The 56009-nt window shown below is 71.3% G+C and carries 56 protein-coding genes (1 of these 56 running past the window's edge); 32 read left to right on the forward strand and 24 right to left on the reverse strand.

The annotated features are described in order from the left end of the window. Together ctaD and ctaC are read right to left on the reverse strand one after the other, a co-directional pair. Positions 1–1440, reverse strand: a 1440-nt coding sequence (gene ctaD, locus IEZ08_RS33275) for an aa3-type cytochrome oxidase subunit I (protein ID WP_189243743.1), incomplete at its 3' end; no start/stop codon positions are given. Continuing rightward, on the reverse strand, positions 1437–2183 hold the full coding sequence (gene ctaC / locus IEZ08_RS33280; protein WP_229803792.1) for an aa3-type cytochrome oxidase subunit II: 747 nt from the start codon (positions 2181–2183) through the stop codon (positions 1437–1439). The genes ctaC and ctaD, both read right to left, overlap by 4 nt. Before the next feature lie 208 nt (positions 2184–2391). Here ctaC and IEZ08_RS33285 point away from each other — a divergent pair, with 208 nt between their 5' ends. The 3 genes from IEZ08_RS33285 (at position 2392) to IEZ08_RS33295 (ending at position 4311) form a co-directional block, all read left to right on the forward strand. Beyond that, positions 2392–3528, forward strand: a complete 1137-nt coding sequence (locus IEZ08_RS33285) for a cysteine desulfurase family protein (protein WP_068922552.1) — start codon at positions 2392–2394, stop codon at positions 3526–3528. A gap of 27 nt (positions 3529–3555) precedes the next feature. Beyond that, complete coding sequence (locus IEZ08_RS33290; RefSeq protein ID WP_068922551.1) at positions 3556–3825, forward strand: sulfurtransferase TusA family protein; 270 nt, start codon at positions 3556–3558, stop codon at positions 3823–3825. 90 nt (positions 3826–3915) lie between these two features. Next, the gene (locus tag IEZ08_RS33295; RefSeq protein ID WP_373294396.1) at positions 3916–4311 is read left to right on the forward strand and encodes a CBS domain-containing protein; all 396 of its coding nucleotides are present in this window, start codon (positions 3916–3918) and stop codon (positions 4309–4311) included. Between the two features lie 84 nt (positions 4312–4395). Here IEZ08_RS33295 and IEZ08_RS33300 read toward each other — a convergent pair whose 3' ends face one another. After that, positions 4396–5382 carry a carbohydrate kinase family protein gene (locus IEZ08_RS33300; RefSeq protein ID WP_068922549.1) on the reverse strand — a complete coding sequence of 329 codons (987 nt, stop codon included), beginning with the start codon at positions 5380–5382 and terminating at the stop codon, positions 4396–4398. A gap of 146 nt (positions 5383–5528) precedes the next feature. Continuing rightward, the gene (erpA, locus tag IEZ08_RS33305) at positions 5529–5882 is read right to left on the reverse strand and encodes an iron-sulfur cluster insertion protein ErpA (RefSeq protein ID WP_068922548.1); all 354 of its coding nucleotides are present in this window, start codon (positions 5880–5882) and stop codon (positions 5529–5531) included. Between the two features lie 181 nt (positions 5883–6063). On the opposite strand from erpA, the gene nadA reads away from it, so the two are divergent. Then, positions 6064–7218 (forward strand): quinolinate synthase NadA, encoded by a 1155-nt coding sequence (gene nadA, locus IEZ08_RS33310; protein ID WP_068928597.1) that lies wholly within the window; start codon positions 6064–6066, stop codon positions 7216–7218. A gap of 146 nt (positions 7219–7364) precedes the next feature. Here nadA and IEZ08_RS33315 read toward each other — a convergent pair whose 3' ends face one another. From IEZ08_RS33315 to IEZ08_RS33325, 3 genes are all read right to left on the reverse strand, one after another. Then, on the reverse strand, positions 7365–9878 hold the full coding sequence (locus IEZ08_RS33315; protein WP_189243745.1) for a serine/threonine protein kinase: 2514 nt from the start codon (positions 9876–9878) through the stop codon (positions 7365–7367). Positions 9879–10064: 186 nt separating this feature from the next. After that, the gene (gene pspAA / locus IEZ08_RS33320; RefSeq protein ID WP_068922546.1) at positions 10065–10343 is read right to left on the reverse strand and encodes a PspA-associated protein PspAA; all 279 of its coding nucleotides are present in this window, start codon (positions 10341–10343) and stop codon (positions 10065–10067) included. Next, positions 10340–11218, reverse strand: a complete 879-nt coding sequence (locus IEZ08_RS33325; protein WP_189243746.1) for a PspA/IM30 family protein — start codon at positions 11216–11218, stop codon at positions 10340–10342. Before IEZ08_RS33325 ends, pspAA begins: the two co-directional genes overlap by 4 nt. 148 nt (positions 11219–11366) lie before the next feature. Between IEZ08_RS33325 and IEZ08_RS33330 the strand changes: the two genes are divergently transcribed. Then, positions 11367–11975, forward strand: a complete 609-nt coding sequence (locus IEZ08_RS33330; RefSeq protein ID WP_068922544.1) for a DUF3043 domain-containing protein — start codon at positions 11367–11369, stop codon at positions 11973–11975. 122 nt (positions 11976–12097) lie between these two features. Here IEZ08_RS33330 and IEZ08_RS33335 read toward each other — a convergent pair whose 3' ends face one another. Beyond that, positions 12098–13477 (reverse strand): SMI1/KNR4 family protein, encoded by a 1380-nt coding sequence (locus IEZ08_RS33335; RefSeq protein ID WP_189243747.1) that lies wholly within the window; start codon positions 13475–13477, stop codon positions 12098–12100. Between the two features lie 55 nt (positions 13478–13532). On the opposite strand from IEZ08_RS33335, the gene IEZ08_RS33340 reads away from it, so the two are divergent. Next, positions 13533–14531, forward strand: coding sequence for an aldo/keto reductase family protein (locus tag IEZ08_RS33340; RefSeq protein WP_189243748.1), 999 nt, complete (start codon positions 13533–13535; stop codon positions 14529–14531). Positions 14532–14640: 109 nt separating this feature from the next. On the opposite strand, the gene IEZ08_RS33345 is transcribed toward IEZ08_RS33340, so the two are convergent. After that, on the reverse strand, positions 14641–14847 hold the full coding sequence (locus tag IEZ08_RS33345; protein ID WP_068922541.1) for a hypothetical protein: 207 nt from the start codon (positions 14845–14847) through the stop codon (positions 14641–14643). A 142-nt stretch (positions 14848–14989) separates the two neighbouring features. On the opposite strand from IEZ08_RS33345, the gene IEZ08_RS33350 reads away from it, so the two are divergent. Together IEZ08_RS33350 and IEZ08_RS33355 are read left to right on the forward strand one after the other, a co-directional pair. After that, on the forward strand, positions 14990–15973 hold the full coding sequence (locus IEZ08_RS33350; RefSeq protein ID WP_229803795.1) for a bifunctional adenosylcobinamide kinase/adenosylcobinamide-phosphate guanylyltransferase: 984 nt from the start codon (positions 14990–14992) through the stop codon (positions 15971–15973). A gap of 47 nt (positions 15974–16020) precedes the next feature. Next, positions 16021–17061: an adenosylcobinamide-GDP ribazoletransferase gene (locus IEZ08_RS33355; protein WP_084779881.1), complete on the forward strand. Its 1041-nt coding sequence runs from the start codon at positions 16021–16023 to the stop codon at positions 17059–17061. Positions 17062–17076: 15 nt separating this feature from the next. Here the strand turns inward: IEZ08_RS33355 and IEZ08_RS33360 are convergent, their stop codons facing one another. The 3 genes from IEZ08_RS33360 to IEZ08_RS33370 form a co-directional block, all read right to left on the reverse strand. After that, on the reverse strand, positions 17077–18000 hold the full coding sequence (locus IEZ08_RS33360; RefSeq protein ID WP_068922539.1) for a CPBP family intramembrane glutamic endopeptidase: 924 nt from the start codon (positions 17998–18000) through the stop codon (positions 17077–17079). A gap of 204 nt (positions 18001–18204) precedes the next feature. Beyond that, entirely contained in the window at positions 18205–19230 is a 1026-nt protein-coding gene (locus tag IEZ08_RS33365) for a DUF1648 domain-containing protein (RefSeq protein WP_189243750.1), read from the reverse strand. A 94-nt stretch (positions 19231–19324) separates the two neighbouring features. Continuing rightward, positions 19325–19672, reverse strand: coding sequence for a GntR family transcriptional regulator (locus tag IEZ08_RS33370; protein WP_176728437.1), 348 nt, complete (start codon positions 19670–19672; stop codon positions 19325–19327). A 127-nt stretch (positions 19673–19799) separates the two neighbouring features. Between IEZ08_RS33370 and IEZ08_RS33375 the strand changes: the two genes are divergently transcribed. From IEZ08_RS33375 to IEZ08_RS33420, 10 genes are all read left to right on the forward strand, one after another. Beyond that, a complete protein-coding gene (locus IEZ08_RS33375) occupies positions 19800–21287 on the forward strand; it encodes a leucyl aminopeptidase (RefSeq protein ID WP_189243751.1) in 1488 nt (495 codons plus the stop codon). A 257-nt stretch (positions 21288–21544) separates the two neighbouring features. Beyond that, positions 21545–22924 carry a dihydrolipoyl dehydrogenase gene (gene lpdA / locus IEZ08_RS33380; protein ID WP_068922537.1) on the forward strand — a complete coding sequence of 460 codons (1380 nt, stop codon included), beginning with the start codon at positions 21545–21547 and terminating at the stop codon, positions 22922–22924. Positions 22925–22960: 36 nt separating this feature from the next. Beyond that, positions 22961–24475, forward strand: a complete 1515-nt coding sequence (sucB, locus tag IEZ08_RS33385; RefSeq protein ID WP_189243752.1) for a 2-oxoglutarate dehydrogenase, E2 component, dihydrolipoamide succinyltransferase — start codon at positions 22961–22963, stop codon at positions 24473–24475. A gap of 139 nt (positions 24476–24614) precedes the next feature. Further along, entirely contained in the window at positions 24615–25508 is an 894-nt protein-coding gene (locus IEZ08_RS33390; protein ID WP_068922535.1) for a TIGR01777 family oxidoreductase, read from the forward strand. An 87-nt stretch (positions 25509–25595) separates the two neighbouring features. Beyond that, entirely contained in the window at positions 25596–26333 is a 738-nt protein-coding gene (locus IEZ08_RS33395) for a Type 1 glutamine amidotransferase-like domain-containing protein (RefSeq protein WP_068922534.1), read from the forward strand. A gap of 60 nt (positions 26334–26393) precedes the next feature. Then, the gene (gene lipB / locus IEZ08_RS33400; RefSeq protein WP_068922533.1) at positions 26394–27071 is read left to right on the forward strand and encodes a lipoyl(octanoyl) transferase LipB; all 678 of its coding nucleotides are present in this window, start codon (positions 26394–26396) and stop codon (positions 27069–27071) included. Between the two features lie 214 nt (positions 27072–27285). Continuing rightward, positions 27286–28215, forward strand: coding sequence for a lipoyl synthase (lipA, locus tag IEZ08_RS33405; RefSeq protein WP_068922532.1), 930 nt, complete (start codon positions 27286–27288; stop codon positions 28213–28215). 169 nt (positions 28216–28384) lie between these two features. Further along, positions 28385–30778 (forward strand): beta-glucosidase family protein, encoded by a 2394-nt coding sequence (locus IEZ08_RS33410; RefSeq protein WP_068922531.1) that lies wholly within the window; start codon positions 28385–28387, stop codon positions 30776–30778. Between the two features lie 193 nt (positions 30779–30971). Next, positions 30972–31652, forward strand: coding sequence for a DUF4191 domain-containing protein (locus IEZ08_RS33415; protein ID WP_068922530.1), 681 nt, complete (start codon positions 30972–30974; stop codon positions 31650–31652). After that, positions 31652–32491 carry a class I SAM-dependent methyltransferase gene (locus IEZ08_RS33420; protein ID WP_068922529.1) on the forward strand — a complete coding sequence of 280 codons (840 nt, stop codon included), beginning with the start codon at positions 31652–31654 and terminating at the stop codon, positions 32489–32491. Before IEZ08_RS33415 ends, IEZ08_RS33420 begins: the two co-directional genes overlap by 1 nt. A 20-nt stretch (positions 32492–32511) precedes the next feature. On the opposite strand, the gene IEZ08_RS33425 is transcribed toward IEZ08_RS33420, so the two are convergent. Then, the gene (locus IEZ08_RS33425) at positions 32512–32973 is read right to left on the reverse strand and encodes an RDD family protein (protein WP_068922528.1); all 462 of its coding nucleotides are present in this window, start codon (positions 32971–32973) and stop codon (positions 32512–32514) included. Positions 32974–33099: 126 nt separating this feature from the next. Between IEZ08_RS33425 and IEZ08_RS33430 the strand changes: the two genes are divergently transcribed. The 3 genes from IEZ08_RS33430 to IEZ08_RS33440 all read left to right on the forward strand — a co-directional run bounded on the left by IEZ08_RS33430 (position 33100) and on the right by IEZ08_RS33440 (position 36464). Further along, positions 33100–34125 carry a hypothetical protein gene (locus IEZ08_RS33430; protein ID WP_068922527.1) on the forward strand — a complete coding sequence of 342 codons (1026 nt, stop codon included), beginning with the start codon at positions 33100–33102 and terminating at the stop codon, positions 34123–34125. A 157-nt stretch (positions 34126–34282) separates the two neighbouring features. Continuing rightward, a complete protein-coding gene (gene glnA / locus IEZ08_RS33435) occupies positions 34283–35707 on the forward strand; it encodes a type I glutamate--ammonia ligase (RefSeq protein ID WP_068922526.1) in 1425 nt (474 codons plus the stop codon). Positions 35708–35972: 265 nt separating this feature from the next. Beyond that, on the forward strand, positions 35973–36464 hold the full coding sequence (locus IEZ08_RS33440) for a hypothetical protein (RefSeq protein ID WP_189243753.1): 492 nt from the start codon (positions 35973–35975) through the stop codon (positions 36462–36464). Positions 36465–36518: 54 nt separating this feature from the next. Here the strand turns inward: IEZ08_RS33440 and IEZ08_RS33445 are convergent, their stop codons facing one another. Next, positions 36519–37469 carry a hypothetical protein gene (locus IEZ08_RS33445; protein WP_189243754.1) on the reverse strand — a complete coding sequence of 317 codons (951 nt, stop codon included), beginning with the start codon at positions 37467–37469 and terminating at the stop codon, positions 36519–36521. 284 nt (positions 37470–37753) lie between these two features. Here IEZ08_RS33445 and IEZ08_RS33450 point away from each other — a divergent pair, with 284 nt between their 5' ends. Beyond that, positions 37754–38338: a hypothetical protein gene (locus IEZ08_RS33450; protein ID WP_141703798.1), complete on the forward strand. Its 585-nt coding sequence runs from the start codon at positions 37754–37756 to the stop codon at positions 38336–38338. Positions 38339–38342: 4 nt separating this feature from the next. Here IEZ08_RS33450 and IEZ08_RS33455 read toward each other — a convergent pair whose 3' ends face one another. Further along, positions 38343–39260, reverse strand: coding sequence for an SMP-30/gluconolactonase/LRE family protein (locus IEZ08_RS33455; RefSeq protein WP_189243755.1), 918 nt, complete (start codon positions 39258–39260; stop codon positions 38343–38345). Between the two features lie 65 nt (positions 39261–39325). Here IEZ08_RS33455 and IEZ08_RS33460 point away from each other — a divergent pair, with 65 nt between their 5' ends. From IEZ08_RS33460 to IEZ08_RS33470, 3 genes are all read left to right on the forward strand, one after another. Continuing rightward, positions 39326–39796, forward strand: a complete 471-nt coding sequence (locus IEZ08_RS33460; RefSeq protein WP_189243756.1) for an Lrp/AsnC family transcriptional regulator — start codon at positions 39326–39328, stop codon at positions 39794–39796. A gap of 142 nt (positions 39797–39938) precedes the next feature. Further along, the gene (locus IEZ08_RS33465; RefSeq protein ID WP_068922520.1) at positions 39939–40160 is read left to right on the forward strand and encodes a hypothetical protein; all 222 of its coding nucleotides are present in this window, start codon (positions 39939–39941) and stop codon (positions 40158–40160) included. Between the two features lie 7 nt (positions 40161–40167). Beyond that, positions 40168–40758 (forward strand): C40 family peptidase, encoded by a 591-nt coding sequence (locus tag IEZ08_RS33470; RefSeq protein ID WP_229803796.1) that lies wholly within the window; start codon positions 40168–40170, stop codon positions 40756–40758. A gap of 10 nt (positions 40759–40768) precedes the next feature. Here the strand turns inward: IEZ08_RS33470 and IEZ08_RS33475 are convergent, their stop codons facing one another. Then, the gene (locus IEZ08_RS33475) at positions 40769–41842 is read right to left on the reverse strand and encodes a hypothetical protein (RefSeq protein WP_068922518.1); all 1074 of its coding nucleotides are present in this window, start codon (positions 41840–41842) and stop codon (positions 40769–40771) included. Positions 41843–42045: 203 nt separating this feature from the next. Between IEZ08_RS33475 and IEZ08_RS33480 the strand changes: the two genes are divergently transcribed. Further along, complete coding sequence (locus IEZ08_RS33480) at positions 42046–43026, forward strand: SRPBCC family protein (RefSeq protein ID WP_189243758.1); 981 nt, start codon at positions 42046–42048, stop codon at positions 43024–43026. Between the two features lie 10 nt (positions 43027–43036). After that, the gene (locus IEZ08_RS33485) at positions 43037–44209 is read left to right on the forward strand and encodes a zinc-dependent alcohol dehydrogenase (protein ID WP_068922516.1); all 1173 of its coding nucleotides are present in this window, start codon (positions 43037–43039) and stop codon (positions 44207–44209) included. Between the two features lie 53 nt (positions 44210–44262). Here IEZ08_RS33485 and IEZ08_RS33490 read toward each other — a convergent pair whose 3' ends face one another. The 4 genes from IEZ08_RS33490 to IEZ08_RS33505 form a co-directional block, all read right to left on the reverse strand. After that, positions 44263–47313, reverse strand: a complete 3051-nt coding sequence (locus IEZ08_RS33490) for a bifunctional [glutamine synthetase] adenylyltransferase/[glutamine synthetase]-adenylyl-L-tyrosine phosphorylase (RefSeq protein WP_189243771.1) — start codon at positions 47311–47313, stop codon at positions 44263–44265. A gap of 113 nt (positions 47314–47426) precedes the next feature. Then, a complete protein-coding gene (locus IEZ08_RS33495) occupies positions 47427–48251 on the reverse strand; it encodes a type 1 glutamine amidotransferase (RefSeq protein WP_189243759.1) in 825 nt (274 codons plus the stop codon). A 62-nt stretch (positions 48252–48313) separates the two neighbouring features. Beyond that, positions 48314–49252 carry an acyl-CoA desaturase gene (locus IEZ08_RS33500; protein ID WP_068922515.1) on the reverse strand — a complete coding sequence of 313 codons (939 nt, stop codon included), beginning with the start codon at positions 49250–49252 and terminating at the stop codon, positions 48314–48316. Positions 49253–49446: 194 nt separating this feature from the next. Continuing rightward, positions 49447–50172 (reverse strand): hotdog fold domain-containing protein, encoded by a 726-nt coding sequence (locus IEZ08_RS33505; RefSeq protein WP_068922514.1) that lies wholly within the window; start codon positions 50170–50172, stop codon positions 49447–49449. Positions 50173–50610: 438 nt separating this feature from the next. Between IEZ08_RS33505 and IEZ08_RS33510 the strand changes: the two genes are divergently transcribed. Beyond that, the gene (locus tag IEZ08_RS33510; RefSeq protein ID WP_068922513.1) at positions 50611–51069 is read left to right on the forward strand and encodes a hypothetical protein; all 459 of its coding nucleotides are present in this window, start codon (positions 50611–50613) and stop codon (positions 51067–51069) included. Here the strand turns inward: IEZ08_RS33510 and IEZ08_RS33515 are convergent. The 4 genes from IEZ08_RS33515 to IEZ08_RS33525 form a co-directional block, all read right to left on the reverse strand. After that, positions 51053–52222, reverse strand: coding sequence for an NAD(P)/FAD-dependent oxidoreductase (locus IEZ08_RS33515; protein WP_229803799.1), 1170 nt, complete (start codon positions 52220–52222; stop codon positions 51053–51055). The genes IEZ08_RS33510 and IEZ08_RS33515 overlap by 17 nt on opposite strands. Before the next feature lie 52 nt (positions 52223–52274). Further along, entirely contained in the window at positions 52275–52364 is a 90-nt protein-coding gene (locus IEZ08_RS39965; protein ID WP_229803800.1) for a glutamine synthetase, read from the reverse strand. Positions 52365–53210: 846 nt separating this feature from the next. Continuing rightward, positions 53211–54434 (reverse strand): helix-turn-helix domain-containing protein, encoded by a 1224-nt coding sequence (locus IEZ08_RS33520; protein WP_189243760.1) that lies wholly within the window; start codon positions 54432–54434, stop codon positions 53211–53213. A 4-nt stretch (positions 54435–54438) separates the two neighbouring features. Continuing rightward, positions 54439–54774, reverse strand: a complete 336-nt coding sequence (locus IEZ08_RS33525; RefSeq protein ID WP_189243761.1) for a putative quinol monooxygenase — start codon at positions 54772–54774, stop codon at positions 54439–54441. 175 nt (positions 54775–54949) lie between these two features. Here IEZ08_RS33525 and IEZ08_RS33530 point away from each other — a divergent pair, with 175 nt between their 5' ends. The 4 genes from IEZ08_RS33530 to IEZ08_RS33540 all read left to right on the forward strand — a co-directional run. Beyond that, positions 54950–55366, forward strand: a complete 417-nt coding sequence (locus IEZ08_RS33530) for a transcriptional regulator (RefSeq protein ID WP_189243762.1) — start codon at positions 54950–54952, stop codon at positions 55364–55366. Beyond that, entirely contained in the window at positions 55363–55644 is a 282-nt protein-coding gene (locus IEZ08_RS33535; protein WP_189243763.1) for a hypothetical protein, read from the forward strand. The genes IEZ08_RS33530 and IEZ08_RS33535 overlap by 4 nt, the downstream gene beginning before the upstream one ends. 25 nt (positions 55645–55669) lie before the next feature. Further along, a complete protein-coding gene (locus IEZ08_RS40410) occupies positions 55670–55792 on the forward strand; it encodes a hypothetical protein (protein WP_268249390.1) in 123 nt (40 codons plus the stop codon). A 103-nt stretch (positions 55793–55895) separates the two neighbouring features. After that, positions 55896–56009, forward strand: partial view of an FtsK/SpoIIIE domain-containing protein gene (locus tag IEZ08_RS33540; RefSeq protein WP_189243764.1) — the 5' portion only. It continues 1338 nt past the right edge of the window; 114 of the gene's 1452 nt are visible here — the first part of the coding sequence; its start codon is at positions 55896–55898; its stop codon lies off the right edge, out of view.

The following is a 56009-nucleotide window of genomic DNA, read 5'->3' on the forward strand; positions in this document are numbered from 1 at the left end:
GGCGCCCAGGACGAACGCGCCGATCGAGGAGACCATGTTCAGGTCGGTGAAGCCGTCGATCGGGCTGTAGTCGGCGTAGCGGCGCGGGAAGCCCTGCGCGCCCAGCCAGTGCTGGACCAGGAAGGTGGTGTGGAAGCCGATGAACAACGTCCAGAAGTGGAACTTGCCGAGCGTGTCGTTGAGCATCTTGCCGGTGAACTTCGGCCACCAGAAGTAGAAGCCGGCGAACATCGCGAAGACCACGGTGCCGAAGACCACGTAGTGGAAGTGGGCCACCACGAAGTAGGAGTCCGACACCTGGAAGTCCAGCGGGGGCGAGGCCAGGATGACGCCGGTCAGGCCGCCGAACAGGAAGGTGACCAGGAAGCCGATCGAGAACAGCATCGGCGACTCGAAGGTCAGGTGGCCGCGCCACATGGTGCCGATCCAGTTGAAGAACTTCACCCCGGTCGGGACCGCGATCAGGAAGGTCATGAACGAGAAGAACGGCAGCAGCACCTGGCCGGTCGGGAACATGTGGTGCGCCCACACCGTGATCGACAGACCGGCGATGGCGATGGTCGCGCCGACCAGGCCGATGTAGCCGAACAGCGGCTTGCGGCTGAAGACCGGCAGGATCTCCGTCACGATGCCGAAGAACGGCAGGGCGATGATGTAGACCTCGGGGTGGCCGAAGAACCAGAACAGGTGCTGCCAGAGCAGCGCGCCGCCGGTGGCCGAGTCGAAGATGTGCGTGCCGAGCTTGCGGTCGGCCTCCAGGGCCAGCAGCGCGGCGGCCAGCACCGGGAAGGCCATCAGCACCAGGATCGAGGTGAGCAGCACGTTCCAGGTGAACATCGGCATGCGGAACATGGTCATGCCGGGCGCGCGCATGCAGACGATCGTGGTGATGAAGTTGACCGAGCCGAGGATGGTGCCCAGACCGCTGATGGTCAGGCCCATGATCCACAGGTCGCCGCCGATGCCGGGCGAGCTGATCGCGTTCGACAGCGGGGTGTAGGCGAACCAGCCGAAGCTGGCCGCGCCGCCCGGGGTGAAGAAACCCGACATGGCGATGGTGCTGCCGAAGGTGAACAGCCAGTAGCTGACCATGTTCAGGCGCGGGAAGGCCACGTCCGGCGCGCCGATCTGCAGCGGCATCAGCTCGTTGGCGAAGCCGGCGAACAGCGGCGTGGCGAACATCAGCAGCATCACCGTGCCGTGCATGGTGAACAGCTGGTTGAACTGCTCGTTGCTGGTGAGCTGGAGGCCCGGCTGGGCCAGCTCCGCCCGCATGACCAGCGCCATGACGCCGCCGATCAGGAAGAACACGAACGAGGTGATCAGGTAGAGGTGCCCGATGATCTTGTGATCGGTGGACGACGCCCACTTCGCGATGATGGAGCCCTTACGGGTCGGCGTCGGGCCGCCGACGATCACGGGGCTGCTGAGTGTGGTCACTGGGCACCCGCCTGCTTAGCGATGTACTGGTCGAACTCGTCCTGCGTGACGAGCTTGACGTTGAAGAGCATCCGGCTGTGGTCCACGCCGCAGAGCTCGGCGCAGCGGCCGGCGTAGGTGCCGGGCTTGTCCAGCGTCGTCACCTGGAAGCGGTTGTCCACGCCCGGGATCACGTCGAGCTTGAACTTGAACGCCGGGACCCAGAAGGAGTGGATGACGTCCGGCGAGGAGAGGTTGAACTGGATCCGCTTGCCCGCCGGGAGCACCAGCTGCGGGCCCTGCTCATAGTTGTCGACGGGGACCCCGACGACCTCGGCCGTCTTGCCGCCGGCCTCGGTCGTGAAGCGCCAGCTCCACTGGAACGCCTCGACCTTGACCGTCACGTCGGGCTTGGCAGACATGTCGGTGAGGTAGTTCTGGTCACGCGCGGTGAAGTAGAACAGGACGCTCACCATGATCAGCGGCACGATCGTGTAGAGCATCTCGATCGGCAGGTTGTAACGCACCTGGGGCGGGAGCGCCGCAGAGTTCTTCCGCTTGCGATGGAACGCCACGGACCACAGGATCAGGCCCCACACGACCACACCGGTGGCGAGGGCCGCGATCCAGGATCCGTTCCACAGATCCTGGACGACCTCGGACTGCTCGGTGATGCCCTCGGGCATGCCGCCGCGCTTCCAGTCTTCAGCACTGCACGCCGTCACGGACACCAGCAGCAGCGCCAGAGCGGCAGCGCGTGGCACCCGGCGGCGGGCCAACGGACGCCGTGCAGAACGGCGGGTCGGACTCACGGATCGCCTACCCCACAGATGAAGCCCAGGAGTCGCTCCTGGGCGGTCGTATGTTCATTTTGCAGTTCACAGCTTTACGCTGGGGGACACATTAGCGCGGCCGGTCGCCGCCCCCCCGCGCAGCCCCCGATTGTGTCGTGCGGGGTGCGACGATTGGGGCGTGGCGTACTTCGACGCGGCCTCCACCGAGCCGCTGCATCCCCAGGCACGCGAGGCCCTGATCTCGGCGCTCGACGCCGGCTGGGCCGATCCAGCGAGGCTGTACGGCTCCGCGCGCCGGGCAAAGATGTTACTGGAACAGGCGCGGTCCGAGATCGCCGAGGTGCTCGGCTGCCGCTCGGACGAGCTGTCCTTCACCGCCTCGGGCACCCAGGCGGTGCACCTGGGCGTGCTCGGCGCCCTGCGCGGGCGGCGCCGGGCCGGCCGCCGCCTGGTCGTCTCGGCCGCGGAGCACTCCAGCGTGCTGCACGCCGGGCAGGTGCACGAGGCCGAGGGCGGCTCGATGGAGACGGTGGGCGTCGGCCGTACCGGCGTGGTGGACCTGGAGGCGTTCGGCGCGGCGGTCCGCGCGGAGGGCACGGCCCTGGCCTGTCTGCAGAGCGCCAACCACGAGGTCGGGACCGTCCAGCCGGTCGCCGAGGCGGCGGGGCTGTGCGCCGGGGCGGGTGTCCCGCTGCTGGTGGACGCCGCGCAGACCGCGGGCCGCGGGCCCGTGCCGCCGGGCTGGTCGCTGCTGGCGGCGAGCGCGCACAAGTGGGGCGGCCCGGCCGGGGTCGGCGTGCTCGCCGTCCGCAAGGGCACCCGCTGGCGCAGCCCGCTGCCCGAGGACGAGCGGGAGCGGCGCAGGGTCCCGGGGTTCGAGAACGTGCCGGCCGTCGTCGCGGCGGCCGCCGCGCTGCGCGCCGTGGCCGCCGAGGCGGAGCGGGAGGGAGCCCGCCTGGCGGCTCTGGTCGACCGGGTCCGCGCGGAGGTGCCCCGGCTCGTCCCGGACGTCGAGGTGATCGGCGAGCCCGTCGCGAGGGTCCCGCACATCGTCACCTTCTCCTGCCTCTACGTGGAGGGAGAGGCGCTGCTCACCGAACTCGATCGAGCCGGATTCTCCGTATCGTCCGGAAGTTCCTGCACGGCGAGTACGCTTCGTCCATCGCACGTTTTGGAGGCCATGGGCGTGCTTACGCATGGCAACGTCCGGGTATCGCTGCCCCGTGGCGCCTCCGAGGCGGATGTCGACCGCTTCCTCGCCGTCCTGCCGGACGCCGTCCGCAGGATCCGGGAAGAGGCGGGAGTGAAGCTGTGATCGGAGAGTTCGGGGAGTGAGAACGGGATGACGTCCAGGCAGACCTCCGAGGAGGACGTCGGTCAGGCTCCGGCGCTGACCATCGACGCCCTGGGCAAGAAGTGCCCGATCCCCATCATCATGCTCGCCGAGCGGATCAACCACGTCCCGCTGAACGGGGTCGTCGCCGTCCTCGCCGACGACCCGGCCGCGTTCACCGACATCCCCGCCTGGTGCCGGCTGAAGTCGCACCGCCATGTGGCCAGCCACGAGCTCCCGCAGGGCGGCTGGGCGATTCATGTGCGTCGCAACTACTGACATGCCCGAAAAGTGGGTATGAGCCCCTCCGGACATCCACCACACGTTTCGGGGGGAAACGGCGTGAATGCAGAAACCGCCAAGGATGTGATGAGCTCCGGCTGCCAGTGCATCGAGTCGGACCAGTCACTCGAACGGGCCGCGCAGCTCATGGAGGAGCTCGGCGTCGGGGCGCTGCCGATCTGCGGGCCCGACGACCGGCTGAAGGGCATCATCACCGACCGCGACATCGTCGTGAAGTGCGTGGCCCAGGGGAAGGACCCCTCCGAGGTCACCGCCGGCGAGCTGGCCACCGGGCTGGTCTGGGTCGACGCCAACGCCAGCGTCGAGGAGGCCCTCTCCAAGATGGAGCAGAACCAGATCAAGCGGCTGCCGGTGATCGAGAACGGCCGCATCGTCGGCATGATCAGCGAGGCCGACCTGGCCAAGAACCTTCCCGACGATCAGCTGGCCGACTTCGTCCACCGCGTCTACGCGGGCGTCTGATCTCGGTTCGCGCCGCCGTACGGCCCGCCCGGCGCGCGGGCCGGGCCGTACGGCACAGCATCACAGGAGAACGTACGGCGGGCGTCAGGCGTAGTGGCAGCGCACGTTCTGGGCCACCTCGGCGGCGGCCTCGGCGCCGTAGGCTGCGCTGAAGCGCTCCAGGAAGACCCGCTGGCGGAGCTCGTACTCCTGGCCGCCGACGCGCTCCAGCACGTGGGTGGCGGTGAGGTTGCCGATCTGGCCGCAGCGCTCCAGGGACAGGCCCCAGGCCAGACCGGCCAGGAAGCCGGAGCGGAAGGCGTCGCCGACGCCGGTGGGGTCGGCCTTGCCCAGTTCGGGAGCCGACGGGATGTGCAGGGACGGCTCGCCCTTGCGGTCGATCACGACGCCCTTGGGGCCGAGCGTGGTGACGCGGACGCCGACCCGGCCGAGGACCTCCTCGTCGGACCATCCGGTCTTCTGCTCGATCAGGCCCTTCTCGTAGTCGTTGCCGAACAGGTAGGCGGCGCCGTCGACCAGCTGGCGGATGTCCTCGCCGGGCATGCGGGCCAGCTGCTGGGACGGGTCGGCCGCGAACGGGATGCCCCGCTGGCGGGCCTCGTCGGTGTGGCGGAGCATCGCGTCGGGGTCGTTGGGGCTCACCAGCACCAGGTCGAGTCCGCCCACCCGGTCGGCGATCGGCTGCAGCTCGATCAGCCGGGCCTCGGCCATCGCGCCGGTGTAGAACGACGCGATCTGGTTGTGCTCCTCGTCGGTGGTGCACAGGAAGCGGGCCGTGTGGAACGTCTCGGAGACGTGCACCGACGCGCAGTCGACGCCGTGGCGCTCCAGCCAGGAGCGGTAGTCGGCGAAGTCGGCGCCGACGGCGCCGACGAGGATCGGCGACAGGCCCAGGCAGCCCATCCCGAAGGAGATGTTGGCCGCGCAACCGCCCCGACGGACCTGCAGGTCGTCCACGAGGAACGACAGGGAGACCCGGTGCAGCTGGTCGGCGACGAGCTGGTCGCCGAAGCGCCCCGGGAACGTCATCAGGTGGTCGGTGGCGATGGAGCCGGTAATGGCGATGCGCACGGGATCCTTCTCCTCGTTGTCAGCATCTTCGGGAAATGAGCCCCGCAAGAATACGCGAAGTCGCAGCACAACGAAGCCCTGCCGGGTGAGGAACATCTCACCCGGCAGGGCTCGGTGGCCTGCCCGCCGGCCGGACGGATCTCTCGTTAGTTGAACGAGTCGCCGCAGGCGCAGGAGCCCGTGGCGTTCGGGTTGTCGATCGTGAAGCCCTGCTTCTCGATCGTGTCGACGAAGTCGATCGTCGCGCCCATGAGGTACGGCGCGCTCATCCGGTCGGTGACGACGCTCACACCGTTGAAGTCGGTGACGATGTCGCCGTCCATCGAACGGTCGTCGAAGAAGAGCTGGTAGCGCAGGCCGGAGCAGCCGCCGGGCTGCACGGCCACGCGCAGCTGGAGGCCTTCCTCGCCCTGCTGCTCCAGCAGGCTCTTGACCTTGGCCGCGGCCGCGTCGCTCAGGATCAGGCCCTGGGCCGTGGTCTCGCTGCTCTCAACCGACATGTGGTGACTCCCGCGTCTGCGTCAGCCGGCCCGACCGGGACGGCTGTCTGTTTCTGACGTCCTTCTTAGACGCTACCAACACCTGTCCGCTGCCACACATTCCATGTCCCCTCCCCCGGAATAAATGCCGCAAGCCATGTGTCATCATTAGTCGTCAGTTCGACGATAAGGGGGTGTGGTCGTGACGACCACCGAGACCGGGCTTCCACTCTTCGTCCTCGGCCGGGGTGCCGACGCGCACAGCGAGCGCGGGGTGGACTGTCCCGGAGAGCTGCCGCCCGCCTCCGACCCCGCGCTCGTCGAGCGCGCGCGGCGGGCCAAGGCGGCGCTCGGCGACCGGGTCTTCGTGCTCGGCCACCACTACCAGCGTGACGAGGTCATCCAGTTCGCCGACGTGACCGGCGACTCGTTCAAGCTCGCCCGGGAGGCCGCGGCGCGGCCCGAGGCCGAGTACATCGTCTTCTGCGGCGTGCACTTCATGGCCGAGTCCGCCGACATCCTGACCGGCGACGCGCAGCGGGTCGTGCTGCCCGACATGGCGGCCGGGTGCTCGATGGCCGACATGGCCACCTTCGACCAGGTCGAGGAGTGCTGGGAGGCGCTCCAGGACGCCGGGATCGCCGACGTCACCGTCCCGGTGACCTACATGAACTCCAGCGCCGACATCAAGGCCTTCTGCGGGCGCAACGGCGGCGCCGTGTGCACCTCCTCCAACGCCCGGCGGGCCCTGGACTGGGCGTTCTCCCGCGGGGAGAAGGTCCTGTTCCTGCCCGACCAGCACCTGGGCCGCAACACCGCGGTCCTGGAGATGGGCCTGTCGCTGGACGACTGCGTCGTCTACAACCCGCACCGCCCGAACGGCGGGCTGACCGTCCAGCAGCTGCGCGACGCGAAGATGATCCTGTGGCGCGGGCACTGCTCGGTGCACGGCCGCTTCTCCGCGCAGAACGTCGACGACGTGCGCGAGCGCATCCCGGGCGTCAACGTGCTGGTCCACCCCGAGTGCAAGCACGAGGTCGTCGTCAAGGCCGACTACGTCGGCTCGACCGAGTACATCATCAACAAGCTCCAGGACGCCCCCGCGGGCTCGTCCTGGGCCGTCGGCACCGAGCTGAACCTCGTCAAGCGGCTCGGGGCGATGTTCCCCGACAAGCACGTGACGTTCCTGGACAAGACCGTCTGCTACTGCTCGACGATGAACCGCATCGACCTGCCGCACCTGGTGTGGGCGCTGGAGTCCCTCGCCGCCGGCCAGGTCGTCAACCAGATCACCGTGGACGCCGACACCACGCACTGGGCCAAGGTCGCCCTCGACCGGATGCTCGCCCTGCCCTGATCCTCTGACTCCCCATCCCCCGGATCCCCTGTCCTCGGCCGCCGTCCCCGGCCACCCCGCGGCAGACGTGATCCCCCGGTCAACGGGAACGGGCCCCCGGCGACGCCGGGGGCCCGTCGTGCCCGTCCGGACGGGACCCCTGCGGGTCAGGGCTCCCTGGTGTAGCGCACGAACTGCGTCTCGTACTCCTTGGCGTCGGTGGTCTCGGCGAGCACCCGCTTCACCTTCCCCTCGAGGTCGATCACCACGGCCTCGTACCCGGACCCCTTGGTCCGCCAGGCCGCGATGTGCTGGTCGTCGTACCAGCCGATGACCCGCTTGGTCGCGAACGGGATCCGCGCCGTCGGCTCGCCGTCGGCGGCGGTGGACCAGACGCAGATCTCCGCCTCGGTGCCCTTGCAGTACGTCATGAGCAGCTTGCCGGACGGGTTGATGTCGTCGCCCTCGACGGTGAGCGGGGTGCCGACGTCCAGCAGGGTCTGCAGCACGACGCCGCTCTGCGGGTCGTAGAAGCGGATGCGCTGGATCTTGCCGTCGATCGCCCAGGTGCCGACCGCGCGGCCGTCGCCCCGCCAGAAGTAGCTCCAGGTCCCCGCGTCCTTCTCCTTCACCCGGACGATCTTGGCCTTCTTCGTGGCCACGTCGATGACGGCGAAGCCGTACGGCTTGTTCTCGTTGTTGTCGAGCGCCTCGTACAGCGTCACCAGTCCCTTGCGGCCGTCCGGCGACCACTGCGGGTAGATCGGGTAGACCGGCGCCTTGGTGATCTTCACGTCGGACTCCGTGCCGCTCTTGTGATCGACGATCGACACGACGGCGTAGCTGTCCGTGGTGTAGGACCGGTCGGTGCCGAGGGCCTGGGTGCCCGCGGCGTTCAGCGTGTACTCGAAGTAGGCGTCGTTCTTGACGAATTCGCGGGTGCCGGTCTTTCGGACGTAGAGGCGGTGCTCGCTCCCTCCCAGGGTGTAGGAGGTCAGCTTGATCGGGTCCTCGTCGCTCTCGTGGATCGTGATCGAGCTGCCCGGGAGCTTGATCTGCCGCTGGGCCTCGGGAACCGTCGGCTCCGGCGTCGGCGCGGGCGAGGTCTTGCCGCCGTCCCCCGCCTGGGGGGTGGGGGTCGGCTCGGGCGTGCCGCCGCCGCGCACCGCCAGCGCGATGCCGATCGCGACGAGCGCGACCACGAGCCCGGAGCCGAGCGCGACCCAGATCCGCCGCACCCCGCCTCGCTCGCTCCCGCCGGGCGGGGACCCCGGTGTCCGGGCCTCCGGCGGGTACCTGACGGTGGCCGGGGACGAGGAGGCGGCGTACGACTGCTGCGGGAACCCGCCCGGCCCCGTCTGATGCGGCGGATACCCCTGGGGACCGGTCTGGTTCGGGTATCCGCCCGGCCCCGGCTGCTGGGGGAATCCGCCGGGTCCCGTCTGATGCGGCGGGTAACCGCCGGAACCGCCCTGGGGTCCGTACCCGCCCTGCTGCGGGAACCCGCCCGGCCCCGTCTGATGCGGCGGATACCCCTGGGGACCGCTCTGCTGCGGGAACCCGCCCGGCCCCGTCTGATGCGGCGGATACCCCTGGGGACCGCTCTGCTGCGGGAACCCGCCCGGCCCCGTCTGGTGCGGCGGGTAACCGCCGGGTCCCGTCTGGTGCGGCGGGTAACCGCCGGGCACCGGCTGCTGGGGGAACCCGCCCGGTCCCGTCTGGTGCGGCGGATACCCCGGGGAGCCCGGCGGGTACGGGTGGCCCTCGGGCCCCGTCTGCTGGGCCGCGGCGGCCGAGCCCTCCATGAGGATGCCCCGGGGCGAGATGGGGGGCGCCGCGTCCTTCGACCCCGGGACGGTGTGGCCGAGCAGGCGCATCAGCGCCTCACTCGCCGTGGGCCGCTGCTTCGGGTCCTTGGCCAGGCAGTGGCCCACCAGCTCGCGCAGGGCCTGGTCGGTGATCCCCGACAGGTCCGGCTCCATGTTCATGATCCGGTTGAAGATCGCAGGCAGGCTGTCGGTGCCGAACGGCGGCTGCCCGGTGGCCGCGAACACCATCGTGCAGCCCCAGGCGAACATGTCGGCGGCCGAGTCCGCGGCCTCCCCGGCGAGCTGCTCGGGGGTCATGTAGGAGGGGGTGCCGATCGCCGTCGCGGTCAGCGTCGAGGTCCGGTCGAGGGCCTTGGCGATACCGAAGTCGATGACCCGGGGGCCGTCGGGGGCGAGCAGCACGTTGGACGGCTTGAAGTCGCGGTGCACGATGTCCGCCTGGTGGATCGCGACGAGCGCGGTGACCGTGCCGATCGCCAGCCGGTGCAGCGCGGAGCCCGTGCGCGGACCCTCCTTGTGCACGACCGAGTCGAGCGTCGGGCCGTCGATGTACTCGCTGACGATGAACGGGCGCTGCTCGTCCACGCCGGTCTCCAGCACCGCGGCCGTGCAGAACGCCGAGACGCGCCGGGTCGTGCTGACCTCGCGGATGAAACGTTCCAAAGCCTCTGCGTCCTGCGCGAGATCGGCGCGGAGCAATTTGACCGCGACACGCGTCCCGGACGAGGACTCGCCGAGATAGACCGTTCCCTGGCCACCTTCACCGAGCCGCGCGGTGAGCCGGTACTCCCGCACCCTCTCGGGATCCCCGGGCCTCAGGGGCGCAAGATCCGGCATAACGAAACCCTCCATTTTGGGATTTTTGTGTCCCATTGAATCTAGCGAGGGTACTGCCGAGTTAGCCCAACAGGGGAATCACTTCTTGATAGCGTTCCGGTGCGCCCCGGTGCGGTGCGGGGAGCCCGGCGGACAGGCCCGGCGCGGACGACCGGGCCTGCGCCGTACGGCTCGCGCCCGAAGAGAGAACCCGCCCTCGCCCTACCCGGGGATGAGCCCTTCGTCGCCGAGCATCTCCCGGACCTCCTCCATGGAGGCGTCGGCCGGGGGCAGGATCAGCTCGGAGGGCTCCAGGCTCTCGTCGGGAAGCGCCCTGCCGACGTGGCGGACCTGGTCCAGCAGAGCGTGCAGCCGGGTGCGGAACGTCTCCTCGTCCCCGGCCTCGATCGCCGCCTCCAGCTCACCGTCCAGGCTGTTGAGCACGGCCAGGTCACCGGGTGCGATCTCGACCTGGCCCTCGCCCATGATTCGAACGATCACTGTCCCTCCCCGGGCTGGCGGTACTGCTGGGTCGGCGGCTGCTGGTACGGCTCGGCCTGCGGCTCCTGCTGGTAGGGCTGCTGGGCCGGCTGCTGGTAGGGCTGCTGCTGGTACGACTGCGGCTGGGCCTGCTGCTGCGACGGGCCGGACTCGATCGCGCTCTTCGGCGCCGGTCCCTGGCCCAGCTCGGCCTTCATCCGGGCGATCTCCAGCTCGATGTCGGTGCCGCCGCCCATCCGGTCCAGCTCCGCCTGGATGTCGTCGCCGCGCGACCCGCTGAAGTCGTCGAGCGCACCGCTGGCCAGCAGTTCGTCGATGGCCCCGGCCCGCGCCTGCATCTGCGCGGTCTTGTCCTCGGCACGCTGGATCGCCAGGCCGACGTCGCCCATCTCCTCGGAGATGCCGGAGAACGCCTCGTTGATGCGCGTCTGCGCCTCGGCCGCGGTGTAGGTGGCCTTGATGGTCTCCTTCCGGGTGCGGAAGGAGTCGACCTTGGCCTGCAGGCGGTGCGAGGCGGTGGTGAGCTTCTCCTCCTCGGCCTGCAGGTTGTCGTGCTGCACCCGCAGGTCGGCGATCTGCGTCTGCAGGCTGCTGCGGCGGGTCAGCGCCTCCCGCGCCAGGTCCTCGCGGCCCACCCCGAGCGCCTTGCGCCCCTGGTCCTCCAACTTGCGCGCCTGAGCCTCGATCTGATTGATCTGCAGCTCGACCCGCTTGCGCGAGGTCGCGACGTCGGCCACACCCCGGCGCACCTTCTGCAGCAGTTCCAGCTGCCGCTGATAGGAGTAGTCAAGGGTCTCGCGCGGATCCTCCAGCTTGTCCAAGGCGTTGTTAGCCTTGGACTTGAAGATCATGGAAAGTCTCTTCATCACGCTCATGCGCGTTGGCCGTCCCCTTCTTCAAATGCGCTTCGGGTCACCCCTGTGATTCCGACCCCCCGTAAGAAAAGCGGCGGAGCCACATAGGTTCACCCTACGCATAACGCACGGGGGCGTCACTAAGTTGCAGTCCCGGTAGGCTGGCATTGTGTTCCGACGTACCCAGACCACCGGGGACGACTCCCCAGCGCCCGTCACCGAGTCCAAGCCCGAGGGCAAGGGACGCCCCACCCCCAAGCGCCGGGACGCCGAGGGCCGCCGCCGTCAGCCGGTGAACGCTCCGCGTGACCGCAAGGAGGCCTACCGGCAGCTGCGCGAGCGCCAGGCCGCCGACCGGGCCAGGGCCCGCGAGGGCATGGCGCGCGGCGACGAGCGTTACTTCCCGGCCCGCGACCGGGGCCCGGCCAGGAAGTTCGCCCGCGACTGGGTCGACTCCCGCCGCCTGGTCAGCCAGTACTTCCTGCCGTTCTCGCTGGTGATCCTGCTGCTGACCTGGATCCCCTTCCCGGCGCCGGCCCGCAACTACGTCTACGCGGCGGTGATCACCGTCGCCTGGCCGATCATGATGCTCGGCGTCGTGCTCACCTCGATCTGGGTGGCCCGGAAGGTCAAGAAGCTCGCCGCCGAGAAGTTCCCCGGCGAGAACCTCAAGGGCGTCGGCTTCTACGCGGCGATGCGCGCGCTGCAGATCCGCAAGCTGCGCTTCCCGCCGCCCCAGTTCCTGCCCGGCGGCAAGCCCGTCCCGCCGAAGAAGTAGGCCCTTCCCCGGCATCACGAGCTCCGTCACTCCGCGAGGAGGGGCGGAGCTCTCCCGTTCCCGCCCCGCACGGGCCGCGGCGGACGCGCTCACCCTCCCGGCTCGGACGGAGTGAGGATCGGTCACCCTCCCGGCTCGGACGGGTCGAGGATGACGTCCCACTCAAGCTCGCCGTCGATCACCACGGGCTTCCAGTAGCCCACGGTCCCACCGGTCTCCAGAGCGTCGGCCGTCATCTTCAGCAGGGCATGGTAGGAGCGGATCCGGACGCCTCCGGGCGCGAAGTCCGTGGTCCCCGCGTGGTCGGTCTTCCCCACGTTGCGCCGGACCGAGTCGACCACCAGCTTGTCGCCGGTCCCGAAGTCCCCGACCGGGATCATCCGCCCGTCCCACCAGTCACCGCGCGGATCACCGTAACCGTCGGCCCCGATCTCGCAGAGCCCCCGCCAGGTGTCACGGATCCCGCGCACACTCATGCTCTCGTTCCCGAGGAAACCGAATCCCCAGGTCCTGTCGGCGGAGACGGACCCGTTGTGCCGCAGGAGCGAGGCCCGCAGGTCGTCGGGGAAGCGCAGGCCCATCTGCGCCTCGGCGATCGCGATCGTCCGCGCCCGGGCGGGCGGGGCGAGCGTGCGGTGGCTCCTGGGCGCGTTGGTCTTGAGCCACCGCTCGATCCGCCGCCACTGCCGGTTCACCGCCCGGGTCACCCTCGGGTCGATCTTCCGTATCACCGGACGCCCGGTCCCCGGGCGGCAGTCGTCGTCCGGAACCGTACCGTCGGGACCCTCACCGGCGGGCTCCGCCGGAGGGCGCGCGACGGGATCCCCGGTGGAGGGCGGAGCGGTGCCCGGCATGGCGTCGGCCGTGAGCGCACCTCCGTCCCCGGTGACCGGCTCGGGCGTCTCCGCCGTGCAGAAGGTGCGCAGCATGCCGCTCGCCTCCCGCGTGGGCGGGGTGCACTCGCGGTCGTCGAAGAGGTCCTGGAGGTCCTCCGGGTAGATGTGCTCCTCCGTGTACTCGGGCCCGGCCGCCTCCTTGGAGAAGACCGCCGTCTCCAGGGCCTGGGCGGCGAAGACCAGAACGCACAGCGCGATCGCGGCGCCGCCCCAGCGGACCACCCGGCGGCGGGCGGCCTCCCCCAGCGACGGGCGCAACGGGCGCGGCGCGTGCGGCGGGCGCGGCTTCGGCTCATACGGCCGGGTGGCGTGGCGCGCCAGGTCGGCGTCGGTGGGGGTGCCGAGGATCGGGACGGGCGGCCACGGCTGCGAGGGAGGCGATCCCGGAGCCGGCGGTGCCGTGTCCTCCCCCGGGGACGCCTCCGCCGGGGCTCCGGCGCTCTGCGGGACCCGGCGGTCCCGCGCGGTTCCGGGAGTCGTCCGGGCACGCGGACCCCCGGCGGCACGCCGGAGACCGCGCACGCGCAGGACCGCCGCCACGACCGTCACTGTCACGGCGGCCGCGAGCGCGAGCCGTACCCATCGAGAAGAGAGCAACCGCAGCACGCCGGGCAGGGTATCCCGAATCAGATCATCGGAGAGCGCCCACTAGGGTCGAAACATGGAATTCCGTCACCTTGGCCGCAGCGGTCTCATGGTCAGCGAGATCAGCTACGGCAACTGGATCACGCACGGCTCCCAGGTCGAGGAGGACGCCGCCCGGGAGTGTGTGAAGGCGGCGCTCGACGAGGGGATCACCACCTTCGACACCGCCGACGTCTACGCGGGGACCAGGGCGGAGGAGGTGCTCGGCCGCGCGCTCAAGGGCGTCCGCCGCGAGTCCCTGGAGATCTTCACCAAGGTCTACTGGCCCACGGGCCCCGGCCCCAACGACCGCGGGCTGTCCCGCAAGCACATCACCGAGTCCGTCCACGGCTCGCTGCGCCGCCTGCAGACCGACTACGTCGACCTCTACCAGGCCCACCGGTTCGACGTCGAGACCCCGCTCGAGGAGACCCTCAAGACCTTCGACGACCTCGTACGGCAGGGCAAGGTCCTCTACGTCGGCGTCAGCGAGTGGAACGCCGAGCAGATCGCCGCCGCCCTGAAGATCGCCGACGAGATGGGCTTCGACCGCCTGGTCTCCAACCAGCCGCAGTACTCGATGTTGTGGCGGGTCATCGAGTCCGAGGTCGTGCCGCTGTGCGAGAAGGAGGGCCTCGGCCAGATCGTCTGGTCCCCGATCGCGCAGGGTGTGCTCACCGGCAAGTACCTGCCGGGCCGGCCGCCGCCCGCCGGTTCCCGGGCCACCGACCCGACCGGGGGCAATTTCATCTCCCGCATGCTCACCGACGAGGTCCTCACCCGCGTCCAGGAGCTGAAGCCGATCGCCGCCGACCTCGGCCTGACCATGGCCCAGCTCGCGGTGGCGTGGGTGCTGCAGAACCCGAACGTGTCCTCTGCGATCGTCGGCGCCACCAGGCCGGAGCAGGTCCGCGACAACGTCAGGGCCGCCGGGGTGAAGCTGGACGCCGAGGTGATGAAGCGGATCGACGCCGTCCTGGGCCCGATCGTCGAGCGGGACCCGGCCAAGACCGTCAGCCCCGCCAAGCGCCCGTGACCCCACGGAACGGCCGGTGACGGCATCCCCCGGGGCCTCCGCCCCTCCCCGCCGGGAGGGGCGGAGGCCCGCCCGCCTCCCGGGGTCTCCCCGGGCGCCCGGGTCCGTCCTACTCGGGACGCAGCGACATCCCCTCGTACTCGGGGCGGCCGTCCTCCAGCAGGGAGACCTGTTCCACCCCGGCCTCCAGCAGATCGCGCCAGTTCTCACCGAGCCATGACTCCGCGTCGGCCTGGTTCGGGAACGTGTCGTCCGGCAGGCCGCCACCGGTCAGCTCGCCACCGCCCGCGTTCTCGTAACGCCAGCGCCACGCCATGCCACACGCCCCTTCTCGCGGGTTCCCGCCGACGATCTCGGCGGCTCAGCGAACCCTACTATTCCGCATGTCCGCGGGATCATGCCGCGTGCGCCACACCCGCGATCACCCGGGTCTCCCGGCGCCGTGTCACCCTTGCGGGGTGAAAATCCTGTTCGAGGGTACGGCCGGCCCGTACGGCCGGCCCGCCCCCGGCTGCGGCTGCGCCTCCTGCTCCCGCCCGGCCCTCGTCCGCCGCCGGCCCGCCCGGATCGTCGTGGACGGGCACCCGCTCCCCCCCGAGGGCTGCGCCGTCGTCACCCCCGGCGGTGAGCGCCTTCTGTACGCGCCTCCCGGTTCCACCCATCGGGACGGGCCGGAGGACGGCGACGTCTTCGACGCGGTGCTGATCGACCTGCTGGACCGGCCGGAGCGCCTGGGCGGGCTGCGCCGTCGCGGTCTGGTCGGGGAGGACACCCATGTCGTGGCGGTGGGGATCGACCACCGGGTGCCGTCCGACACCGAGCTGGAGCGGCGGCTCGCGCTGTGGGGGGCGCGGGCCGTACCCGACGGGACCGTGCTCGACACCCGCGAACCCGCGCCCGCCCGGCCCCCGCAGCCGCGCCGGACGCTCCTGCTGGGCGGGTCGCGCTCGGGCAAGTCGGCCGAGGCCGAACTCCGGCTGCTGGCCGAGCCCGAGGTCGTCTACGTGGCGACCGGGCCCTCCGGCGGCGACCCGGAGTGGCTGGCCCGGATCCGCGGCCACCGGGAACGCCGCCCCGCCCACTGGGACACGGTCGAGACCACGGATCTCGCCGGGCTGCTGGGGACCGCCCGGGCCCCGCTGCTGATCGACGGGCTCGGCACCTGGATCACCGCCGTCTTCGACGAGTGCGGGGCGTGGGAGGGCGGCGCGGCGGCCCGCGAGCGGGTGGACGCCCGGTGCGACGAGCTGGTGGCCGCGTGGCGGCGGACGCGGTCGCGGGTGGTGGCCGTCTCCGACGAGGCCGGCCTGGGCGTCGTCCCCGCCACCTCCAGCGGCCGGGCGTTCCGTGACGCGCTGGGCCGCCTGAACCAGCGCCTGGCGGCCGAGTCCGAGGACGTCTCCCTCGTCGTCGCCGGCCGCCTCCTCCCCCTCCCGATCTGATCCCTCCGGATCTGATCCTTCCCGGCACGGCGCTACGATCACGGCCTATGCCCGAGACACCGCCTCCGGAGAACCCGGAGAACCCGGGGAACGCCGAAGCCCCGGACGGCCCGTCGCGGCCGTCCACGCTCGCCGACGGGTTCCGGCTGGCGATCGGCACGCTGAGCGTCCTCCCGGTGCGGCCGGGGACGGTGGACCGCCGGGCGGGAGGCCGGGCGATGGCGCTCGCCCCGCTGGTGGGGGCGGTGCTCGGCGGGATCGCCGCGGCCGTGCTGACGGCCGCCCTGTGGCTGGAGATCTCACCGTTGCTCTCCTCGGCGCTGGCCGTGGGCACGCTGGCGCTGCTCACCCGGGCGCTGCACCTGGACGGGCTGGCCGACCTGGCCGACGGGCTGGGCAGCGGCCGGCCCGCGGAGCGGGCGCTGGACATCATGAAGCGCTCCGACATCGGTCCCTTCGGCGTCGTGACGCTGGTCCTCACGCTGCTCGTCCAGACGGCGGCGCTCACGGAGGCGGTGTCGGCGGGCTTCGGGCCGCCCGCGCTGGTGGCGGCCTGCGTCGCGGGGCGGCTGGCGCTCACCTGGGCCTGCCGCGAGCACGTGCCCGGCGCCCGGCCCGGCGGGCTCGGCGCGACGGTCGCCGGGACGGTACGGCGCGGCCCCGCCCTGGCCGCCACCGCGCTCTCCCTCACGGGCGTGGCCGCCGTGACGTTCCTGTTCTGCTTCTGGATCCTCGGTCCGTCCTCTTCCGGCCACCACTACTTGAGCCACTCCCCGGAGGACGCCGTCCTCTACGACGGCTCTTACGCCCCTCTGCGAGGGGCGGAGATGAGCGAGGCCTACGCAGGGGCGCTGGAGATCTCCTCTTTCCCCGAAGGCGTGCTCCGTCTGCCTCAGGACCTGCTTTCCCCCCTCCCCGCCCTTCTCCCGGTGGTGGCGTGCCCGCTGGCGGTGGTGGCGGGCCTGCTGGCTGCGTCGGCGCTGCGGCGCAGGGCGGTGCGGCGGCTGGGTGGGATCACCGGGGACGTGCTCGGCGCGCTCGTCGAGACCGCCACGGCCGCCGCCCTGGTGGTGTGCGTGATGGTGTGACCCGCCGCCTCCCTCTCAGACGGCCGTCGGGGCGGACCGCCGTACCGGCCAGCGGGTGAACAGCACGGCGGAGAGCACCGCCAGCAGCGCCGAGCCGGTCAGGCCGGTGATCCCTGCGACCGCGAGGTCCGGCGGGGCGGCGGCGTCGCCCAGCAGCAGGGTGAGGCCCGCCGAGGCGTTCAACGCGCCGTGGCCGACGACCGCGGGCCAGACGCTTCCGGTACGGAGCCGGAACCAGCCGAGCAGGGCCCCGTAGGCCACACAGAAGATCACGAAGAAGGGGGCCGCCCAGGCGCCCAGCTCCGGGTAGTTGTAGCCGCGCAGGGTCAGCGGGGCGTGCCAGGCGCCCCAGATCACCCCGGACAGCAGCAACGCCCGCGCGGTGCCCAGCGGCATCAGACGCGGCAGCAGCCAGCCCCGCCAGCCCCACTCCTCACCGAACGCCGCCACGGAGTTGATCAGCGGGGCGATCGTCACGGCCGACACGACCTGCACCACGGCCAGGACCGCCGGGTCGACCGGGGCCTGCGGTCCCGGCGCGGCCTGCGCGAGGGCCTCGCGGTACAGACTGAGCCCGTCGAGGTCCAGGGTGAGCAGCCCGAGCGCGGCGCTGAGCGCGATCGCCGCGACGGCCAGCAGGGGCGTGCCGAGCCAGGAGAGCACGAAGAGGACGATCGTGCGCCTCCTGTCCTCCCCCAGGGTCAGCCCGGTCGCCCTGGCCCACTCGCGCCAGGTCGTGCCGGGGACTCCCCGCCGTCTGCCGGACAGCCAGACGGCCAGGACGCCGAGCGCCGGGGTGAACATCATCGCGATGCTGATCGCGGCGGCGGCCGGGGAGCCGAGGGATGCCTTCCCCAGCCAGACGGGGAGCGCGAACAGCCAGGACAGGCCGTACGCGACGAGGAGGAACGACCAGAGGTCCGCGGAACGACGTGGCACGACGTCACCTTTCGGGGAGCGGGGAGAACGGGCCCCCTGCCGGGGCGGCCCGGTGAACACGGGCGGAGATCGCGGGTGGAGCGCTGATGGGACGCGGTCCTCAGGACCCGGGCGGGGGCAGCGCAGGGCGGGAACCCGCCCGCGTGAGGAGGGTGTCCGGGAGAGGGACGGGGATCTTCGGGGGACAGGGCTCGCGACGGCGGATCACGAGCCCGCGGCCTCGGCGATGTAGGCGTTCAGCAGGGCGGCGCCGCGCTCGGCGTCGTCGGCGGAGACGGCGAACTCCCCGCCCCGGGCGCGGCGGATGACCAGGTGGTCACCGCCGCGCAGCATGAGAGTGGTCCGTCCGGTGCCGGGAACGCTGCGCACGCCCCAGCCGCCGACCTCGCCCGGTGTGCGCCGCTCCGCCCAGGCCGACTCGATCGCCCCGGCAGGGGTACGGCGGGCGGGCCACCCCCAGGGACCGAGCCCGACGCGCAGTCCCTGGGGGTCGACCGTGACCCGGACCGTGGCCGTGGCGACGCCGAGCAGCGAGATGGGGACGGCTACGGAGAGGATCGACCAGGCGGCGGGGACGTCGACCACGTCCCCCGCGGCGAGCCCGATGACGATCAGCGCCGCCACCGGGGCCGTGACGGCCAGCCAGGTCAGCCAGGGGTTGGAGACGCGGCTCACCCAGACCGTGCGCCGCCCCGGCCTGAGCCGGACCGCCGGTGGCGGCTCCGCCGGGTGTCCGGTGGCGGGGTCGGGTCCTCCCCTGCCGAGATAGCCGGCGAGCGTTCCCACGGCGAAGGCCACGAGGAGCACCGCGAAGATCGTCCATGGTGGCAGCTCCGCCTCCCGCCAGGTCGCGGCGTCGAGGTTGGCGTAGAGGGTGGAGCCCTGGACGCCGAGGGCGAACACGGCCCAGCCGAAGAGGAACGCCCACCAGTTGATCCGGATTATCCGGGTTCGCAGGGCCGCACCGTGCAGCGCGGCGGCGAGCAGGATGATCCAGGCCACTCCCCACAGCGCCAGGGTGACGACGAGGTCGGCGGCGAAGGACATGTTGTCGTCGGGGACGGATCCGCCGCTCCAGTGGGTGGCCAGCGGGTCGGGGAGGCGGTCGCGGAGAGCGAGCGGCACGGCGACCATGGCCGCGGTGACGGATGTGCCCCAGACGGCCGCGACGGTGACCGCGAGGCCGCGGGCGGGGGCCGCGTTCCGGCCGGGGGAGGGAGCGGACGTCATGGGGACTCCTCGGGATGGGCGTTCTCCGTGCGGGGCCTTTCCCCGCGGAGGCGTTTGCGTGCGGGGCCTTTCCCCGCGGGGCGCTGCGGCCGTGTCAGGACAGCTCCCTGATGATGTGGATCACTTCTTCCGGGCCGTAGCCGTACCGGTCGGCCTCGGCGAGCAGCTCGCGCGCCGCCTCCACCAGCACGGCGTGGGCGTCGGGGCGGTTGAGCACGCTGACGCCGCGCCCGCGGCGGAACTCCAGCAATCCCTCGTCCCGCAGCTCACGCAGCGCGCGCAGCACCGTGTTGGCGTTGATGCCGAGCGCGCCCGCCAGATCCCGGGCGGGCGGGAGGCGGTCGCCGGGCGCGTAGGAGCCGTCGGCGATGGCGCGACGGATCGCCCCGGCGACCTGTTCGTGCAGTGGCCTGGGATCGTTCAAGTCCAGAGTGAGCAACATGGTGCTATCGACAGTAGCACCATGACAGAAATGACGCTAGTTCGAATAGCACCATTCTGCGATTACCGATAGGTAGGATGAACCCCCGTTTACGCGGACGCCCCAAGCAGGACTAGCATCTGCGTATGTGACCACTGTGCGGTTGAACCCACCTAACAACGTCGTCTCGTTCGACACCGACGCGCTGGTCGTCGGAGTCCACTCCGGACCGGACGGCCTGCGTGCCGCTCCCGGCGCGGAAGGGCTCGACCAGGCACTCGGCGGCAAACTGGCCGAGACTTTGAACGCCATGGGAGTCAAGGGCAAGCCGGGCGAGACCGCCAAGGTGCCGACCTTCGGCGCCCTGGCCGCCCCGCTCCTGGTCGTCGTCGGTCTCGGCGACGCTCCCGAGGGCGACTACGACATCGAGGCCCTCCGCCGCGCCGCGGGCGTCGCGACCCGGTCCCTGGCCGGGACCGCCCGCGCCGCGCTCGCCCTGCCGTCCGCCTCCGCGGAGCAGGCCGGAGCCCTCGCGCTGGGCGGTCTGCTCGGCGCCTACTCCTTCACCGCCTACCGGACCGGCGAGCAGCCCGCCCCGGTGGCCGAGCTGACCGTGCTGAGCGACGCCGAAGGCGCCGAGGCCGCCGTCGAGCGCGCCTCCACGGTCGCCGCGTCCGTCTCCCTGGTCCGAGACCTGGTCAACACCCCGCCGTCGGGCCTGTGGCCGGCCCGCTTCGCCAAGATCGCCGAGCAGACCGCCGCCGAGGTGGGGCTGTCGGTCGAGGTCCTCGACGAGACGGCCCTCAAGGAGGGCGGTTACGGCGGCATCGTCGCCGTCGGCCAGGGTTCGGCCAACCCGCCGCGCCTGGTCCGCCTGGCCTACAGCCACCCGGAGGCCGCCAAGACGGTCGCGTTCGTCGGCAAGGGCATCACCTTCGACTCCGGCGGCCTGTCCATCAAGCCGACCTCCGGAATGGACTGGATGAAGTCGGACATGGGCGGCGCCGGCGCCGTCTTCGGCGCGCTCGTCGCGATCGCCAGGCTGGGGCTGAAGGTCAACGCGGTCGGTTACCTCTGCCTGGCCGAGAACATGCCCAGCGGCACCGCCCAGCGCCCGTCCGACGTGTTCACCAGCTTCGCCGGCAAGACCGTCGAGGTGCTCGACACCGACGCCGAGGGCCGCCTGGTCCTGATCGACGGCATCGCCCGCGCCGGCCAGGACAACCCCGACCTGATCGTCGACGTCGCCACGCTCACCGGCGCGCAGATCGTCGCGCTCGGCTGGCGTACGGCGGGCGTCATGGCCAACGACGACGCGCTCCGCGAGGAGGTCGTCGCGATAGCGGGCGAGCAGGGCGAGGCCGCCTGGGGCATGCCGCTGCCGGAGGAGCTCCGCAAGGGTCTCGACTCCCCCGTCGCCGACATCGCCAACCTGCATCCCGAGCGCTTCGGCGGAATGCTCACCGCGGGCCTGTTCCTGAAGGAGTTCGTGCCGGACGGCGTCAAGTGGGCGCACATCGACACGGCCGGGCCCGCCTTCAACAAGGGCGAGCCGCACGGCTACACGCCGAAGGGCGGGACCGGGGCGATGACCCGGACCCTCATCGGCATCGCCGAGCGGTACACAGCGGGCTGAGAAGTCGGCATCAGCCCGCCCGGTAGCACAGCGGGCTGAGAAGTCGGCATCAGCCCGCCCGGTAGCACAGCGGGCCGACGGACCCGCTCCGGCCCTCTTCCGGTCCCGCGCGGCAGGCGGGGGGCCGGGTGCGGGACCCGCGTTCCGCCCTTCGCGGGCGGGGCACAAGCGACGTAGACAAGTGAAAAGATGCGGATGCCGGGGCCGGGCCGACAGCGGGCCCTCGGCGGCGTACCGATCCGACAAGGAGCATTCCTGTGGCTGATGGCAGCGGCCCCTACGACATCGTCATCCTGGGCGGCGGGAGCGGTGGCTACGCCTGCGCCCTGCGGGCGGCGGAGCTGGGCAAGACCGTCGCGCTGATCGAGAAGGACAAGATCGGCGGCACGTGCCTGCACCGGGGATGCATCCCCACCAAGGCTCTCCTGCACTCCGCGGAGGTCGCCGACGAGACGCGCGAGAGCGCGGCGTTCGGCGTCAAGGCCCGCTTCGAGGGCATCGACGTCCCCGCGGTGCACACGTTCAAGGACAAGATCGTCACCCGCGCCTGGAAGGGCGTGCAGGGCCTGCTCAAGAGCAGGGGCGTCACGATCGTCGAGGGTGAGGGCCGGCTCGTCGGCCCGACCCGGATCGCCGTGGGCAACGACGTCTACGAAGGCCGCAACGTCGTGCTGGCGACGGGCTCGGCGCCCAGGTCGCTGCCCGGCCTGGAGATCGACGGCGAGCGGATCATCACCAGCGAGCACGCGCTCAAGCTCGACCGCGTGCCCTCCTCCGTGGTCGTCCTCGGCGGCGGCGTCATCGGCGTGGAGTTCGCCAGCGTCTGGCGGTCCTTCGGCGCCGAGGTGACGATCGTCGAGGCCCTGCCGCACCTGCTGCCGCTGGAGGAGGAGTCCAGCTCCAAGCTGCTGGAGCGGGCCTTCCGCCGCCGCGGCATCAAGCAGGAGCTGGGCGTCTTCTTCGAGGGCGTGAAGACCACCGACACCGGCGTGGTCGTCAGCCTGGCCAACGGCAAGACCCTGGAGGCGGAGCTGCTGCTGGTGGCCGTCGGCCGCGGGGCCGTCTCCTCCGGCATGGGCTTCGAGGAGGCCGGCATCGCCATCGAGCGCGGCACCGTGGTCGTCAACGAGCACTGCCAGACCAGCGTTCCGGGCGTCTACGCGGTCGGCGACCTGATCCCGACCCTGCAGCTGGCCCACGCCGGCTTCGCCGAGGGCATCATGGTGGCCGAGCACATCGCCGGTCTCAACCCGCCCGCGATCGACTACGACGGCATCCCGCGGATCACGTACTCCGACCCGGAGGTCGCCTCGGTCGGCATCACCTCGGCCCAGGCCCAGGAGCGCGGCTACGAGATCGTGGAGGCGACCTACGACCTGGCGGGCAACCCCAGGAGCCAGATCATCGGCACGCAGGGCGCGGTCAAGGTCATCGCCCAGAAGGACGGTCCGGTACTCGGCGTGCACATGGTGGGCCGCCGCATCGGCGAGCTCGTCACCGAGGGCCAGCTGATCTACAACTGGGAGGCCCTGCCCTCCGAGGTCGCCCAGCTCATCCACGCCCACCCGACCCAGTCCGAGGCCCTGGGCGAGGCGATGCTCGTCCTGGCCGGCAAGCCGCTGCACGTCCACAACTAGCCGAAGCCCTCACTCGAAAGCGCGAGAGAAGACACCATGCCGAAGTCCGTACAGATGCCCCAGCTCGGCGAGAGCGTCACCGAGGGCACCGTCACCCGCTGGCTGAAGAAGGAGGGCGAGCGCGTCGAGGCCGACGAGCCGCTCCTCGAAGTCTCCACCGACAAGGTCGACACCGAGATCCCGTCCCCGGCCGCGGGCATCCTGACGAAGATCATCGTTGCCGAGGACGAGACCGTCGAGGTCGGCACCGAGCTCGCCCTCATCGACGAGAACGGTGTCGAGGGCGCGTCCGCCCCGGCCCAGGAGGCTCCCGCCCCCGCGCAGGCCCAGGCCCCGGCCCCGGCCCCCGAGCCGGAGCCGGAGCCCGCCCCGGCGGCGCCGATCTCGTCGATCCCGCAGCCCGCCCCGCAGGCCCAGCAGGCCCAGCCCGCTCCCCCGGCTCCGGCCCCGGCCCCGCAGGCCCAGACTCCGCCGCCGGCTCCGGCTCCGGCTCCGCAGGCTGCCCCGGCCCCGGCTCCGCAGGCCGCGCCGGCGCAGCCCGCCGCCCCGGCCCCGGCCCCGGCCTCCGGTGAGAGCCCGTACGTCACGCCGCTGGTCCGCAAGCTCGCCGCCGAGCACAACGTGGACCTCGAGAGCCTGAACGGCACCGGCGTGGGTGGCCGCATCCGCAAGCAGGACGTCCTGGAGGCCGCCCGCGCCCAGCGCGAGCGGGCCGCCGCCCCGGCTCCGGCCGCCGCCCCGCAGGCCGCCCAGGCCCAGGCCCCCGCTCCGGCCGCCGCCCCGCAGGCCGCCCAGGCCCCCGAGCCGGTCGAGGTGGACACGACCCTGCGCGGCCGTACCGAGAAGATGTCCCGTCTGCGTCAGACCATCGCCAAGCGCATGGTCGAGTCGCTGCAGGTCTCGGCCCAGCTCACCAGCGTGGTCGAGGTCGACGTCACCCGCATCGCGCGCCTGCGCGACCGGGCCAAGACCGAGTTCCAGCGGCGTGAGGGCGTCAAGCTCTCGTTCATGCCGTTCTTCGCGCTGGCCGCGGTCGAGGCGCTCAAGCAGCACCCGAAGCTGAACGCCACGATCAACAGCGAGACCAACGAGGTGACCTACTTCGACGCCGAGCACCTCGGCTTCGCGACGGACACCGAGCGCGGCCTGCTCGTCCCGGTCATCAAGAACGCCGGTGACCTCAACATCGCCGGTCTCGCCCGTAAGATCGCCGACCTGGCCGAGCGCACCCGCGCCAACAAGGTGAGCCCGGACGAGATCACCGGCGGCACGTTCACGCTGACCAACACCGGCAGCCGCGGCGCGCTGTTCGACACGCCGATCCTCAACCAGCCGCAGGTCGGCATGCTGGGCACCGGTGCGGTCGTCAAGCGCCCGGTCGTCGTGGACACCCCCGAGGGCGAGGTCATCGCCGTCCGCTCGATGGTGTACCTCGCGCTCAGCTACGACCACCGCCTGGTCGACGGCGCCGACGCCGCCCGCTTCCTGACGACGATCAAGCGTCGCCTGGAGGAGGGCAACTTCGAGAACCAGCTGGGTCTCAACGCCTAGTCACCCGTTCTCCCGGCCGGGCCGGTCCGCCTCCCGCGGACCGGCCCGGTCCCTTTCTCCGCCCCGTTCCCCTTCCTCCGGCAACCGGAGTGATCCCGCCTCCCGAAGATCTCAGCGGAGGTCGATTACATTGGACGGTATGACGATCATCGTGACCGGGTCCTCCGGCCTGCTCGGCACGGCCCTCGTCAAGGCGCTGCGGGCGGACGGCGCCCGGGTGGTCCGGCTGGTACGGCGGGCGCCGCAGAGCTCCGAGGAGTCGTTCTGGAACCCGGCGAAGGGGCTCGTCGACCCCGCCGCACTGGAGGGCGCGGAGGCCGTGGTGCACCTCGCCGGGGCGGGCATCGGCGACCGGCGCTGGGACGGCCCCCGCAAGCGCGAGCTGCTGAGCAGCCGGGTGGAGGGCACGCAGACCCTCGCCACCGCGCTGACGGAGTTGTCGTCCAGGCCCCCGGTGCTGCTGTCCGCGTCGGCGATCGGCTACTACGGGGACACCGGCGACCGGGCGGTGGACGAGTCCGGCCCGTCCGGCGAGGGATTCCTGGCCGGACTGGTGCGCGCCTGGGAGGCCGAGGCGGAGCCCGCCGCGCGGGCGGGCGTCCGGACGGTCCTGCTCCGCACCGGACTGGTGCTGAGCCGCGACGGCGGCATGCTGTCCCGGATGTTGCCGATCTTCAAGCTCGGCCTGGGGGCGCCGCTCGGCTCCGGCAGGCAGTACTGGTCGTGGATCTCCATGGACGACTGGGTGCACGCCGTACTGCACACCCTGAGGACCCGTGAGCTCGATGGCCCGGTGAACCTCACCGCGCCGGAGCCGGTCACCAACGCCGAGTTCACCGCGGCCCTGGGGCGGGCGCTGCGCCGGCCCACGATGCCCCTGCCCGTTCCCGGACCCGTGCTGCGCGCCGCACTCGGCGAGTTCGCACAGGAAGGGGTGCTGATCGGACAGCGGGTGACACCGCGTCGGCTCCTGGATACGGGTTACGTGTTCCGGCATATCCACCTCAACGAGGCACTGCCCGCCGTACTCTAGGGTCCCTGTTCCCACAGAGAGTCATCGGGAGATCACGCTCCCGGAACCCCGGCCCGGCGGCCGGGGTCTCCCCGCTGGAGGCAATTGATGAGCAGGTCAGGTCAGTCCCACATCCTCGCGATCGGCGGCGGCTCGTTCCGCCCGTCCGCCCGTTACGGATTCATCGAGGCGAGCCCGCTGCTGCGCTACGGCCTCGATCTGACCGGCCAGGACCGTCCCCGCCTCGGCCTGCTCGCCACCGCCACCGGGGACGACGCGGACTGGCTGCTGAAGATGTACGGGGCGTTCCGCGACTGGGACGTCGAGGTGAGCCATCTGACCGTGTTCCCGATGCCCAACGTCGCCGATCCGCGCGAGTGGATCCTGAGCCAGGACATGATCTACGTCAGCGGCGGCAGCGTGGCCAACCTCGCGGCGCTGTGGCGGCTGCACGGTCTGGACGAGGCCTTCGAGGAGGCCTGGCGGGCGGGCGTGGTCCTGTCCGGGCAGAGCGCGGGCGCCCTCTGCTGGCACGTGGGCGGCAACACCGACTCCTTCGGCCCGCGGCTGCGGCCCTGGTCGGAGGGGCTGGCTCTGCTGCCCTACTCGTGCGGCGTGCACTACAACTCCGACCCGCAGCGCCGCGAGCTGCTGCACGCGTCGGTGGCCTCGGGGGAACTGCCCGGCGGTTACGCCGCCGACGAGGGCGTCGGCCTGCACTACGTGGGCACCGAGTTCATCCAGGCCGTCACCGTGAGCCCGACCGGCTACGCCTACAAGGTCGAGCACGACGGGGCGGACGGCGTCAAGGAGTTCCGCATCGAGCCCCGGATGCTCACCGCGTGAGCGGCCCCGGGAACCGGCTCCCCCGGGCGTGATCCCGGCACGGTCAACTACCCTTGAGCCGTGAGCGAGCTGGCGATCGTCCGACTTGGCGTGGATGTCCCCTACGAGCAGGCGTGGGACCTCCAGCGGCGGATCCACGCCCGGCGGGTGGCGGACGGGATGCCCGACGCCTGCCTGATGCTCGAACACGCTCCCGTCTACACCGCGGGCAGGCGGACGGCCCCGCACGAGCGCCCCGGCGACGGCACCCCCGTCATCGATGTCGACCGGGGCGGCAGGATCACCTGGCACGGCCCCGGTCAGCTCGTCGGCTACCCGATCGTCCGCCTGGGCGGGCGCCTGGACGTGGTCGCCTACGTGCGGCTGCTGGAGGAGGTCCTCATCCAGGTCTGCTCCGACTTCGGGGTGCGCGCCGGCCGGATCGCGGGGCGCGCCGGCGTCTGGGCGGTCGGCGACCCCTCCCACGGCCTGCCCGACCGGCAGCTCGGCGCGATCGGCATCCGGGTGGCGCGGGGTGTCACGATGCATGGTTACGCGCTCAACTGCGCCAACGACCCGAGCTGGTACAACCGCATCTCCCCCTGCGGGATCGAGGGCGCCGGGGTCTCCTCGCTGTCGGCGGAGACCGGCCGCCGGATCGTGGTCGACGACGTCATTCCGTACGCCGAGAAACGTCTGGCGGAGGCGCTCGGCGCGCGGGTCTTCGACCTTCCGGAGGAGGACCTCTTCCGCCGGTGACCGGGAGCCGCCGGCCCGGCGCCGCCGCTCCGCAGCCGCCCGCCCCGGGCCGCCGCCCCGGAGCCGCGCCGGGTTCCGCGGAGACGTAGGATAATCGGGTGACCCCCTGGTGATCCCAGGTTCTGCAGAAGCGTAGGGTGATATACGTGAGCGAGCGCAGCGAGCGAACCGACCAGCACAACACCCTGGTCATGCGACCGGCGAAGGAGGAAGCATGACCGTTTCCCCGGACGGCCGCAAGCTCCTCCGCCTGGAGGTCCGCAACGCGGAGACCCCCATCGAGAAGAAGCCCGAGTGGATCAAGACCCGGTTCCGGACCGGTCCCAACCACACCGAGCTCCGGGCGCTGGTCAAGCGCGAGGGCCTGCACACCGTCTGCCAGGAAGCCGGATGTCCCAACATCTCCGAGTGCTGGGAGGACCGCGAGGCGACCTTCCTCATCGGCGGCGACCAGTGCACCCGGCGCTGCGACTTCTGCCAGATCGACACCGGCAAGCCCAAGGAGTACGACACCGACGAGCCGCGCCGCGTGGCCGAGTCGGTCCGCCAGATGGGCCTCAACTACGCGACCGTGACCGGTGTCGCCCGTGACGACCTGCCCGACGGCGGCGCGTGGCTGTACGCCGAGACCGCCCGGCAGATCCACGCCCTGCTCCCCGGCTGCGGGGTCGAGCTGCTGGTCCCCGACTTCAACGGTGAGCGGGACCAGCTGGAGGAGGTCTTCTCCGCCCGGCCCGAGGTGTTCGCGCACAACATCGAGACCGTGCCGCGGATCTTCAAGCGGATCCGCCCCGGCTTCCGCTACGAGCGCTCCCTGGGAGTGATCACCAAGGCCCGCGAGGCGGGGCTGGTGACCAAGTCCAACCTGATCCTGGGCATGGGCGAGGACCGCGAGGAGGTCGTCGCGGCCATGCGCGACCTGCACGCGGCCGGGTGCGACCTGCTGACCATCACGCAGTACCTCCGGCCCACGCCCCGGCACCACCCGGTGGAGCGCTGGGTGAAGCCGGAGGAGTTCGTCGAGCTCCAGAAGGAGGCCGAGGCGATCGGGTTCGCCGGAGTCATGTCCGGCCCGCTGGTCCGCTCCTCCTACCGGGCGGGACGCCTCTACAAGCAGGCCGTCGAGGCCCGCCAGCACGCCTGACCCCCCGCCAGCCCGGCACCCCGCCGACCACCTGTTCCGGCCCGAGGCCCCGCGCCGCACGCGCGGGGCCTTTCCGCGTTCTCCGCCCCGGCGTCCCGCTCCACATGGTCTATAACTATTCGGTCACCATACCTACTGGCCGCTCGGTTTCTTGGGTGAGACTGGCCGCGTGGACATCGAAGAACTGATCGGGAAGCTCGACCTGAGCACCAAGGTGCGCCTGCTGACCGGCGCCGACATGTGGTCCCTGCCCGCCGTACCGGAGATCGGGCTCGAACGGCTGGTGATGAGCGACGGCCCGATCGGTGTCCGGGGCGAGCAGTGGACGTCCGCGGACCCCTCGATCGCGCTCCCCAGCCCCACCGCCCTCGCCGCGACCTGGGATGCGGCACTGGTCCGCCGGGCCGGGCTGCTGCTCGCGCAGGAGGCCCGCCGCAAGGGTGTCCACGTGCTGCTGGCCCCGACCGTCAACCTGCACCGCAGCCCGCTCGGCGGGCGGCACTTCGAGTGCTTCTCCGAGGACCCGTACCTGACCGGTGAGATCGGCGCCGCCTACGTCGAGGGCGTGCAGGAGGGCGGCGTCGGCACCACGCCCAAGCACTTCGTGGCCAACGACTTCGAGACCGACCGGTTCACGGTGAACGTGAAGGTGTCGGACAAGGCCCTCCGCGAGGTCTACCTGGCGCCGTTCGAGCGGGTGGTCGGGGCCGGGGCGTGGGGCGTCATGTCCGCCTACAACTCGGTCAACGGAACCACCATGACCGAGCACCGCCCCCTCCAGCGCGACCTGCTGAAGGGCGAGTGGGGCTTCGACGGTTTCGTCGTCTCCGACTGGACCGCCGCGCGCTCCACCGAGGCCGCCGCCGAGGGCGGGCTCGACGTCGCCATGCCCGGCCCGTTCGGGCCCTGGGGCGGGAAGCTGGAGGCCGCCGTCCGCGAGGGCCGCGTCGCCGAGGAGATCATCGATGACCAGGTCCGCCGGGTCCTCCGCCTGGCCCGGCGCGTCGGCGCCCTGAAGCCGCGCGGCGCCTCCCCCGCCGCTGACGCCTCCCCCGCCGCTGACTCCGCTCCCATCGACGGGGTGGCCCTCGCCCGCGAGGTGGCCGCCCGGTCGTTCACCCTGCTCCGCAACGAGGGCGGTCTGCTGCCGTTCGAGGGCTTGCGGAGCGTGGCCCTCATCGGCTCGGCGGCCGGAGAGGCGAGGATCATGGGCGGGGGCAGCGCCCAGGTGTTCCCCGACCGGGTCGTCTCCCCGCTGGAGGGCCTGGGCGCCCGCGACGGCGTCGAGATCCGCCACGCGCTCGGCACCGATCCCCGGGTACGGCTCGCGCCGCTGACCGGCCCGGTCCGCGCCCTGTTCCTGGACGCCGAGGGCGCGGTCCTGGCCGAGCACCCGCTGGCCACCGCCGAGGCCCGCTGGGTGGGCAGCCTCCCGCCGGACGTGGACGCCGGGCGCCTGGCCGCCGTGGAGCTCCGTACCCGCTACACCCCGGGCGTGAGCGGCCCCCACGAGTTCTCGGTCGCGGGCGTCGGGGCGTTCACCATGACGATCGACGGCGGAACGGTCTTCGACGCGGTCGTCAGCCCCGAGGGCGACGACCCCGCCGCGGCGTTCCTGTCCCCGCCGGAGCGGCGGATCGTGGTCACCCTGGCCGAGGGCGCACCGGTCGAGCTGAGCGTGCGCCACCCCGCCGGGGCGTTCGGCGGCATGGCGTTCGTGGCGTTCACCCTGGGCCACGCCGACCCCTCCCCCGGCGACGACGTGCTCATCGCCGAGGCCGTCAAGGCCGCGGCGAGCGCCGACGTGGCGGTCGTGGTCGCCTCGACCACCCTGGAGGTGGAGAGCGAGGGCTTCGACCGGACGAGCCTGGCCCTGCCCGGCCGCCAGGACGAGCTCATCGCCCGGGTCGCCGAGGCCAACCCCCGCACGGTCGTGGTCGTCAACGCCGGGTCCCCGGTGGAGATGCCGTGGCTGGAGCGGGTGCCCGCGGTCCTGCTGACCTGGTTCCCCGGCCAGGAGGCCGGCAACGCCCTGGCCGACGTGCTGTTCGGCGACGCCGAACCGGGCGGGCGGCTGCCCACCACGTGGCCGGTCCGCGAGGCCGACGCGCCCGTCCTGAACGTGACCCCGGCGGACGGGGAGGTCTCCTACGACGAGGGCGTCTTCATCGGCTACCGCGCGTGGGAGCGCGCGGGGCGCGCCCCGGCCTTCTGGTTCGGTCACGGCCTGGGATACACGTCCTGGTCCTACGACACGATCGCGGTGACGGGCCGGACGGTGACGGTGGCGGTGACCAACACCGGCGAGCGGTCCGGACGTGAGATCGTGCAGTTCTACCTCTCGCCTGCGGAACGGGACGCCGGGCGGCCCGCCCGCTGGCTCGCCGGGTTCGACGTCGTCGACGCCGGCCCCGGTCAGACGGTGATCACGACGGTCACCCTGCCCGAGCGCGCCTTCCAGGTCTGGACGGATCAGGGGTGGACGACCGTCCCCGGTGACTACACCGTCGAGGCGGGCCGCAGCGTCGCCGACCGCCGCCTCGGCGTGACCGTGTCGGTCTGACCCGGCGCGGCCGGACGCCGTACGGCCACGTGCGGGACCCCGCGCGGTCGTACGGCGTCCCGGGGCGCCGCGACCGCCCCCGGCGGCCGGGGCACTCCCGGGACGTCTCGGGGGCGCGGCCGTGCCCGCCGGGGCGACGCGCGACCGAGGTCACGTTTTCATTTCTTCACCCCTGGATTTGTATCCTTCAGACATGGCGAAAAAGCCCGAAGACCCGGAGCGCATGGGGCGCATGAAGCAGCTGCGTATGATCGCGCAGATCATCAAGCAGGCCAATCCCAAGGGGATGCCGATCGTCTACGCGTCGGCGTTCGGCACGCTGGTGCTGTTCATCGTGCTCGGCCTGGTCACGGGCTGGTGGCCGCTGTACTTCCTCGGCGTCATGATGGCCCTGACCGTCGGACTGGTCGTCTTCGGCCAGCTCGCCCAGAGGGCGCAGTACTCCATGCTGCAGGGCCAGCCCGGCGCCGCCGCCGCGGTCCTGCAGGGGATGCGGGGCAACTGGCAGGTCACCCCCGCCGTCGCGGTCAACCGCGACCAGGACATCGTGCACCGCGTCGTCGGCTACCCCGGCATCGTCCTGGTCTCCGAGGGACCGGGCAGCCGCGTGCAGAAGATGCTCGTCGCCGAGAAGAAGCGGGTCCAGCGGATCGCGCTCGACGTCCCGGTCTACGACGTCCAGTCCGGTGACGGCGAGGGCCAGATCCCGATCGGCAAGCTCCAGCGGCACCTGATGAAGCTGCCCCGGAACCTGAAGAAGCCCGCGGTCTACGAGGTCAACAACCGGCTCAAGGCGCTTCCCCAGACGCTGCCGATGCCCAAGGGCCCGCTGCCGCGCGGGGCGAAGATGCCCCGGCCGCCGAAGATGCGCTGATGTCCGCGGACGGGGTCGGCCGGCACCGGGTCGACGCCCCCGCCACCTCCCGGGCCAACCGCTCCTGGTGGGACGGCGCCGCCGACGAGTACCAGGCGGAGCACGGCGCGTTCCTGCGCGACGCGGGTTTCGTCTGGTGCCCCGAGGGCCTGGACGAGGCCGACGCCCGGCTGCTGGGCGACGTGGCGGGCCGGGACGTCCTGGAGATCGGCTGCGGCGCGGGGCAGTGCGGGCGGTGGCTGGCCGGGCAGGGTGCCCGGGTCGCCGCCTTCGATCTGTCCTTCCGCCAGCTCCAGCACTCCCGCCGGATCGATCTCAACAGCGATCACGGCGACGGCGACGACTCCGGCGCCGGTTCCGGCGGCACGGCGCTCCCGGTGGTCCAGGCCGACGCCGAGGCGCTGCCCTTCGCCGGCGAATCGTTCGATCTGGCCTGTTCGGCGTACGGCGCGCTGCCGTTCGTGGCCGACCCGGCGGCCGTGTTCGCCGAGACCCGCCGGGTGCTGCGCCCCGGCGGCCGGTTCGTCTTCTCCGTCAGCCACCCCGTCCGCTGGGCGTTCCCCGACGACCCCGGTCCCCGCGGGCTCACCTCCGACCGCTCCTACTTCGACCGCACGCCGTACGTGGAGTTCGGCCCCGACGGGCAGCCGAGCTACGTCGAGCACCACCGCACGATGGCCGACTGGATCGGGCACATCGTGGCCTCCGGGCTGGTGCTGGCCGCGCTGACCGAGCCGGAGTGGCCCGGCGGCCACGACCGGGTGTGGGGCGGCTGGAGCCCGCTGCGCGGACGCCACCTGCCGGGCACCGCGATCTTCACCTGCGTGAAGCCCGCCTGACCCTCACGGGGTCGGGCGGGTCACATCCGTACGACCACGGTGTTCGCCGCACGGTCGTGCAGGCCGCGCTGGTCGCGGTCCCAGATGAGCGCCGGTACGGCCAGGCACAGCAGCAGGCTGCGCACCAGGGCGGGCAGCAAGCCCGGGTTGCCGCCGTCGAGGGCGGCGACCCGGATGCCGAGCAGACGCATGCCGAAGGTCATGCCCATGGTGCCCACCAGCAGGATGTTCACCACGCAGAAGATCACGAGCGGGACCCAGCCCTGCTCGGCGGGGTTGACCCGGAAGATCCCCTGGGCGACGGCCCAGGTGCAGATCATCCAGTCGATCACCAGGGCGCCGATCCTGCGGCCGAATCCGGCCACCGCGCCGCTGCCCTCCTCGGGCAGCCCGAGCCGCTCCCCGGGGTAGCCCAGGTCGACTCCGGCCGACCTGACGCCGCCGAGCCAGGTCTGGGTCCAGCGAGGCTGCTTGCTGCTCATGACCCAACGGTATCCGCCCTGGAGGCCGCCCCCGAATCCAGCCGAGCTGGTTACCGAAATGGGGCGAAAATCCACCATCATGTGCATCAACCATTACGCCATCACCTTTGCCCGGAGCACTCCCCCGTGTCAGATGACGACATCGACCGACGCTTCAACGAGCTCGCCGCCCAGATCGACGCGGGGGAGCGGAAGCGGATGACCAGAGCCGCCAGGCAGGCGTGGGCCGCGCAGCCGCGGAACAGGCGCAGGCGCAGGCGGCGGATCGCCGCGGCGGTGACGGCGGTCGCGGTCGCGGCGGCCGGCGGGGTGGTCGCCTACCGGCCCGACCTGCTGGAGGGGGTGGCCACGGCCTTCTCCGGACGCCTCCCCGGGGAGATGATCGCCGCGGAGGGACCGGTCCCCGAGGAGACGACCCCGGTGGACGTGGAGCCGGTGAAGGTGTCGCCGTTCGAGGGGTCTCCGGCGATCGACTACCCCGACGGGATCAAAGGGCTGGCGATGCCCCCGGCCAAGGCGGTGGGAGGGCTGAGCGCGAAGGACGTCGCCACCGCCCTCAAGCGCACCGGGGACCTCCTCAAGGCCTCCAACCTCGACCGCCGCATCCTGTTCAAGGCCGGGCACAAGCCCTTCAGCAAGCTTCTCCATCCGCAGATACGCGAGTGGTTCCTGAAGAACCTCGACCGGCGCAAGCCGGGGAAGGACGGCTTCAACACCCGGTACTGGCTGACCTCCTTCGCGCCCAGGACCGCCGAGCCCGTCACCGATGTGATCAAGGTTCGCGGGCGGACGAAGGTCTCCTCGTTCAAGAGCCGCGGGCGCACCGGAGCCCGGATCGAGGTGAACTACCTGTTCGTCTACGCCGTGCAGCGGCCCGGCCAGCCGTACACCGCCATGCGCGTCGTCGCGCACAACCGCGGCCGGATCGAGGTCTACCGCGAGAACGGCGAGCTGGTGCTGTGGATCCGCGACTGGAACAACGGAGGCACGGCGGGCGCCAGGTGCGACGTCGACGACGGCTTCATCCACCCCGCCTACGAGGACTCCCCCGAGGACCGGGAGGCGGCGGAGGCGACCGGCGCCCCGGTCGACCCGTACGACCTGGAGGACGATCCCGAGGAGGAGGGCTGCCGCCTCACGACCGGAACGTGAAAAAGCGGCAAAATACGGGTTTTCCCGCGAGGCACTCCCGATTTTGAGGCTAGCGTGGTGCGGCGCCCCTTAACACGAGTGAAACAAACGAGACACGGGGCGGTAACGGCACGGGCCTAGGTTCGGTCCGATAGCCCGTGCCCCTTGGGAGGTTCGCGTGTTCAACTCCGCCGACGGCGTCCTGAAGTTCATCAAGGACGAAGGCGTACAGTTCGTCGATGTCAGGTTCACCGACCTGCCGGGGACGACGCACCACTTCACCTTCCCCGCGGAGAACTTCGGCGCCGGCGTCTTCACCGACGGCCTGATGTTCGACGGCTCTTCGATCCGCGGTTTCCAGGCCATCCACGAGTCGGACATGCTGCTGCTGCCCGACCCGTCCACGGCGGTGCTGGACCCCTTCCGGGATCACAAGACCCTCAACATCAACTTCTTCGTGCACGACCCGCTGACCGGTGAGGCCTACACCCGCGACCCGCGCAACGTCGCCCGCAAGGCCGAGGAGTACCTGCGGGGCACCGGCATCGCCGACACCGTCTACTTCGGCCCCGAGGCCGAGTTCTACATCTTCGACGACGTACGGTTCCAGACCAGCGCGCACGAGAGCTACTACCACATCGACTCCATCGAGGGCGCCTGGAACACCGGCAAGGCCCAGGAGGGCGGCAACCTCGGCTACAAGCCGCGCTTCAAGGGCGGCTACTTCCCGGTGCCGCCGATGGACCACTTCACCGACCTGCGCTCGGAGATGGTCCGCCAGCTCATCGGGGCGGGCATCGAGGTCGAGATGCAGCACCACGAGGTCGGCACCGCCGGCCAGGCCGAGATCGACTTCAAGTTCGGCACGCTGCTGAAGACCGCCGACAACCTGATGCTGTACAAGTACATCATCAAGAGCACGGCCCTGAAGCACGGCCACACGGTCACCTTCATGCCCAAGCCGATCTTCGGTGACAACGGCTCCGGCATGCACTGCCACCAGTCGCTCTGGAAGGACGGCGAGCCGCTCTTCTACGACGAGGTCGGCTACGCGGGCCTGTCCGACACCGCCCGCTACTACATCGGCGGCCTGCTCAAGCACGCCCCGTCGCTGCTGGCCTTCACCAACCCGACGGTCAACTCCTACCACCGCCTGGTCCCCGGCTACGAGGCCCCGGTCAACCTGGTCTACTCCCAGCGCAACCGCTCGGCCTGCATCCGCATCCCGATCACGGGCTCCAACCCGAAGGCCAAGCGCATCGAGTTCCGCGTGCCGGACCCGTCCTGCAACCCGTACTTCGCCTTCTCGGCCATGCTCATGGCCGGCATCGACGGCATCCGCAACAAGATCGAGCCGGTCGAGCCGGTCGACAAGGACCTCTACGAGCTCCCGCCGGAGGAGGCCCGCAACATCCCGCAGGTGCCCGGCTCCCTGCCGGAGGTGCTGGCCGCGCTGGAGGCCGACCACGACTACCTGCTGGAGGGCGGCGTCTTCACGACCGACCTGATCGAGACCTGGATCTCCTACAAGCGCGAGAACGAGGTCGACCCGATCCGGCTGCGCCCGCACCCGCACGAGTTCGAGCTCTACTACGACGTCTGATCCGCCGAGGCCGCGACCTGCGGAGAACCCGGCCGATGATCCGCCGGGCGCGGGCGTGGCGCTCAGGCATCGCGCGAGGCCGTCGAGCGGCCGTCCGTCCAGGACGCGCCCGGCGGCCTTCCGCGTGCGCCGCGATCGAGTCGTCCCGGGGACGGATGCGGACGATCTCATCGCTGGGCCGCCGGTCCCGTTGTGTCGGTGGGCACTGGGAACATGGCGCAATGATCGCGACTTCTGACGGCCGCACCCGGCCCACCGGGGACACATGAACGAGAGACCACCGGAGCGGGCCGTTCTCTGGAAGGCCCCGCGCGAGGGAACGGAACAGCTCAAGACGGCAGCCGGGGTTCTCGTCGTCGGCGCGATGATCACGATTCTCATGGCGGTATCGCTGCAGGCCGCGTTCGCCGTCATCGTCTCGGCCCTGATGACCGCCGTCATGACCGGCGCATTCGCGATCGGCGGGTCGAGGGCGATCACCGAGGTCGAGCTCGACGGGCCGTTCATCCGGTTCCACGCCATGGGAGGAGACCGCACGAAGGCGGTCGTCCAGCTACGCGCCGTCCACCTGCGCCATTACCGGGGCCACTCTCCTGAGACCGTCATCCGCTTCGCCTTCGACGACACCGCGATCGAGGTCTCCGGACGGCCCGACCCCGGGGCGGAGAAGCGGCTGTCTCAGGCGCTCCCCGTCCCGGTGACCTCGGAGACCACCCATCGGCGGTATCGCGAGAGCGGCGGCGGGGCAGGCCCGTGACCGATCCGCCGTCTCACCGACGGCCGGGCGGCAGCGCAGAACGGCCGCCCGGCGTCATCCGTTCTGCGGTGGGGCGAGCCGTACCACCCGGTCGCGGACGGGGTCGCCGAGGTCCGCCTGGAGCAGCCCGTTGTCGACACCGGGGGTGCAGTTCACGGAGATCCGGACATCGGCGAGCGGTCCAGTCGGATAACCGAACAGCAGCCGGAACTCACGGTCGTCCCCTCCCCCTCCGCCCCTGCACCTGTGTTCGCTCGGCCGGCTGTCCGCGGAGTTCAGCATCGCGGCCAGGTCGCGGGCGGTCGGCTCGCCGTACTCCCGCCGAGGGGGTTTCGCGGTGTGCGAGGCGGCCCGGCCGCACACCACGACGGAGACCGCTCCGTCCGGCACCATCCGCTCGTCCTGCCCCCGGCGGCCGAGGGTACGGCCCTGGCAGGGGTCGTCCGGATGGACGGGCTTCCAGGTTCCCGTCCGGTAGGCGGCGGTGATGCTCGGCCCGATGTACGAGCGGCTGCCGGACGTGCCGTTCGTGGTCTCCACGCAGGAGTTGACCTCCTCGGCGCTGCCCACCCACAGCGCCCGGCCGTCGGGGTAGGCGAACCTGATGAGGTAGTTCGTCATCGGCCCGCCCATCAACGTGCACCCGCCGACGCGGGGGGCGGCGGCCACCGGGAGATGGGCGAGGTCGCGGGCCATCACCCGCGCCTGGCCGGTCAGGATCCGGCTCCCGGCCAGCCGCTCGCCTCCCGGGTGCGTGTTGGTGCCGGGGTAGGCGCAGATCATCGCCCGCACCGGCGAGCCGGGCACGAGGGATTCGCCTGCTCCGTCGATGTCGGCCGCGGCGGGCACCCAGCCGCCGACGTCGCCGCCGCCCCACCGCTGGGGGCACGAGGCCGGCACCGGCGGCGCCCCGCCCGCCGACTGCGAGATCAGTACGGCCGCCGCACCCGTCACGACCGCGATGAGGGCGGTGAAGACGGCGACGGCCCGGCGGGTGATCCTCATGACGCTGAGACGCGCGTCCCGCCTGATCGGTTCAATCTCCAGAGAACCCGCTCGAACTCGCTCAAACCTTCTCGAATTCGCTCATGGAACGGCCTGGAACGCCTGGGTCCGGGAGCACGCGGAAGATCCTGCGACGGGGGCGGGCGACGGATCACTCCGTCACCGTGGGCACCGGCCACCGTGAGGCGTGCAAGCGGCCGGTAACCGGAGTGCAGGAGGTGTGCATGGGGCGGGCCGTACGAATGTCCGTGACGGTTGTGGACTTCGGATGGAAGGCGCGTGACATGCGGACGACCGGTTCCCCGGGTTTCCCCGGCGGGAAGAAGGAGCGCACCGTTCACCGCGGGCTCACCGCCGCCGTCTCGCTGGCGATCGCAGCCGTGGTGATCGCCACCGTCGCCGACGCCGTCCATGATCTGACGGGAGCGCCGGATCGGTCGACGCGCATCACGGATGTCCGCACCGGTCCCGGGGAGGTGGGGCAGGAGGCCCCCGGATCGACGACGGCGCGCTTCGCCGGCATCCGCAGGCTCGACGTCCACACCGACCACGGCGACGTGGAGATCGTGGCGTCGGACGCCGCCGAGCTCCAGGTGACGCGCCACCCCCACGGGAACGGCCCCACGGGCGAGTCGTGGGGCGACGGGTACCTCACGATCGGCGTGATCTGCGACGAGAGCGCCGCCTGCACCGCACTGCGCGACACCCCCGAGGAGCACGTCGACTACACGCTCGCCGTCCCGCACGGCATCGACGTCACGGTCAGCAGCCGCAACGGGGACGTCACCGTACGGGGGCCGGGCGGCTGGGTGAAGGCGCACGCGGCCAACGGGACGGTGCGCACGGTCCCGCCCCCGTCCGGACGGTGAGCGTTCAGGCGTCCCCGGACACGTAGACGGGCCTGGCTCCGCGCACGTTCGTCATGATGGCGTAGACGGAGGTGGAGGCGGTCATGAAGAGCCAGTTCCGCTTCAGGCCGCCGAAGACCAGGTTGGAGGTCTTCTCCGGCAGGGGGAGCCTGCCGATCAGCGTGCCGTCGGGGGCGAGGCAGTGCACGCCCTCGTGGGTGGCGGCCCAGATCCGGCCGGTGTCGTCGAGCCTGATCCCGTCGAAGGAGCCCGCCGCGCACTCGGCGATCGCCTTGCCGCCCGACAGCGTGCCGTCGTCGTGCACGTCGAAGGCCCGCAGATGCCTGCGCCGGGTGTCGACGACGTAGAGCACCCTCTCGTCCGGGGAGAAGGCCAGTCCGTTGGGACGGACGAAGTCCCCGGCCACCAGGCGCACCTCTCCGGTGACCGGGTCGGCGCGGTAGACGTTGTCCGCGCCGATCTCGCTCTCGGCCCGGTGCCCCTCGTAGTCGCTGGTGATGCCGTAGGAGGGGTCGGTGAACCAGATCGAGCCGTCGGACCTCACCACCACGTCGTTGGGACTGTTGAGGCGCTTGCCCTCCCACCGGTCGGCGATCACCGTGATCGAGCCGTCGTGCTCGGTACGGGTGACGCGGCGGTTGCCCTGCTCGCAGGAGATCAGACGGCCCCGGGCGTCGAGGGTGTGGCCGTTGGTGTAGCCGGCCGGGGCGCGGAAGGGGCCGACGGCGCCGGTCAGTTCGTCCCAGCGGAGCATGCGGTCGTTGGGGATGTCGCTCCACAGCAGCTGGCGGCTCGCGGGAACGTACACGGGCCCCTCGGCCCAGCGGCAGCCCCGGTGGATCCGCTCGATCCGCTCGTCACCGCCCACCGTGGCGAAGCGGTCGTCCAGCACGTCGAACTCGGCGGGGATGGTCTCTGTCATGAGGAGAGCCAATATCACCGAACCTAGTTATGTCAAACACCAAAATATCCTGATAATGTCTCGTCATGGATGACATCGACAGGATGTTGATAGGGCTGCTCCAGGAAGACGCCACCCGCTCCTACGCCGCGCTCGGGGCGGCCGTGGGCCTGTCGAGCGGGGCGGCCCACGAGCGGGTGAGAAAGCTGCGCGAGCGCGGCCTGATCCGGCGCACCACCGTGGAGGTCGATCCGGTGGCGGCGGGCAGGGGTGTGCTGGCATACGTGATGATCGACGGGAACACCTGGATGGGCGACACCGCCGAGGCGCTCCGGACGATCCCGGAGATAGAGGAGGCCCATGTGATCGCGGGTCCGGCGTCGGTGCTGACCAAGATCCGGGCATCGAGCACCCGGGAGCTGCAGGCCGTACTGCGCCGGGTGTTCGAGATCGACGGGGTGGCCAGGACCCAGACCGTCGTCGTGCTGGAGACCTTCTTCGAGCGCGGCGTCCACGTGCCCGGCCCGGCCGGTGCGCCGGAACCGCTTCCCCGGTGACCTCCGATCCCGGCGAGGGGGTACGGCACCGCAGTCAACATCCGGTCGATCCATGACACAAGTCGTGATTCAGTACATTGCAAGCGGCGTCCGATAGAAACGGGACATAAGAAACGACCGCACGATCTGGAGAACGACCACCGTGTTCCGCACCGTCGCCACCACCGCCGGCGTCATCGTCATCGCCCTGTCCTCGCTCGTCGCCTGCAGCGCGGGCGACGAGGCGTGCGCCGCCTCAGCCGGTACGGCGAGCCTCTCGTTCGCCCAGGCCGGCGCCGCGGACTCCGCGGGACAGAAGCCGCCGAAGTCCAAAAAGAAGAAGAAGGTCGATGTCGACGTCGACGGTGACGACTGCGAGGAGTGAGCACGGGGTGCGGAACACGCCCCGGCGGCGGGGCGGACTCCCCCGCACGGCGGGCGCGGCGGGCGCGCTCACGCTGCTCCTGCTGGCCACCGCCTCGGTGCCGGTCCTGCCCGCCGCCCTGAACCGGCTGACCTCCGTCGCCCACGCGATCCACTCCGGGGCCGCCCGGCCCGGCTGGGCGGGCGGCGCGATCCCCTACTCCTGGGGAGGCGGCCACGACGAACGGCCGGGGCCCTCCCTGGGCACGTGCGAGGGGTACCGGGGTGCGATCAGGCCCTGCCCGGCCGCCAGGACGCTCGGACTCGACTGTTCCGGCCTGGCCAGATGGGTCTACCACCTGGCCTACGGCCGCGACGTCCTCGGGCCGGGCAACACCGACGACCACGTCCGCCGGCTCACCCGGATCCCGGCCGCGAAGGCCCGTCCAGGTGATCTCGTCTTCTACGGCACGGTGAGCGAGCACAGGATCAAGACTCACCACGTCGGCGTCTACATCGGCCAGGGCAAGATGATCAACGCGCTGAAGACCGGGACGGAGATCCGGATCGACCCCCTCACCCGGGTCAAGGGCTTCGCCGGATACTTCCGCCATCCCTGAGCCGCGGAGGTCAGCCGCGGTTGCGGAACCCGGTGAGGCGGCGCAGGACGTCCCACCAGAAGGGGGCGCCGAACAGCAGGGCGACGGCGGTGAGCAGATAACCGGGCCAGTGGCCGGGGGTGATCAGGCGATCCCACCAGACGCCGCCGTTCCAGTTCAGGGAGGGGTCGCCGCCCTCCGGGGGAACGGTGATGCTCACGATGGCGTTGTCGAAGATCTTGACCAGAGCAGGCGAGCTGAGGGACTCGGTCACGCACTCGTACGGCTCGGCGGCCCCGTCCGCGGAGCACTTGTCCTTCAACGCGGTCAGGCCGTCCTCGCTGCCGCCCGCGATGGCCGCCACTCCGGCCCGGAAGGCGTTGTCCCGCAGCAGCGTCTTGCCGTACTCCAGGGCGTCCATGCTGAACAGCAGCGTCAGCGCCACTCCCAGGGCGAACACCACCCACTTCACATAGCGGCGGTAGAGCCCGGACAGGCGCTGCATCTCCCCGTCGAACCAGCTCTCGACACCGGCCCGGAACTTCTCCATGTCCGCCTCGGCGCCCTTCCACACACCGCGCAGATGACCGGCGAGCGGGCTGTGGATGGCCTCCAGCTTGGCGATCAGGCCCTCCACCCCGCCCTCCTCGGCGGAGACCAGCTCCATGACCGCGCCGGAGAACCGCTCCGGAGGGATGTCGGAGATGGTGGTCCGCGCGCCCTTGGGATGGTCGATCTCCTGGAGCCGGCGGTAGAGCCGCTCGGTCATGTCGACGTCGGGTACGGGCGCCTCGGCGGCCAGCACCGTGGCGGGGTCCACCGGCATCGGCGCGACGACCGGAGGAGCCGGGTCGGGGCTGTGCCGGGGCCGGGGGTCGTTCTTGGAGAAGGGCAGCTTGGCGAAGACATCAGCGATCTTGGACGGGATCCACGAGGTGCCCTCGGAGGAACCCCCGTCCATGGTGTCGCGCAGGTAGGCCCAGAGGAACTTGCTGCGGATCCCGAGCAGCCGGACGAAGGCCTCGTTGACCCCGCTCACCAGGAGGGAGAGCAGGAGGAAGGCCAGCACCAGACCGATGGCCAGATCGGCGTAGACGGATATCAAAACGGATCACCCGGAGTCGTTGATACACGCCGATCATGGCGGGCGCAACAGGAACGCCGCATCACGATGGCACCGAGACAACCGTGTCACACGACACCAGAAGGGTACTACTAGCGACATTGTTACTACTCTGCGTACACGTCTGACTCCCCCATCGGGTACGCGGCCGCCTCGGAAGAAGCGATCAGACATGGGGAGACGTGATGAGCCAAGAACGTGATCGTGCCACCGACCGCCTCGCCCGGATGCTGGGCCTGGTCAGCATGGGCCTGGGCGTGGCCCAGGTCGCCGCGCCGGGTGCCGTCAGCAGGCTCGGCGGTGTCGACGGCTCACCCCGGGCCCGCGCCCTGATGCCGCTTGCCGGGGCCCGGGAACTGCTCCACGCGGCCCTCCTGCTGGGCGGGCGCAGGCCCGCCGACCGGGTGTGGACCCGGGTGGCCGGTGACGCCATGGACCTGGCGGCACTGGGCCGGGCGGTCTCCGGCACGCAGGGCGACAGGCGCCGCCGCGTCATGGCCGCCACCGCGGTGGTCCTCGCCGTCACCGCCCTCGACGTGTACACCGCGGCCCGCGCGGCCCGGCGCCGCTCACGTCCGGGCAGCCCGGAGGTCGAGCAGGTGGCGCGGCGGGGGATGAACCTCCACGCGGCCGTCACGGTCAACCGTCCGCGCCGGGAGGTGTACCGCCGCTGGCGCGACGTCGAGAACCTGCCCGGCTTCATGGCTCATCTGGAGTCGGTCAGCACGACCGCGGACGGGCGGTCGCACTGGAGGGCGCGAGGGCCCGCGGGGACGGCCGTCACGTGGAACGCGAAGGTCGTCGAGGATCGTCCCGACGAGTTGATCTCCTGGAAGTCCGCCGGCGGTGTCGTCGGCGTCACGGGGTCGGTGCGCTTCGCCGACGCTCCCGGCGGACGCGGTACCGAGATCCACGTGGACCTGTCCTACCGCCTGCCGACCGGCCGGGCCGGGCTGCTCCTCGCCCGGCTGACGGGTGAGCACCCCGAGCAGCAGGTCCGGGACGACCTGCGCCGGTTCAAGCAGGTCATGGAGACCGGTGAGGTGGTCCGCTCCGAAGGCAGCCCCGAGGGCACCCGCGCGCTGCGCCAGGCCAGGCAGCGTCCGGCCCGGCCCGTGCCTCCCGTCCGGTCCTCCGTCCGGGCCTCCGTCCGCTCCGCCCACTGAGGAGAGTCAGATGAAAGCCGCCTGCTGGATGGGCCGTAACACCGTCGAGGTCCACGAGGTCCCCGACCCGCGGATCCTCAACGCGCGTGACGCCGTCGTCCGCATCACCTCCACCGCGATCTGCGGTTCCGACCTGCATCTGTACGACGGTTACGTGCCGACCATGAAGAAGGGCGACATCCTCGGCCACGAGTTCATGGGCGAGGTGGTGGAGGTGGGGCCGCAGGTGTCGACCCTCAAGGTCGGCGACCGGGTCGTCGTCCCCTTCCCGATCGCCTGCGGGAACTGCGGTTCCTGCGCGAACGGCATGTACTCGGTGTGCGAGAACTCCAACCCCAACGCGGGCATGGCCGAGAAGCTCATGGGCCACTCCCCGTCGGGCATCTTCGGCTACTCCCACATGCTGGGCGGCTACCCGGGGGGCCAGGCGCAGTACGCCCGCGTGCCGTTCGCGGACGTGGGACCGATCAAGATCGAGGACGACCTGCCGGACGAGAAGGTGCTGTTCCTGTCCGACATCCTGCCCACCGGCTGGATGGGCGCGGAGATGTGCGACATCAAGCCCGGGGACACGATCGCCGTCTGGGGCGCCGGGCCGGTCGGCCAGTTCGCGGTCGCCAGCGCCTACCTGATGGGCGCCGAGCGGGTCATCGCCATCGACCGCTTCCCCTACCGGCTGAGGAAGGCCGCGCAGGCGGGCGCGCAGACGCTCGACTACGAGGAGGTCAACGTCCTGGAGGCGCTGCGGGAGATGACCGCCGGACGCGGCCCGGACGCGTGCATCGACGCCGTGGGCATGGAGGCCCACCATCCCGTGGCCGCGGTCCACGCCTACGACCGGACCCGGCAGGCGGCCCGCATGGAGACCGAGCGGCCGCACGCCCTGCGCGAGGCGATCATGGCCTGCCGCAACGGCGGCACCGTCTCGGTGGTCGGCGTGTACGGCGGGCTGCTGGACAAGTTCCCGATGGGCGCGCTGATGAACCGGTCCCTGACGCTGAAGGCGGGCCAGTGCCACGTGCAGCGGTACACGCGGCCGCTCCTGGAGCGGATCCGCAACGGCGACATCGACCCGAGCTTCGTCATCAGCCACCGCATGCGCCTGGAGGACGCCCCGCGCGGCTACGAGATGTTCAAGAACAAGCAGGACGAGTGCAACAAGATCGTCCTTTCCGCAGTCTAGCCCCCGCAGACCGGCTCAGCCTCCGCAGACCGGCTCAGTCCTCGCAGACCGGCTCAGTCCTCGTAGAAGACCCGCTCCACGACCTGGCGGGCCCTGCGGGTGACGCGGCGGTAGTCGTCCACGAAGTCCTCGCTGCCGTCCGGCGGGTAGCCCAGGGCGCGGGCGATGAGCGCGCGCTCGCGGACGTCGTTCGGGATGGAGTCGGAGGCACGGCCCCGGACCAGGACGATCGCGTCCCGGATCCGGGAGGCGAACCGCCAGGCGTCGGCGAGCACCTCCTCGTCCGCGGGGGCGAGCAGGTCCTCGGCGACCGCCGCGCGCAGCGCCTCCAGGGTCCGGGTGGTCCGCAGCGACGGCCGGCGTCCGGCGTGGCGGAGCTGGATGAGCTGGGCCACCCACTCGACGTCCGACAGGCCGCCCCGGCCGAGCTTGGTGTGCAGGGCGGGGTCGGCCCCGCGCGGCAGCCGTTCGGCCTCCATCCGCGCCTTGAGCTTGCGGATCTGCAGCACAGCCTCGTCGGACACGCCCGCGGCCGGGTAGCGCAGCGGGTCGGCCAGCCTCAGCAGTCCGGCGCCGAGCTCGGCGTCCCCGGCGCAGAACCGGGCGCGCAGCAGCGCCTGGGACTCCCACGGCGATGACCAGCGTGCGTAGTAGGCGGCGTAGGAGGCCAGTGTGCGGACCAGCGGCCCCTGACGTCCCTCGGGGCGCAGGTCGGGATCGACGGTCAGCGGCGGGTCGGGGGCGGGCAGGGCCAGCAGGCGGCGCAGCTCGTTGGCGACCGCGTGCGCGGCGTCCGCCGCGTCCTTCTCCGGCACCCCGGGCAGCGGCTCGTGGACGAACATCACGTCGGCGTCGCTGCCGTAGGAGCACTCGACGCCGCCGAGACGGCCCATCGCGATCACCGTGAACCGGGTGCCCAGCGGCGCCCGCCGTTCCATCTCGACCTTGGCGATCGCGGCCTCCAGCGCGGCCTGGACCGTCACGTCGTTGAGCGTGGACAGCGCCTGGCCCACCTGCTCGATGTCGATGTGCCGGGCGAGGTCGGCCACCGCCGTACGGAACAGCTCCCTGCGCCGCAGGGCGCGCACGGCGGCCACCGCGACCTCGGCGTGCTCGGGATGGCGCGCGACCGTGGCGCGGGCCTCCGCCAGCAACGCCCCGGGCCGCCGGGGGTCCAGCTCCGCGTCGGAGCCGAGCAGCGCGACGGCCTCGGGCGCGTGCAGCAGCAGCCCGGTCACGTATCTGCTGGTCCCCAGGAGGTGGGCCAGCCGCGAGGCGACGGCGGTCTCGTCGCGCAGCAGCCTCAGGTACCACGGGGTGGCGCCGAGCTTGTCGGAGACCTGCCGGAAACCGAGCAGGCCCGCGTCGGGGTCGGGGGCGTCGGCGAACCAGCCGAGCATGACGGGCAGGAGCGTGCGCTGGATCGCCGCCCTGCGGGAGACACCGGTGGTCAGCGCCGCGATGTGGCGCAGCGCCCCGGCCGGGTCGGCGTAGCCGAGAGCCTCCAGGCGGGCCTGCGCGGCGGCGGTGGACAGGCGGTCCTCCGACTCCGGCAGCCGGGCGACGGCCTGCAGCAACGGCCGGTAGAACAGCTTCTCGTGCAGGCGGCGGGCCTCCAGCGCGTGCCGCCGCCACCGGGCGGTGAACTCCCCCACCGGGTCGGCGGTCATGCCCAGCCCGCGCCCGAGCCGCCGGAGCTCGGTCTCCCCCTCGGGCACGACGTGGGTACGGCGGAGCCGGTGCAGCTGGAGCAGGTGCTCGACCCGGCGCAGGAACGTGTACGCCTCGGCGAGGGCCCTGGCGTCCTCCCGCCCGACGTAGCCGCCCCGGGACAGTGCGGCCAGTGCGGGCAGCGTGGCGCGGCGGCGCAGCAGCGGGTCCAGGCGGCCGTGCACGAGCTGCAGGAGCTGGACGGCGAACTCGACGTCGCGCAGGCCGCCCGGGCCGAGCTTGATCTGCCGTTCGGCCTCCTCCGCCCGGACGTGGGCCTCCACCCGGCGGCGCATGGCCTGCACGTCCTCGACGAAGTTCTCGCGGGTGGCGGCCTGCCAGACCATCTCGTTCATGGCGGCGACGTAGCGGCCGCCGAGTTCGGGATCACCGGCGACCGGCCGGGCCTTCAGCAGCGCCTGGAACTCCCACGTCTTGGCCCAGCGCCGGTAGTAGGCCTGGTGGCTGGCGAGGGTCCGGACCAGCGGCCCGGCCTTCCCCTCGGGGCGCAGCGCCGCGTCCACCTCCCACAGCGCCCCCTCCGGGGTGGTGGCCGAGCAGGCGCGCATCATCCCCTGGGCCAGGCGGGTGGCGATCTGGACGGCCTTCGTGTCGTCGACGGCCCCCTCCGCGACCGCATCGGCCGCGCCGGTGGTCCCGCCGGTGGTCCCGCCGGTGGTCCCGTCCCCGGTTCCGGCGGCCGTCCGGCGGGGCTCGGTCACGAAGATCACGTCCACGTCGCTGATGTAGTTGAGCTCGCGTGCCCCGCACTTGCCCATGCCGATGACGGCCAGCCGTACCGCGCCGGACTCCGGCTGCTCGGACCGCGCGACGGCCAGGCCCGCCTCCAGCGCGGCGCCGGCCAGCGCGGACAGCTCGGCGGTCACCTCGCCGAGCGCCGCCTCCCCGGTGACGTCCCGGGCGGCCAGGTGGAGCAGGCGGCCCCGGTAGGCGACCCGGAGCGCGGACAGGGTCTCGGTGGAGGCGTCCGCCGCCCGCGGTTCGGGGTCGTCGGGGTCGGCGCCGACCGCCAGGAGCAGCTCGGCGCGGAGCTCCGCCTCATCGGGACGCGCCGTGGCCCGTTCTTCCTCCAGCAGGTGCCAGTGCTCCGGGTGCCGGGCCACGTGGTCCCCGAGGGCCGCGCTGACGCCGAGGACGCCGAGGAGCCGGGCCCGCAGACCGGGGTCGCGCCGGAGCGCTCCGAGGACGCCGGGATCCCGCTCGGCCAGCCGGTTCAGCGAGGCGAGCGCCAGGTCGGGATCCGCCGTGGCGACGAGGGAGTCCAGCAGGCCGACGTCACCGGCGGCCTCGGGTCCCAGCTCGCCGAGGAGCCTCTCGGCCCCGGCCCCGTCGGAGAAGCCGAGCCTGACCAGCCGTCCGGCCGTCGTCTGCATGCGGGGCACGGCGCTCACCGCCCCCTCCCCGTCTCCGATCGCAGGCACAGTCGTCCCTCAATCCTCGCATCAGGGGTTCGGCATTATCCAGTGAGGGACCCCGGGCGTTCCCCTCAGGGCCGAGTCGTCGACGGGACAGCGCACGCCGCGGTGCCGCTCGCGACGGTGGTGGCCGGGGCTGTGGCCGTGGCAGAGGAGGCGACGGAGGCGACGGAAACGGCGGCCGCGGCGGAGGCGACGGTCGCGGCGAAACGCTCGGCGAACGGCCTCCAGACGGCGGCGAGCCGCGGTCCGGACGCCGCGGCCTCGGTCACCAGCTCGGCGGCGGGGTGGCCCAGGGCGACCAGGTGCTCGGCGGAGCCGTCCACCCAGCCGGCGAAGATCTCCGGAGTGGCCTCCGGGTGGAACTGCACCGCCCAGGCGCGCTCGCCCAGCCGGTACGCCTGGTTCGGGTAGGCGTCCCCGGTGGCCAGCGGGACCGCGCCTTCGGGCAGCCGGGTCATCGCGTCACCGTGGTACTGCACCGCGACGGCGGGCTCCGGGCCGTCGAGCAGGCCGTCGAAGAGCGGATCGCCGCTCGCGCCGGGGAGCGGGACGATCCGGCGCACCCCGACCTCCAGCCCGCCGCCGCCGCGCTCGACGGTCCCGCCGCAGGCGAGCGTCATCAGCTGGGCGCCCAGGCAGATGCCCAGGGTCGGCACGCCGGTGTCCACCGAGCGGCGGATCAGGTCGCGGGTGGCGGGCAGCCAGGGATAGTCCTCGTCCTGCCAGGCCGCCGCCTCGCCGCCGAGCACGATCAGCCCGTCGGCCGCGCGTTCGGGCACCGCCTCTTCCAGGTACGGCCGGACGACCTCGCACTCCGCCCCGGACCGGGCCAGCCATCCGGCGAAGAAGCCCAGGCCGGCTCCGGCCTCGTGCTCGATGACGGTAATTCTCATGCGGTAATTATGCGGCTTACCATCCCACAACCCGACCTATCGCGATTCGTCCCCCGTACGGCTCACGCCGCCGCGCCCACCCGCCGGGCGGCGAGGCGCGCGGTGTCCGGCCAGCGCACGTCCCAGGCCCAGCCGAACCGCTCGAACAGCCAGATCAGCCGGGCGCTGGGGTCGATCTGACCGCGGAGCACGCCGTGCCGGGCGCAGGTGGGGTCGGCGTGGTGCAGGTTGTGCCAGGCCTCGCCCAGCGAGATCACGGCCAGCCACCACACGTTCCGGGAGCGGTCCCTGACCGTGAACTCCTCCTTGCCGAAGGTGTGGCAGATGGAGTTGATCGACCAGGTCACGTGATGCTGGACGAAGATCCGTACCAGGCCGCCCCAGAAGTAGGCGGTCAGGGCCGCGCGCCACGAACCGCCCCACAATCCGCCGATGAGGGTCGGCAGGCCGAGCGAGAGCAGCACGATCGGCACATAGGCCAGGTTGTGGGAGAGAAGCCTGATCGGCCGGTCGGCGAGCAGGTCGGGGCAGAAACGCCGCCGCGAGGTGCGCTCCGGGCGGAACAGCCAGCCGACGTGGGCGTGGAACAGCCCCTTGCTCAGCCCGACGAAGCCGGGGCCGAACCGCCACGGCGAGTGCGGGTCGCCCTCCCGGTCGGCGTACTTGTGGTGCCTCCGGTGGTCGGCCACCCAGCGGATGACCGGCCCCTGGAGCGACATGCCCCCGGCGATCGCCATCACGACCCGCAGCCAGGTCTTCGCCTGGAAGGAGCGGTGGGTGAAGTGCCGGTGGTAGCCGACGGTGATGCCGAACCCGGTGACGAGGTACATCACCCCGGCGATGACCACGTCCCGCCAGGTCAGACCCCATCCCCAGGCGAAGGGGACGGCGGCCAGCACCGCGAGGAAGGGCACCACGACGAACAGCACGACGAGCAGGCGCTCGAACCACGGCACGGGAGTGGCGGCCAGGTCCGACGGTGCGGTGGAAGTGGAGGCCATGCCCGCCGAAGATAATCGCGGATCTCGACAAAATCTCCGCTCCGGACGGCGATTTATCCGCCGGAAATTATCACGCTGACGACAAACCACCCGGAGACCGCCGCCCGGAAGCACTCCCGGCCGAGCGCCGGCGAGCGTGCGGCCCGGCTCCTCGGGAGGAACCGGGCCGCGGGACGGGAGAGGGCCGGGAACGGTCAGGCCGGAACAATCCAGGTGGCCTTGGCGGCGGCGACCAGGGTGCCGTCCACCTCGTAGACCGCGCTCTCACCGAAGAGCTTGCGGCCCTCACGGCCGGTGGCGCGGGCCACCACCGAGTAGATGCCACCGGGGTAGACGCGGCGGTGGACCCGGGCGGTCAGGCGACCGAGCAGCGCGAACTCACCGGGGGCGAAGTGGGCCCAGCCGGTGGCGCAGTCGAGCGCCGCCCAGACGACCGCGTCGGGGACGACGCCGTCCTGGTCGGTGACGGTCATCGGCACCCGCCAGCCGGCCGCGACCAGGTCCTTCCCCTCCACCGGGCCGGGGAAGATCCGCAGGCCGTCACCCGGATCGCGCATGCCGCAGGTGAAGCAGCCGGGGAAGGCGTGGCCCCTCAGCCCGGCGAAACCGCGCTCGGCGTGGGCGGCGTCGTTGAAGGGCACGAACGCCGGGGCGTCGAGCTGCTCGGCGACGGTGATGGCCTCGACCAGGAGGGTCTCGCCCTGGGTCAGGGTGGCGGTGTTGGCGAGCTGGCGCAGCTCCAGCTCGGCCTCCAGCGGGGTGGGCGCGTGCAGCGTGACCTCGACTGCCGAGTCGTGCCGGGCGCCGTGCAGGGCCTCGGAGACCGTGCCCGCGATCCACCCGCCGTTCGCGGCGCCCTCGGGCCCGCGGAACCGCGCCGGAACCGTCACCACGGTCTGCAGACCAGCAGCCGTCGTCATGCCGCACCTCCTATCGCCGTGCACGGCGAAATTGATCCTGATATATAACAAGCAAAGGGACCGGCCGATTTTAGCCGAGTAGTTGCACGTACAGCCAACCAGGGGTCCGTAACGTTCCTGTGGACGGCCAATGACAGGGGAATGACCGCCTGCCCGCGGAGACCCCCTCCGAAAAAGGCCACCCGGAGACGGAGTGACGCTGCGTCCTACCGTACGCGCACATAAGGGGAGTAAATGGCACCCCACCCCCCTGATCCTCCCGTGTCTCCCTCCCCCCGGCGGAGCAGGAGGCACCGGGCAACGAGCCGGCGGCGATCTGCGACGGTACGGCCGCCTCCGCCCCCTCTGACACGGTCCTCCGGGTCGCCGGCCGAGCACCGCGGACCCGCCGATGTCCACTGACGGAGGATGTCAGGCGACCGTGGCTAGCTTCACGCCATGGACAACGATTTCGGCTTCCTCGTCGGCACCTGGACCTCCCGGCAGCGGCGGCTGCGCAGGGTGCTCGCCGGCAGCGAGGACTGGTACGAGTTCCCGGGCTTCACCACGTGCTGGAACGTCCTGGACGGCGCCGGCAACATCGACGAGGTCACCTTCCCGACGCAGGGATTCGGCGGCGTGACGCTGCGGCTGTACGACAAGGAGACCGGCCTGTGGTCGCTGTACTGGGCGAGCAGCAGGACCGGCATCTCGCTGCCGCCGGTGGTCGGCCGTTTCGGCGACGACGGGCGCGGCGTGTTCACCGCCGACGACGTGTACGACGGCATCCCGATCAAGGTCAACTACATCTGGTCGGAGATCACCGCGGACTCGTGCCGCTGGGAGCAGGAGTTCTCCCCCGACGGGGGCACGACCTGGGAGACGAACTGGGTCGCCGAGTTCACCCGCGCCTCCTGACCCCGGCCGACGCGGGTGGGCCGCCCCGGAGCCAGCGGCCCACCACGGCCAGGGCCAGCGGAAGCGGCACCGTGCCCGCGCCCAGCCCCACCTCCACCAGCAGGTCGAACACCTCCCCGCGCCGGGCGGCGACGTCGATGGCGGCGTCGATGAAGCGGGGGGACTGCGCGGCCCGGGCCAGCACGTCGGTGGTGAGCAGGTGCGCCCCCAGAGCGCCTCTCAGCGTGCGCCGATAGGCGCCGAGCGGGTCACCGACGGCCTCCACGGCCGCCTCGCCGGCCAGGCGGCCGGACAGCAGGGCGTAGTAGATGCCCTCACCGGTGAGCGGGTTGACAAGCCCGGCGGCGTCACCGGCGAGCAGCACCCGGCCCGTACCGGGCTTCGGCCGGCCCGGTGACAGCGGCAGGTGGTGGGCCTTGAGGCGGCGGGCGGGCAGGTCGGGCAGCAACTCGGCGAGCCGGCCGTGCAGGACCTGGCGGCCGGGCAGCCCGGTGGCGCGCAGACTCGGCAGCAGCATGCCGAAGCCGATGTTGGCCGTGCCGTCCCCGATCGGGAACGACCAGGCGTAGGCGGGCCAGCCCTCCTGCTGCATGGCGATGAACTGCACGTCGTCGTCGACGGGCACGTCGGCGTAGCCGCGCACGGCGATCGCGGTGTGCCGCTCGGGACCGGCCGGGATCCCCGCCAGGCGCCGCACCGTCGAGTTGGCCCCGTCGGCGGCGACGAGGGTGCGGGTGGCGAGGCGGTCGTCGACGACGACGTGGTCCTTCCGGGCCGCGATCGCGCGGACGCGGTGGCGCCGGACCTCCACCCCGCGGGCGCGGGCGGCGTCGACGAGGCGGGCGTCGAAGACCTCTCGGGGGACGACGCGGTTGGGCCGGGCGACGGTGGCCAGGACCCGCGCGCCTCCCGGGGAGATCACCGACAGGCGGTCCGTGGGCCGGTAGTCGGCGATGAGGTCGGGCACGCCGAGCAGAGCGAGTTCGTCACCGCCGTGGGCGGCGATGCCGTCCCCGCATGCCTTGTCCCGGGGGAAATCCGCCTTGTCCAGCAGCAGCACGCGGGCCCGGGGACGCAGTTGCTTGGCCCGCAGGGCCGCCGCCGAACCCGCCGGGCCGCCGCCGACGACCACCAGGTCCCAAATGTCGCGCACGTCGTGAACCTGCCACAACGCATCCCAGTGAAACCGCCGCGCCGGCCCGGAGTCACAGCACCGGGAGGTAGCGGCCCAGCTCGAACTCGGTGACCTGGCGGCGGTACTCCCGCCACTCGGTGCGCTTGTTGCGCAGGGACAAACGCGCCGCTCTACGGACCTGCGGCGATATCCCGGAGTGCCGCGCTGACCGGGGTTTCATCCCTCGGCGGATCTCGATGTTTCTTGCTGGCTCCGCGCCTCGTGTGCCCTGATTGTGCCCTGCGCGGACGCGCACGGCTCCCCCTGGCTGATCTTCCCGTCTGCCTCGTCCCACCCGAAGGGCAGCGGGCCGACGACGGAGGATCATGCCCGTCTTCGCGTGTACCTTTGCCGGTCGCCGTTCCTCGATCATCGGATGCCAACGATCACAGACGGGCTTGAGCCGGAGGAGTCGGGTTGCTGGGCTCTGCCTGGGACGTGGCAGGCGGGACGATCAGGCTCCCTCAGCCACCTACGGTCTCCGGTCCGGCAATCGCGATCATCCCGGAGCCGAGGCCCCCGCCGGAGGCATGCTTTCCGACCACTACTTTCGGTGGCCTATCCTTTGGGTGCCGTCACGGGCAAAGGCGAATGGGAAAGTTCGTATTAGCTTCGCGCTAACACCCCTTGCTGGGATGAGCCGGTTCGAGTCCGGTAGTCCGTGGCGGCTTTCGCGTTCCCGCGGGGAGCGGAGCGGCCGGCGTCGATCCGAAGGACGCCGTAGGCGCCGCGTAGCGGTCGGGGCCGGTGGTCGGAGCGACCTTGGGCGGCGGCGCGGGCCTGGGTACGGCGGGTTGCTTGGTGCGGTGCGGCGGGTGTGCGGTGGGCCGCGCGTGCCCCCGCGCGAGACCGGCCCCCAGGCCGCATGCTCAGCGCGGGGAGGCACTGGCGCGGGGGTACGGCGGCGCGGCGCGCGCCGCCGCTTGATTCACACAATGGCAATTCGGCAAGATTCCTGCGAGCTTCGTTACGGAAGGACGCCGAACCGTTCGGCGAGATCGCGAAGTTCGGGCCGTGCGCGTGTACCGGAACGCTGGATCAGGTCACGGGCGACGTCGCGGGCGACCTTGTGTGTCCGGGTCTGCTCTGGCGTGAGCTGTTCGGCCTCCTGCAAGGCATGCAGAGCATCACCGATATGACGCCGCATGGCGTGGGCCTGCGCAACGTCGATCAGAAATCGGGCTTGGCGCTCCGGGGACATCTTTGAGGTGTCGATGTGCTCTGCGAGATCCAAGGCTTGCCCTGCGTCTCCCAGTTCGACGGCGACGGCGACGGCGTGGATGCCGACGTTGGTCGGGCCGAACTCAGTACCGAAGTCATTGCGATCGGAACCGAGCCGCTCGGCGGTCTTGCGTGCCTTGTCGAGGTGTTCGTGCGCTTGGGCGCGCTCGTTCTCCCGTGCGGCGGCAATGGCCAAGACCAGTTGGAATGCCCCATAGAGCGAGAGCACCTTGGGGTCGGCGTCTTGCTCGATCTTCTGGGCAAGAGCGTCGGCGACAGTGCTGCCGACTTGGTATGCCTGTGAGATCTGGCGCAGTGACAGGAACACGTGCGCCATGCGGAACAAGCTTGCCGCTACTTCCAGAGGAAGCCCGAGGTTCTCGGCGTTGAAGGCGGCGCGATCGGCAGCGATCCACGCGGCGTCGTTCTCGGAGAGCTTGGCCATCATCGCGGCTGCCGCTTGGTAGGTGTCCGTCAGTGCGTGTCGAGCTTGCTTGCGAAGCTCCTCGTCCGGGGCGTGCCGTACAGCCAGCTCAAGGTCTGTGATCAGGTTGGAGAGTACGGGGGCCAGTTCGGTGTAACGGCCAGCATGGACCATCTCCCAGACCGGGACCTTACGCTTGAGGATCTCGGACAAGCGCTTGGCGGTCACGGGCGTGCTTTCTGCTGTGATCACCGAGCGGATAACGGGGTGGCCGGTCAGAGCAAGTCGAAGTGTCTCGAACGCTTCTGAGCGGTCTTCGGCCGGTTCGTCGGTAGTGTCAGCGCCGCGCAGCTCGGCGACGCTGACCGACAACGTATCGGCGACCTTTTGGAGAACGGAGATCCGGTCAACGGAGCGGACCCCTCTCTCAACTTGGGAGACCCAGCTTTCGGAACGTCCGATGAGTCCGGCGAGATCGACTTGGGACAGGTTGAGGCGCTTGCGGTGGTACGCGATGCGTTCACCGACAACACGTGCGTCGGTCACGAGATCATGCCGCCTCGGAGGAAGTGGACGGCTTGCCGACGATCATGTTCATAAAGTCGACCTCGATTGCCTCTAGCAGCTCCTCGCGCTGTGCGAGGAAGTCTTTGACGTGCGGCTGCTGTTCATGTGCGTCGAAAGCCGCCCGGTCACGGTACAGCTCGTAGAAGATCCGCTGTCGCGGTTGTCCTTCGACATGGTGACAGGTGTAGATGAGCGTCCCCGGCTCTTGAGTCGTGATCTTGGCGACGGTCCGGGCGGTGAGGTCATCGAACGCGGATTCTGCCCCGTGGCGCACCGTGAAGCGCACTACCAGTGCGAACGGCTCTGCACCGTGAGCCATATTGCCCTCCTGGGCTTGATCGTATGCGGGTCAATGTCCACTTTATGCGGGTAGCACTTTCCCTACCAAGTAGTTATACCCGCATTTTTAGTACTGGTTCTCCTTGACTCTGGGACTACCCGCACTCAAAATGTGGGTAGACGCAAAAAAGGTGCGAATGAAGGGAGGTAGGGCGATGGCTCTTCCTGGAGGGATGAGGTTCCCGGTCCGCTTTGAGGACGTGTTCCCGGCTGGCTGTGCGCTGGTGCCGGACTCGATCGTTCAGGCGGAGGACTACGACGAGAAGACCGGTAAGAGGACTCCGGCCAAGGACAAGGTCACCCAGGGCCGCGTCTGGCAGTGCCGCGTCATGGACCTGGACCCCGATCTCGGGGCCAAGTCGCGCGAGGTCGCCGTGAAGATCCTGGCTGAGGTGCAGCCGGTTCCGCCCACGGGCGGGATGTTCGAGCAGATCGAGTTCATCGACATGACGGCGACGCCGTACCTGAACGACAAGACCAAGCGCCTGGCGTACTCGTTCCGGGCTGCCGGGATGGTCAAGCCGAACGGCTTCAAGGCTGCGTCGGCTCCGGCTCCCAAGGACGGTGCGTGATGGCGCGCAAGGGCGGCTCCTGGCAGCGAACGGCGCTGCATGTGGATGGCAAGGGACAGGCCACCTGCACCACCTACCCGGATCGCACTCCGGTCCTGGCTCTGGGGGCCGGTAACTCGATCGTCAGCGTGTGCCTGCACGCCGACACGGTCACCGCTGAGTCGGTGGACTTCGCACGAGAGCTGGCCAAGGCGGCTGCCGACTTCGCGATGGAGATCGAGCGGCGTTGGCGGGGCCTGTCATCGATCAGCACGCAGGCTCCCAACCGGGTGGCCTGATCTCGATCACCAAGAGGAGCACGTCATGCGGTTCAACCCCGATTACTCCTGGGACACGTGCAACCACGCCAACACGACCGTGTACGCCAAGGACGGCGTCGAGGTGTGCGACGACTGCGGGTTCATCGTCTATGAGGACCTGGACTGACGCGGCCTGACGGCAAGGCGGGGCCACTGGAAGTTGCCGCTCCCGGTGGCCCCTGATCTCCACCCCAACCGCTCCAACGGATCAAGGAAGAGGTGTTCAGTCTATGTTCCGCAAGCTCCCCGGCGACCCCGCGCGGGATCTGGTGTCCACCACACCCGATACCGCCGTGGTCTTCCGTCCCTCGGTGGTGCAAGTCCCCGCCATCGTCACCGTCCTG

Source organism: Planobispora rosea (assembly GCF_014648175.1).
GTDB classification, from domain to species: Bacteria; Actinomycetota; Actinomycetes; order Streptosporangiales; family Streptosporangiaceae; genus Planobispora; species Planobispora rosea.

Coding starts and splice junctions, on each gene's coding strand:
- IEZ08_RS33390 (WP_068922535.1), top strand. CDS start 24,615: ATGACGATCATCGTGACCGGGTCCTCCGGCCTGCTCGGCACGGCCCTC.
- IEZ08_RS33295 (WP_373294396.1), top strand. CDS start 3,916: ATGAGCTCCGGCTGCCAGTGCATCGAGTCGGACCAGTCACTCGAACGG.
- IEZ08_RS33425 (WP_068922528.1), bottom strand. CDS start 32,973: ATGAGCAGCAAGCAGCCTCGCTGGACCCAGACCTGGCTCGGCGGCGTC.
- erpA (WP_068922548.1), bottom strand. CDS start 5,882: ATGTCGGTTGAGAGCAGCGAGACCACGGCCCAGGGCCTGATCCTGAGC.
- IEZ08_RS33290 (WP_068922551.1), top strand. CDS start 3,556: ATGACGTCCAGGCAGACCTCCGAGGAGGACGTCGGTCAGGCTCCGGCG.
- IEZ08_RS33420 (WP_068922529.1), top strand. CDS start 31,652: ATGTCCGCGGACGGGGTCGGCCGGCACCGGGTCGACGCCCCCGCCACC.
- IEZ08_RS33490 (WP_189243771.1), bottom strand. CDS start 47,313: ATGCAGACGACGGCCGGACGGCTGGTCAGGCTCGGCTTCTCCGACGGG.
- IEZ08_RS33530 (WP_189243762.1), top strand. CDS start 54,950: ATGGCTCTTCCTGGAGGGATGAGGTTCCCGGTCCGCTTTGAGGACGTG.
- IEZ08_RS33340 (WP_189243748.1), top strand. CDS start 13,533: ATGGAATTCCGTCACCTTGGCCGCAGCGGTCTCATGGTCAGCGAGATC.
- IEZ08_RS33460 (WP_189243756.1), top strand. CDS start 39,326: ATGGATGACATCGACAGGATGTTGATAGGGCTGCTCCAGGAAGACGCC.
- IEZ08_RS40410 (WP_268249390.1), top strand. CDS start 55,670: ATGCGGTTCAACCCCGATTACTCCTGGGACACGTGCAACCACGCCAAC.
- sucB (WP_189243752.1), top strand. CDS start 22,961: ATGCCGAAGTCCGTACAGATGCCCCAGCTCGGCGAGAGCGTCACCGAG.
- IEZ08_RS33505 (WP_068922514.1), bottom strand. CDS start 50,172: ATGACGACGGCTGCTGGTCTGCAGACCGTGGTGACGGTTCCGGCGCGG.
- IEZ08_RS33370 (WP_176728437.1), bottom strand. CDS start 19,672: ATGTTGCTCACTCTGGACTTGAACGATCCCAGGCCACTGCACGAACAG.
- IEZ08_RS33485 (WP_068922516.1), top strand. CDS start 43,037: ATGAAAGCCGCCTGCTGGATGGGCCGTAACACCGTCGAGGTCCACGAG.
- IEZ08_RS33455 (WP_189243755.1), bottom strand. CDS start 39,260: ATGACAGAGACCATCCCCGCCGAGTTCGACGTGCTGGACGACCGCTTC.
- IEZ08_RS33510 (WP_068922513.1), top strand. CDS start 50,611: ATGGACAACGATTTCGGCTTCCTCGTCGGCACCTGGACCTCCCGGCAG.
- IEZ08_RS33500 (WP_068922515.1), bottom strand. CDS start 49,252: ATGGCCTCCACTTCCACCGCACCGTCGGACCTGGCCGCCACTCCCGTG.
- lipA (WP_068922532.1), top strand. CDS start 27,286: ATGACCGTTTCCCCGGACGGCCGCAAGCTCCTCCGCCTGGAGGTCCGC.
- IEZ08_RS33495 (WP_189243759.1), bottom strand. CDS start 48,251: ATGAGAATTACCGTCATCGAGCACGAGGCCGGAGCCGGCCTGGGCTTC.
- IEZ08_RS33415 (WP_068922530.1), top strand. CDS start 30,972: ATGGCGAAAAAGCCCGAAGACCCGGAGCGCATGGGGCGCATGAAGCAG.
- IEZ08_RS33365 (WP_189243750.1), bottom strand. CDS start 19,230: ATGACGTCCGCTCCCTCCCCCGGCCGGAACGCGGCCCCCGCCCGCGGC.
- IEZ08_RS33355 (WP_084779881.1), top strand. CDS start 16,021: ATGCCCGAGACACCGCCTCCGGAGAACCCGGAGAACCCGGGGAACGCC.
- IEZ08_RS33325 (WP_189243746.1), bottom strand. CDS start 11,218: ATGAGCGTGATGAAGAGACTTTCCATGATCTTCAAGTCCAAGGCTAAC.
- IEZ08_RS33440 (WP_189243753.1), top strand. CDS start 35,973: ATGAACGAGAGACCACCGGAGCGGGCCGTTCTCTGGAAGGCCCCGCGC.
- IEZ08_RS33525 (WP_189243761.1), bottom strand. CDS start 54,774: ATGGCTCACGGTGCAGAGCCGTTCGCACTGGTAGTGCGCTTCACGGTG.
- IEZ08_RS33480 (WP_189243758.1), top strand. CDS start 42,046: ATGAGCCAAGAACGTGATCGTGCCACCGACCGCCTCGCCCGGATGCTG.
- IEZ08_RS33345 (WP_068922541.1), bottom strand. CDS start 14,847: ATGGCGTGGCGCTGGCGTTACGAGAACGCGGGCGGTGGCGAGCTGACC.
- IEZ08_RS33395 (WP_068922534.1), top strand. CDS start 25,596: ATGAGCAGGTCAGGTCAGTCCCACATCCTCGCGATCGGCGGCGGCTCG.
- IEZ08_RS33450 (WP_141703798.1), top strand. CDS start 37,754: ATGCGGACGACCGGTTCCCCGGGTTTCCCCGGCGGGAAGAAGGAGCGC.
- IEZ08_RS33315 (WP_189243745.1), bottom strand. CDS start 9,878: ATGGAGGGTTTCGTTATGCCGGATCTTGCGCCCCTGAGGCCCGGGGAT.
- IEZ08_RS33445 (WP_189243754.1), bottom strand. CDS start 37,469: ATGAGGATCACCCGCCGGGCCGTCGCCGTCTTCACCGCCCTCATCGCG.